Here is a 57671-nt window from a genome sequence, read left to right as displayed (position 1 = left end):
AGCAAAACCATGGACCCGATTACTCTTAAGCATTTCAAACCCTTGTATGATTTTGCCAACATCATACTTTTTTATACCAGTCGCCGCTTCCCATTGCGCGCCATAATTAAACCCGCGCATTTGTGCAATGGTTTTTCCATTCAAAGTATCCAATGAACTCCATACAAATGACTGTTCCTTTAAAACATAAACACGGTAATAGACGGTATTTACATACTCTTTAGAGTACTTATAAATTTTTAGGCGCTCTTCGCTAATGCTAACGGGAAAAATTAAATCAACTCGCCCACTCTCAAGGTACGTTAATGCCCTCGCCCAAGGTACAACCCAAAGTTCAACTGTATAGCCCATCTCGTGAAAGCTCTCGCGCACAACGTCCCACGCAAACCCTTGAAAATTGGGGCTATCTTCACCTGGTTCGACGCGCGCTACATGTGTGTCCCCCTGATCTAAAAAGCCAAATGGGGGATAATCTGGAAGGGTTATTACAGACACGGTTTTAGCAGCATGACAAGCATGTCCAAAAAACAAACCTATCAGGATACATGCTCGCAACAACAGGGCCATTTTGCCGCCTTTAAAAATCTCTCTCCTATTGAGCTTAGTTAAGTTCGAAACATCTGACAAAACAAATATGGCCGTATTACTGCAATTTCACCTTTTTTACCAGCATATTTGGGGCCATGTTCTCAATTAAAAACAAGATATTATGTGCAGCTGCATATAGACTCTGTATTATGCTGACAAACACACTTCCTTATTTATTATTTGGAAGGCCCGAATAAAAATAAACCTCAACGGGAATCATATGAGTTTTACGCCAACTGGTTTAGCAATCGTCTTGTGCCTGAGTTTATGGTTAGGTAAAGCGTGCGCCGCAGAGCACCGCTTGCCATCGTATTTATCACTGCAACAACAAACCGTTCATTTAGAATTGGACCCTAATAAGGTTACACTTATAGGTTCTACAACGCTTGAGTTTAAGTTAGAAAAGCCCAGCCAAGTACTGGCTTATCACAGTAAAAATTTAAACATCAAAGAAGTACAGCTTATTTATCAAGGTAAACACTGGCCACTCCCTGTCACTTCCCCCAATCGATATGAAATTATTGAGCATGCATTACCTCTAATTGTGGAAAACTCAGCACAATTACATATTGTCTATAGCGCGCAGTATTCCCAACATGTTGAAGGGCTTTTTCAGGTTAAAGGTAACCAAGGCAACAATTATTTGATATCCCAATTCCAATCCATGGAAGCCCGCAGGGTATTCCCAACGCTTGATGAGCCAGACAAAAAGACACAATTTACTTTTCACATCACTGCACCCAAGACCTATTCAGTACTGCACAATACAAACGTAAAGTCGGTCAAATTCAGAGACAACCTAAAAGTTTCGGAGTTTTCAACCACACCTCGTATGAACACAGACATTCTTACATTGGCCGTTGGAAAGTTTGAAACCCACACCTTTTCTGACACCCGTTTCAATACCAAGGTATATAGCCCAGCTGACAATCAAATATCCTTACCTGATTACTTCAGCAGTACAATCGAAGGCTCTCTCTCCTTTATTGAACTCTATTTAGCAAAGCCCTTTCCATTTAAACGATTGGATTTTGTTATCGGTAACTTCGGTAGTGTCGCAGCAATGGAAAACTTAGGTTTAATATCTTTGAATGAAAATCAAATTCCACAGCCAAACGCATCAATCCATGAACATTGCCAATTTAAAAAATTGCTTGCCCACGAAGTAGCACATAGCTGGTTTGGCAATGACATAACTATGGCTTGGTACGATGATTACTGGCTCAATGAATCGTTCACCGAGTTTATCGCAGCGAAAGTGACCGAATCACTTTACCCTGATGACGCCGCTTGTACCTATATACCTCAAGCTAGAGCGTTTTATGATGACAACAGCCACGCTTTACCGCTGATATTTGATGTGAAAAACCGCGAAGACACATTGGCATATGGGCAATTGCATTACACTAAGGGCAGAGCAATCCTAGAAATGCTCGAACAGGCCACTGGTGAGTCTGCTTTTCAAAAACATATTCAGCAATATGTACATTCCTTTGCTGGCGGTAATGTCAGTACAACACAGTTTTCTGAATTGTTTAAAGTACGTCATTTACAACGCTTTATTGCCAGTTTTACCCAAAGTACAGGCTTCCCTCTTATTTCTGTGTCTAAAAACAAACAACATTTGGTGTTTGAGCAGCAAGATTTGTTAAACAGACAAAGTCAATTTTGGACAGTCCCACTGACCATCAAACTTTGGGATGGAAGTAGCATGACTGAGCGCAAACTCACACTAGAAGGTAGTCAGGGAACTCTGCCTATCTCACCCCAAACGAAAGCAATATTCATCGACGCTGGTGGCGTCGGATATTTTCGCTATGTGGATAACACCGGTCTCGATGCATTCCCATTTTCAAAATTGAGCGCCTCTGAACTGGCGTCCTTTAGGGACAATCAACAAGCTCTTGCCATAACCGGATACATCAATTATATGGATTATATCCAAGGAATTGTGAAAGAGTTAAACCAACTCGATATTAGCTCCTCTGACGCGAATGAACTTATTGGTAAACTGCTTGATGCATTTTTGGAACACGCACAACTAGATAGCCAGGAAAATCTCGCCAACTACTTAAAAAAGCACATAAAACATAAACTCGATTGGTCAGATATTCTCGCCCAACCACATGGAGGGGATACTCTTAGACTATTCGGTCTATATTTAAAAAGCCCCAAAGCCATTGCAGCTGCATTGCACCATTATAGAAAACCACACAGTCAATCACATGCATACTTTTCAGATATGGTATCCGTTTTGGCAAATAGTGCGACCAAGTCAGAGTATCAGCAGTTGATAAAACAGTTTAAGCAGGTAGCCAGCCCAGTCAAAGACGATATGCTCTCGGCACTTGGCTATGTGAGTAGAGAAGAGAACGTTGCACTCTATTATAACCTGTTACTCAGTGATGCCACGCAAGGTATGGTGATAGATTATCGTTTTCAGTACCCAATCTTTAACCCTGCGCTTAGGCTAGCCAGTGCAAAACAAATAAAAAAGCGTGAATCAGAAATTTTTAAACGGGTTGCTCAATCTGCTCTGCAATGGTTTCCGTATAACTTTTTATTGGCCTGCTCAAGCACTCAAAAGCACGCTGTTGAACAGTTATTTCTCGACTGGCAACACATCGAGGGGATCAAAGGGAAACTAGACATCGTGAAAGATAATATTGATCAATGTACGCAAAGATCGCAAAAGATCAGCAAAAGTATCTCTGCTGCAAGCTAAACCCTAAAAAGAGCTGGGACCAGCTCTTTTATTTACTTTATATCTCGCCAAAATACCTAGCCAAACTCACGTGCTTTTTTATAGGCAGTTCGGTCCTGAATGCGAGCAAGATATGATTGGATATTGGGCCTATTTTCCAACAGTCCTAAACTGCCCGCTATCTCTAAAGATATCGTCATCATGATATCTGCCGCGCTAAACATAGCGCCAGCGAAATAAGTGCGCTGCGCTAGAATTGAATCGATATAGCTCAAATCTAAATTAAGCTCTTTGGTAATATATCCATCTAAGGGCGCATCTCCAGAGCGAGTTTCCATTTGCATAAGTAAATGGGTGATCACAGGCAGCGCCAACGACCCTTCGGCAAAATGCATCCACTCCAAATAGGCATAATAATCACTGCTTTGTTTATCTGGGCGTAGATCGTTTTTACCTTGGTCAAGGATATACTCCAATATAGCGCCAGACTCGCAAATTATATGGCCGTTGTGCTCTATTATCGGTGCCTTATTCAGAGGGTGGATCTTGCCAAGACTAGTAGGTGCCAGTTTAGTGGTTTCATCACGCAGATGTTGTACCACATGATATGGCATAGCCAGCTCCTCTAATAACCAAATAACGCGCGTTGAACGGGATGCATTCAAATGGTGAACGGTTATCATTAATTAATTCCCTATCAATTTCGACATACACTAACCTAGCGTGCGATTTTACTCACTAGTAACTCACCAACAGCATGCGCACTGGCTGGGTTTTGCCCAGTGATCAGCCTGTCATCTTCGATTACGAAACTCTGCCAAGGTTGCACTTTGTTAAACTGGGCAGCCTTTCGCGTTAAAGATTCTTCAAGTAAAAAAGGAATGTCTTCAATAGTGCCAAAGTCCACTTCTTCTTCTCGGGTAAAAGACGTGACTTTTTTATCTGCTAGCAATAACTCACCAGAACTCAAAGTGATCGGTAAGAGCGCGGCAGGCCCATGACATACCGCAGCTATGATGCCGCCATTTTCATAATGCGTGGCAGCTAAAGAAGCCATCACCTTATCTTCGGCGAGATCGTTTAGTAAACCAAAACCACCGGGATAAAAAATAGCGTCATAGGATTCAATATCGAGTTTAGAGATGACCAACGTATTATTAACTTTATCCATGAAATCAGGATTTGAGAGTACGTCAGTGTTAACTTGGTCATCTTCGATATCAGTACCATACAGTGGCGCTTTGCCACCTGAGAGGGAAGCGATATCAAAGCCGATATTGTGAGCATTTAGAATAGCGACAACATGTGTCAACTCAGGTGCATAGGTGCCATTTGGCTGATCTGTGCTACCTAATGTTGGGTGATTTGTTACAGGGATCAAAACTTTTTTCATCTCAATTGACCTTTAGCTTTTGTTATCTCGATAAGTACTTTATATTTTTTCTGAATAAATGATAATCAGTTAAATTGGTTAAACACTTTTGCTAATTAGCAATAATAGTAGACACTCATGAATACGTGGTAAAAAGTGGAGTCCAAATGGATAGTTTTGAGGGTATCTTTGAATTTGTCGCAGTTGCAGAAAGCGGCGGGTTTTCCTCTGCGGCTAAAGTGCTCAATTGCAGTACAAGTCATATCAGTCGGCAAGTTGCTCGATTAGAGCAACGAGTTGGGTGTAGTTTATTTGCACGTACAACAAGGCAGATAAACCTCACAGAAAACGGGACATTTTACTATCAACAAAGCAAACAGTTGATCACAGGCTTACAGCAAGCAAACGAGCAATTAGCACAGCAACAATTTAACCTCAGTGGCACACTCAGAGTAAGCGCAGCAGGTGGATTTGCCGAAAACTATATTGCGCCAGCCCTTATGGAGTTTGCGAAACTGCACCCCGAGCTATCTATCGACATTGATTTTAATAGTCGCATGGTTAACTTTGTTGAAGATGGTATAGATTTCGCTATTCGCTATGGTGAACTCAATGACTCAAATCTGATCGCACGTAAACTGGTGAGCCGTTCAATGATGGCAGTGGCCAGCCCTGCCTATTTAAAAGAATATGGCACCCCTACTCACCCCTTGCAGTTAAAACAACACAACTGCGTAATCGCCAACAACGATAACTGGGTATTTCAGATTGACGGCACTAAACACACAATAAAAGTGAAGGGCAATTGGCGCAGCAATAATGCCAACGTGGTAGTGTCTGCCTGTGTAGCAGGGTTAGGCATTGCTTACATGCCTCAGCGCACATTTGATAGTGCGCTATCAGAGCACACCCTCACACCTGTACTGGCGCCTTTTTGGAGTTCTGGTGCCACCAGCTGGATAGTCTATCAGAACCGTCAATTTCAGCCCCTCAGAACGCGGCTTGCAATAGAATTCTTGCTCAAGTACTTTGAGCATTATTAAGTTAAAGAGTCTGATAATGCTTTAAAGTTATATACTTGCGTTTTCGGATTATTGCCTAATTCAACACAAAATACGGTACACCTATGAGCAATTTAGTTAATTATGAATTCCCACCTCCTCGCTCTTGGGAGCAGTTTGAAGAACTCTGTGCAGATCTTTTTGAGTATATGTGGAATGCACCGAATTTAGTTCGACATGGCCGTGCGGGACAAGCTCAACAAGGGGTTGATATAGTCTCAGCACGCGGTGGGATCTACCCTGTTGGATTGCAATGCAAGAAAAAGTCTAAATGGCCTGTTAGCCGTTTAACTGAAAAAGAAGTAAAAAAAGAAATTGCGGCGGCAGAAACATTTGAACCCGCTTTAAAAGAATACTATATCCTCACGACTGCACCAGCGGACGCTAAAATCGAAAAATTTATACGCCAATACAATAAGCAAACCAAATCATTTAGTGTCATTGTCTTATTTTGGTCCGAAATCGTCCGAAAAGTGTCTATGTGCCCTGAAGTCGCGGCGAAACACTTTCCGCTCGCGTCTAATGGTACAGAGCACACACCTCTATTGGCCAGTTGGGGCACCAAAAATGGGCTGCTTAGATCAACCGGAAAAGAATGGATACTATCAGCAAATGAAGCCGTCGAAGATTTGAAAGATCACCCAAATGGCCGTATCGCTATAGCGCAAGATGAGTCAAAAAAATTAAAACAAAAGCTATCTAGGCTCCAGTATCAAACTGAAACTAACGCGGAAATACGCCAAAAAAAGCTCAAAATACGACGTAAATTACGTGTCATGGGCAATCGTGAAGCGGATATTCAATCTACTATCAAGTTTATATTTTCACATGATACGCTACGATTCTATTTATTTGAGCGCGATGAATCTGACTTGCAAGCGGCCGTGGTATTTAAAGCGCTTATTGAGTCGAGGTTGTTATCAAGTGAGATAAAGCAGACAGATCAAAAAATTAGGCTTAGGCCACCATCACCAGAGAAATTAGCAGGCCCATTTATTGAACACAGCGTCGCACAAAGTGATATTGCCATTAATATTCCTTACCCTGACTATGAAAAATTGATGGAAAAGGAAGTATCTTTTTACAAACACTACGGTAATCATATGTGCAAAGTGGTCAGCGAGCTTCCCAAAGAGATACGCTGGAAATATGCGCTCCCCGCTCTTATTAAAAGAATCGAACGCATTATGTCTGAAGATAAAAAATCAATCGACGAGCTAGAAATGGCAGGATACTTAGATCTACACGCTTGGACCTATCAGGAATAAATAGGCTTATTTATCGCCGTACCCAACCAATGCTGAGTAAAAGGCGCTCACCCTGCTCTACTTTGGAAACGGCGTGTACACACAGATCAGGACGAAAAAGTTTGATTCGTTCAGACTCAAAAATGGGCGAATGACATATAAACTCGCCTCCTTTTTGGGCTTTTTTCAGCACTATATTAAGCCGGTAGTGACGTCCTTTATTGACCTTATCTGTATGCTCTGGTACTTCACACCCTTGTGGGAACCTCAAAAGATAAACATCAAACTTAATAGGCCAATATGCCCCCATCAGGAGCATTTTATGATACCCGGACTTTTGTCGCCCTACTTGCCATTTAAATAACTGATTAAGCAATTTTTTCTCCTATAACACTGAGTCCAAAGTACAGGAAATAACAGAGAAATTTAAGTAAAAAAGAGAAAGGGAGTTAAATAAGAATGTCAGCTTCTAACCTTTTACGCATAGAAGCATATCATCATCGAATAAGTTACTTCTAGACGCTTTTACAATACATACATCATATAAAATAAGAATAGAGTTCCGATTGATTCCTATTCATTTCATCAACAATTAAGAGATTTAGATTAAAATTTAGTGGATAAGGAAATTTAAGTACATGTATCATTAAAGGTGCCACACTAAATATACCGTTTTAAAAAGCAATACGGAGTGGCATATCACACCACTCCACATCCATTAAAACACTCTATTAGTTTGCCTTTCTAATTTCTTTTATAAGATTGTTTTTATGATAGCTAAAGTTAGTGTGGCTTAAGTTAGCACCATTTACAGCATAAACTTTGTTAAAAGGTGTTGACGCTGAGTTTGGATTAAATGGCGAGAATAAATCATTGCTATTCAAATCAAGTGCACTGGCTGTCGTAATGAACGTTGGCGCTTTGTTGCTTGCTAACAAATTATTGGTTACACGGCGAATATTTCCGTTCCCATCAAAAAACTGCTTTAACAAACCACCTGTCACAGAATATGAACCTGGTGCATCATCAAACAGGTGTGAGATATAATAGTGTCCAGCTTTATATTTACTGCGAATATCCATAGATTTCAATGTATAATAGGTATCACCATATACAGAGTAATTCACTTCAAACCTAGCCATCTGCGCATTGAGTGGTAAACTTGCTCGAGTACCTGTATAACTCCCATTTGAAAATGCAACATTATAAGTAGACGGGTACCCTTCGCTTCTTAAGTTTCTAAAATATTGATTGCTGTCTTTCCCTGTTATCAGCAGCTTAGCGGCTATTCCCTCTGTCAAACTACTATACATTCTGCGCGCATTGTCTCTTGCTCGTTTACATGAACTTGACCAAGAACAACCTCTGGCATCTTCAAGGCGCCCTTTAATTCGGCCAATTGTTTCGGTAATAGTATAAGGAATGTTTGCACCTTTATGGGGGGCATCTATTGAAATGTAATTAAAAAACTGATGATTAAAGCCTGTTGATTCAAACAGATTCAATGCTTGCTTAGCGAGCACTCCTCCATAGCTGTATCCCACCATTGTGCTTTGATAATTCCCTTGTTTTAGCTTAGTTTCAATAAAGTGGATTAATTGAGCATTCTCGACCATTAGGTCATCACTAATATTTGCATAGTCAAGAAAAACTATATCTCGCCCTTCATTGAGAAGAGGTTTAAACACATCTCTTAGCCTATAATCACTCCAGTATTTACTAAATTCATTTTCACTGGCGGTAATTCCATCTACCGTCGTATTTAGCCCTTTGACAAAATATACTGGCTTATCAAAAACGCCATCTTTCGATTTTACGATATGTGCCTTTATCTTACTAACATCATAACACCATGTACCACGCATTTCAGGACATACGTCGTTGGTACTATACGATAAATCAAGTCGGTCTGAGTTTTGTACTCTATATTTCTCATTTTCTGACACAGATATATTTGGAGCATACCACCTAGGGAACGGTTCACGGTCCCACCAAACCATACCCTGATTATAATCAATGGTGCTAAGTGGATAACCCTCTATTGTACTGGAGTATGCCGATTGAGATAGAAAAGATAATGCGATTAATGATAAAGCTTTTGTTTTATTCATACGTTGTCCTTACGAATTAAATTTATAAACTGAGCATAAAACACTCACCACAACGACGCGTAAAAAACCGGTAAATTTAAATTTATTTAAAATAAACATTAAAGAAATGTTTATTGATGCAAAAATCAAAACTTACAAAAAAAGGAAAATAAAAATCCTAACTAAGTATATAGAAACATATTGATTTCACCTTAACCCCCTTAAGATTCATAAAAAAGCACTTTACAACCATCCACGAACAACCCTGCCATATAGATAAAAACTAAAGACAATTATAAAAATCACAATAGAAAAAATCCGACATCAACACTGAGTATATGATTAAAAAAACAGAAGCAACACTCACAAAAACAACTTAAGAAATAAAAAATTCCACACTATTTATGTATAAAATTAAAATAATAAAATCATTCCATAAATAAAAAGATCAATCTTAATATTCTCTTCAGTTATGACCATTGACACCGTCATATCAAATGCTGAAGCATATCTTTGCCGGCGCCCATTGAATATATGAAAGGTGAACTAGATATATTAGCGATAAAAATTGGGCAATGAGGTTTGGTTTGTAATGTAGAGGCCATAGCAATTTAGGATACAAAGCCGATGTTGAGTTTGTCAGAGACTATATTATTGATGTACAAAATTTTATTCGCCAAGGGTTGCAAAACGCAGACTTTGCAAAACACTTTAAAGGGGAGTCACCTTTTAGCTGGTATGCCGGATACACTAATGAAATCATTGACTTTGCACATCAGCAGATGGCCAAAAAATACCGTGAAGGCAGAGAGGAAGAGTTTGATATAGTCGCACACTCTCATGTTAGAGTCATGTTCTGGGCGATGTTCGCAAGAGCATTGTGATCACCTAAAGCATGGCGTTAGCTTCAGTGAATACAAGCCGCTCTCCCCTTTCGGTTATATGGTCAGTTAAATCACACTAAGCCAATAATGTTCTTGTCACTAGGTCACTTCATAGAGCTCTAGTGGCAATCCATCCGGATCTTGGAAAAAAGTAAACTTATTACCGGTATATTCATCCACCCTAACAGGCTCAGTAGACACCCCCTGTTCATTCAGAGCTAAAATTGTGGCTTCAATATCGACTACTTTAAATGCGAGATGGCGAAGCCCAGCAGCTTCAGGCCTACTTGGTCGCTCAGGCGGTTCAGGGAAAGAAAACAGCTCAATTTGACTGCCATCTTCCAGTACTAAGTCAAGTTTATACGAATCCCTTTCCTGTCGATAGTTTTCAGAAACTATAGTAAAACCAAGTACTTCGGTGTAAAACGCTTTGGATTTTTTATAATCTGAGCATATAACCGCCACGTGATGAAAGCCCTTCAACATATTATCTACCACATCATGAAAGTTTATAATTAGTGTTACGCTATCATGGATATGATAGCAAAAAATAGACCTCGCTGAAGAAACAGCTGGTTCCTTCTTTATTATAAATCTTTTAATACACATAAATACAAAAAATGACACAAACAAAAGAAGAAAAACACCTTAACAACATAAACTTAAAAACCTTAAAACCGAAAAAAACAAAGGAAGACTGAGCTATATACTTAACAATAAAAATATGAAAGGATGGATAAAGAGAGTAAAAAAGCAATTATAAAAGGACATTAAATGAATAAAAAAATAATAAAGGCAGGTGTTTTATCAGCACTCAGCATAGTTACTACAAGTGCTTACACTCACAACCAAAAAACACCAGAACAAGCGTTAAATCTGCAAACAAACCAATCAAACTATTTACTTTACTTTGATAGCCCAGAGCAAAAAGCCCATTATTCAGGGCTATACCATGAACAAATAATTGATGCATCCCACAATGCATTTAAACTATCATTAAGCAAGGCGGAATATAGAACTATACTTCAGACTGGAGTCATTATTGTCGAGCAAAATGTGGCAGAGTCTTTCGCCGCACCAGCTCCTCCAAAAACAAAAAAAAGTATGTCCATAACGCCTTCATCAGGCGCTGAAGAATTGACTTCAATTCCTAATTACCCCTGTTACCCAACCGTAGAAGAAACACATAAACGAGCCCGAGAGCTCGCCGAAAAATATCCAGATTTTGTTGAGCTAAAAACCATAGGCCCATCTTGGGAAAAAAGCCACGGCATAGGCGGCTACGACTTAAACGTCTTGGTGTTGAAAAACAAAAAGCGCAATAAAAACAAACAACTTCCGGCTCTGTTTATGCAAAGTGTACTGCATGCCAGAGAATATACCCCCGGAGCAACTACTCTGCGCCTCGCAGAGCACCTGTTAAAAAACAGAAAAACAGACGCTGATATTCACTGGATTTTAAATCAAAGAGAGATCCATATTCTTCTTATTGCCAACCCTGATGGACGTAAATATGCCGAGCAAGGGCTGTTTTGGCGCAAGAACACCAACACGAGTTATTGTGCACAAAGCGAGCAAAACCGAGGTGTTGATCTAAATCGAAATTTTGACTTTGCTTGGGCAACCACTTCAGGTTCAACTGATGAACAATGTGCTAGCACATTCCATGGCCCCTCTCCAGCTTCTGAACCAGAAACACAAGCTATTCAAGCTTATGTCAAAGCATTGTTTGGTGACAACCGAGGTGATGCGCTCACCGATGCTGCGCCATTAGATACACCGGGCGTATTTATTGATATTCACAGCTACAGTCGTTTTGTTATGTGGCCTTGGTCACACGAAACAACGCCACCACCAAACGCAGCCGGTTTATCTATGCTAGGTCATAGAATGGCTGCCTATAACGATTATCTTGCGCTGCAAGTAAGTGAGCAATTTAATGGCGGTGGCTCCGCTGAAGGCTACGCATATGGAGAGCTAGGTGTAGCAGCTTATACGTTTGAACTCGGGTCGACCTTCTTCGAGAACTGCTCAAATTTCGAAGGCGAAATTTTACCTAATAATCTTCAAGCGCTCATTTATGCTGCGAAAGTAGCGAAAAAGCCCTATAAGCTCTCCGGTGGCCCACAAATTGTGGACTTTAGGTTAGAAGGCGCTGGAGAGACAGCTGTACCTGCGGGGATTCCGATAAACCTTATTGCCGACGTACATGATGATGCATTTGGTCCATCTTTATCTGGTGTTGCACCACCGAGTCAGGCTATCAAAAAAGTTAGAATGACAGTCAGAAAACAAGGAGAGGGCCGGATCCAACGCCTCATACTCCCACCTGTTGATGGCATATATGATTCCCCACGAGAAAAAATTAACTATGCCCTAGACACAAGCGATTGGGATGATGGCCGCTACACAGTCACTATTAAAGCGCAAGATACTACGGGACAATGGGGCGTGAAATATGCCAAGTACTTAACCATTGATGATGATGCAAGTGAGCAAAACCAAGCGCCCATCGCAAACTTCACACCTAATTGCACATTTGGTGCATGTAAATTTGACGCCTCCAACAGCATAGATGACAAAGCAGGCTTAAAGTACCGCTGGTACATAAGCAATGATGCAACTCAGTTTGAGTACTTTGGTAAGCAAATAGAGTTCGTTAATCAACGAGCGGGAACCTACACAATCGCATTGGAGATTGAAGATGCCAACGGAGTGCGCGCAAATAAGGAGGTGGTAATGGAGTTACCAGGCACAGTCCCACCTATTGCCAAGTTAACCTATCAGTGTAATGGCCTGACCTGCGAATTTGACTCTTCAGGTTCAACTGATGCTGATGGCCAAATAGTTAGGCGTTTGTGGCGTATTGGCTCGGATGATGGATTTGCAGATGGTGACGTAAAGATCACACGAACCTTCCCTGCCCCTGGTGAATATATCGTTAGTGTTGTTGTACTAGATAACCATGATGAGTATAGCCAGGTTATTGAAACCATTACGGTTAAATAAAGTAAACCTAGGCAGCATATTAGCCTGTGCTGCCTAACTTTATTATTAGCACTTAACCCGAATTATTAAAATTAAAAAACACATTATCCACTCACAACAAAAGCCAACTTAAATTATTAAAATAAAATACAATTTAAAAATCACTCAAACAACAAGACCCCCACCAAACCAAGAACTCAATTAAATTCAAAAAAACTAAATAAATAATAATCACCTTACCCTATCGTAAAAAAAAGAATATATTAATAAAATTATAATTCATTATCTTTAGATGCTTTTACTTACCTTTACCGATGCGTATATCCAATTTACTGCTATGCTTATTTTTTTAGCAGTTTAAAGAGAGACGGCGTTGATGTTGTTACGTTGTACAATTTTGGTATTCCTGTTTTTTAGCACAGCCGCCTTGGCAGTACCTTTCGACGAAGATGAATTTGAGCAGCTCAGGGCTGAAATACGCAATGCATCTTCGCAATCGCCTTTTCAAGCGATCATTACTACTGAAGAACTTCTGATCAGGCACCGTGGAAAACTCACCACTCGACAACAAATACGTTTGCTGTACGGTAAGGCTTGGTTTCAGATTCAAACTGACGATATTCACGGCGCTATCTCAACTCTGTCGCAGTGTAAAAAAATGAGCATTGAAGTTTCCGACCCTACGATCCTATTTAGCTACCACAGCCTAACTGCCGGTGCGTTAACTCGTATGGGGTTATATGAGAGAGCACTGGAAAGTTATCTTGAAAGCTATAAATTAGCCGCCCTGATGGATACTGAGTTGTTCTTGCGTCAAACCGAGAACAATATCGGCAATGTTTATCTTAAACTCGGTCGATTTGAAGATGCCAAAACCTACTTTCAGCGTTTTTATCAAGATGCAAAAGCAAGAGAGCTCCCCCAACAAATGGGCGTCGGATTAAATAATCTAGGCGAAGCTTATTTTGGTTTGGAGCAATACCAAAAAGCCTTAGAGCTGCATTTGGAAAGTTTAAATCTCAGAGAACAACATAACCTGACTTACCATAGTTCTTGGTCTCACCATAATTTAGGTAGAACCTACCTTGCGCTTGAAGAGCTCGAATTGGCAAAGCAACATTTAGCAGCAGCAACTAGCATTCGCCAACAAAGTAACGCGATTGCCGACAGTATCGGACCGCAAATTGACGCAATTAAAATCAACATAATGCAAAAGTCATATAGTGGGGTTGAGTCTCAGCTTAGGAAAATAATTGAGTTGAGCAACGAGCACTCTCGACTTCAAGAGGAAACTCAAGCATATCAATTGTTAGTAGAGTATTTTAAACAGATCCAAGATTGGAAAAATGCTCTTGAAACTTCAAAACACTTGATGCAAAGCAAGTTTGACTATTTACAGGGACAAGCCGAAATAGGCGTTGCCTTTTATTCAGCGCAAATGAATCTAGCAATTAAAGAGCGAGATATTGCCAAGCTAACACAAGAAAACGTTTTGCATCGAGTAAATACACAAGCAGCGAGAGAGCAACTCACCGTTGTTTTGATAGCCGCAGCCATCATTACGCTACTCACCGTATTTTTTGTTCGCAGGATCAAGTCAAAGAATCAAACTCTCACCGAAACGCTAGAAAACCTCCAAGCTACACAAAAACAATTGTTAGAGTCCGAAAAGATGTCAGCCATGACAACGTTAGTTTCAGGCATGGCTCATCAACTAAATACTCCGTTGGGCTTAGTCGTCACCTCTGCATCATGCCTTGAAGACAAACTCAAAGAAATACGCGAGTTACTCACGGTTAAAAAGCTCAGTGCTAGTCAGCTAACCGTGTTTTTAGAAGAAGCGTCAGAGATGCTTGCAATGACGGCAAACAACTCCACCCGCGCAGCCGATTTGATTGCGCGATTTAAAATGATAGCTGCCAATCTAGACTCCAGTGAAGCCGTTGATTTTGAAGTTTTTGCATACCTTACAGAACGATGTGAATTACTTGCCCAAAGCTTTGAACAGGACATCAATCTATCCGTAATTGGCAATCCGGTACATGCCCATTCTCACCCTGAAATTGTACTAAAAGTTGTAGCTCAATTGGTTAACAACTCCTGCGCACATGGTTTTACAGGTCAATCACCTGGGGAAATTAGCATAGATGTTGAGGAAGTGGATGAACACGTGGTAATAATCTACCAAGACAATGGCATAGGGATCAGCGAAGAAGATCAGCTGCATATATTTGACCCTTTTTACACCAGTCAATTGGGCCAAGGGAAACTAGGGCTAGGCTTAAATATTGCGTACAACTCAGTCGTTCAAATATTAAAAGGTGAGATAAGCTATGAGCATCAATCAAGTGGTGCGAAGTTTATAGTGCGCTTCCCTAAAAAATTGCTATGACTGTAGTGTTGGAGGCAGGTCTCTTAAACCAACCTCCATTACCTCATATCAAATTGGTACGCTAGCACTGCCAGAATCGACTGAGCCTCACTCTGCATGGATGTAGAGGCTGCGCACTAATGCAGGCTGAGGCGCTAGCATACTACAACTGCAACAGTGACTTTAAACGCGCTTGCCGATTTTTATAAACATCAAACCCACTGTCTCCTTCGTTTGCAAGCTGCAAAGCAATGTTGACTTGCTCTAGCGCATTGGAAAATTGCTTTGCTTGTTCATAGCCATATGCCAAACCATTATATGCTTCAGCATTTTTCGGGTATAAAGCGATGTTGTACTTAAATATTTCAATCGCAGTTTTAAACGCCTGCTTATCAACTAAACCATAGGCCAGTTCACGTAGTACCCACTCTTGAGGCTGTATCTGCTCACCGCGTTGAAAAGCGACATTTTGATAATACTCTTTGATGCTGCTTACGCCATTTTCTAACGCATCGTTTGGCATGACTAACGGTAAAAAGAGTGTATGGTACGCGTTGAATACACCTGCGGCAGAGGTCATGGCATGTGGTACGTCATTAAAGGTATTCAATACGAGTTGCAAATCTGAAGGTTTGTTTTTTTGTACATGGGTAGATAAATCGTCATAAACTCTGCGCATGGATAGATGCTCTGAGCCAATATTCATGTATAGATAATTTTTGTACGATGATACTGATGACACAAACTGCTTCACTTTTTTCTTGGTTGTCTCATCTGCCCACCATACTGCCGGACTATAAGCTATATGCCCTTGAAAAAGGTGAGGTCTAGATTGAAAGCTATGCAAAACGAGTAAGCCACCAATTGAAGCCCCTGAAAACACCTTGAAGTCGTGGACACGATAAGACTGGCTGACGTATGGGATGAGCTCTTTTTCAATAAAGTCTAGAAACTTGTCTCCACCGCCACCCGCGCCAACCGGCCCCCTCGGATCGTAATTAACTGTAGGCGTTAAATCCCGTGTTCTATCGGTATTTTCAATTGCGACTATGATCACCTCTGGTGCAGATCCAGATTGGTGTAACTTGTTCAACATTGCAGATTCAATTGCTATGCTCTCTTTGCCATCAAGGCGATAAATCACCGGATATTTTTGAGCAGTGTTATTAAAGTATGAGTTAGGTAGTTGAATCGTCACAGTCCGTTGCTCATTGAGCAGCTTGGAGTTAATCGTTTTGCTTTGTTGATGTTGCTCATGAGCGAACGCAGAACCAAAACCAAATAACAAAGTTAATAATATCCCTAGCATGTACCTATGAAGCATGTGTATTCCTTAATTGTTTTTATCATTGTTATAATACTTAGAGCATGTCCTATTCTCATATTAACTGAGTTGAACAGTGCTGAGAATAGAGTTTTATTCACTTCAAAACTTCAGGGATTTTACTACTTAATTAAATTAGCGAAAAGACCACAAAAACCGATTTAATTCCTTTTTAATAAGCACTCTTCCCACTCTCCCAACATTTTACAATTAAGTGCGACCTAAAGTTGGCGCTGCGCAATGCTAAATTAATAGAAAACCCTAGTGGCGGCCAACTCATTCTTTGCTAAAGGGCTTTCACTTGTCTTATTTACGTCGCCCAACAGTAAAAACAACTTCCTGAGTCATATTTCATTGCCACCTGATTTATACAAACATGCCACCAGTATTACATGACAACAATTCCAATTCTTATAAAGACATCAGCAAGATACTATAAACATCATGGGGTTCTGACATCACTCGGAAATGCCTATAACACAGTTCTAAAAATGCTCAAATGGAATATCTTACAGCTTTCAAGTTGTTACCAGTTCAACAACAATATAACCACTCTTGTCAATTTAGAAACTTTTGACTTTTATAATAACAAATGCAGCAAATGAGTACGGCCATCAAATATGCGTTTTTCGTGTCGTTAACTCATTGCACTAAGCAAACATAAAGAAAGAGTTATCAATATGAAAGAAAGAGCACTATATTTTATCGGTGGCGCGGTCGTTGGATGTATCTGCTTATCCATGCTGCAACCCTCGCCCATACAAAACGAATCGCCTAGCGCTATAGCTTATGATCCAAGCCTAGATTTAAAAATTGTTGAGCTAAAAAAAGAAAACCAGATCTTGAATGTAAAAATTCAAGCGCTTGAAAGTGCTCCGCCAACTGCTATTGGCACTCAAAATGATAATCAGGTCGCTTCCCAGTCGTTAGATTATACTGATGAAACTCCTCAAATATCTGAACCAACAGTACCGTCGCAAAAAATACAAGATGAAGCCGTCATCAGTGCGATAGCCAATCAAACTGTTTTACCAACATCAAGGCATATCGCAACACAGCTCAACTTAGACGATGCTTCGCGAGACGCACTTCAGCAACTACTACAACAAAAAGCAACGCAAGATTACCTTGCTTGGAACGCGAGTGCTGCTGAGCCTCTCCAAGCCCAAGAGCAGATAGCGGCTAAGCTTGATAACAATACCCAAGAGTACATTCACGCCCTACATAGTATCTTAACGTCAGAGCAGATTGAAAATTATACCCGCATAGAACAGCAACAAGCTGAGATTCAGCTCGAACAAAAGCAACTTTCACTACGCCAAGCTTTGGTGGGCATCGACCTAGATGATTTTCAACAGCAAGAGGTAGCGCGGCTGTCTAAAGCGCTTTATTCAAAGAACAAAGTAGAACTTGGGAGTATGGGTAGTCCCTATGGTATGGACAATATACAGGTTAACAATGACGTACTCTCAGAAATTAAGTCTTTGTTTACTGAAGCACAGCTAAAAAAGCTCAACATGTAACACCTATATTGCAGCTTGTGCTCAATTTTAATTAACACACTGAATCACAACAGGTTCAGGCTCCGTGCTGTGTTGCTTTGTTTAGTACACAAAACGGGTCTAACAATAAATCAGAAACTATTTCTGATAACAATAAAAAAACTTAAGGAAAAAACATGAAATCAATCTTAGCATTAGCTGTTGCAGCTATCGCGTTTACAAGTGCGTCAGCCAACGCGCGTCCAAACTGTCCTGGTGGTCAAGGTTATTGGGAAGAAGTTGTACGCAATGTTCGCGTTTGTGACACATCACAAGAAACCTACACTGTGACATTTAAAGATTGCCGATACCACGGGATTTTGAATCTGGGCCACTTGTGGCATCAGCCTACTTCTTACTTACCACGCACCAAAGTAATATGGGACACAAAGCATGCGCAATCAAGCTGTCCATCTACTGAGTTCAGAAGTGAATCAACAACTTACTGGTATAAAAATAGCTCAGGCTATCAATCAATCGCCACAGCTCAGTACACTGGTTGGGTAAATAAAATCTCAGAAAACACGCGTACAGAAGAACGTACTCGCACAGTTGAAACTAACTGCCGTACAGAGCAACGTGTAACACGCGTATTCCGTTGTGGTTATGAGCCATAACCTATTTGGTTAGGCTATAACCTAATACAGGGGCTTGTATTTCGGCCCCTATTACAAATCAGCTACACAAGAGATTTTAATTCAGCTTGAAGGTGTGCTAAAAACACTTTGACCTTTTCCAAAGGATACTTACGACCAGAATAAAACGCGTTCAAAACGAGATCTTCAGGTTCACGGTCTAACGCTATCTCTACCAGCTCGCCTCGTGCTATCTCACTTTGACAGGCATGGTAAGGCAAAATTGAGAAACCAAGTCCTTTTAGCGCAGCCGCTTTTGCCATATTTCCACTATTTACCTTGTAGCTCGATTTCACTTTTAATAGATAATCCTGTTTGAAGCGCCAAGGCGCCCCCTGTAAAACCGATAACGTTGTGATACAAGGTAAAGCAGCCAGTTCATCCAACGTGTTTGGTTTGCAGTGCCTGTTGAGCAAGCTTGGAGCGGCCACAATGCAGCTGCGCCAACGCACCAACTCCCTAGCCACCCACCCTGAGTCCTCTAAAGCACCGCGGCTAAAGCTCAAGACAAGATCAAAGCCATCTAACAGGCCTTCTTTAGGTGCCAACTGGGTGTCGCAACTTAGCTGAATCAAGGGATATTGAACGCTAAAATTGGCAAGAACTTCAGCCATAAATGGCAAATCTGGCGTCATTATTTTTAAGTGACCAGATAAATTACTTCCCTGCTGAGACACGGCTTCCAATGACGCCTGCAAAGACTCTAGTAGCGGGCTTACTGACCGATATAGCTTATGACCTGCATCGGTAGCGGTCATTTTTCGTGTCGTTCGCTCAAACAAACGTACATTGAGTTGCAGCTCCAACAGCGCCACATGCCTGCTCACATTGGATGTCGGTAGCGCTAACTGCTCTGACGCCAGCTTGAAACTCGACTGTAAAAATACCGCTTCAAAGCTTAGTAACCATTTTAGTTCGACTCTATCCAGCACAATTAACTCATTTTATGGGATTATAAAAACAATATACCCTAATTTATCCCACCGATTTGTTTTGTCAAAATCCAAAGAGATTCTTTTGGAGATAAAGTAAATGCACGGAAAAAAAATTGCGATTGTTGGTGCGGGCGTTGCGGGCTTGGCCATGTCGATTTTGGCGACGCAACACGGGTATAGTGTCGAGATTTTCGAAAAGAGAGGTCAAATCTCTGAACTTGGTGCTGGTGTCACGTTATGGCCCAATGCCATGTTTGTATTAAATAAAATGGGCTTAACTCAGCAAATTCGGCAACGAGGTAACCTGCCTAGATTTGTCCAACAGCTAAATCAGCAAGGCCATACCCTAGCACAACTAGATATTGCTCAACTCAATCAAAGTTGTGGGTATGACAGTGTTTCTATTTTACGCAAAGACCTGATGAAAATCTTGTATCAGTGTGTACAAAAACTAGATATCCCTTGTCACTTTAATACCCAAATAGATGACGCAGATATATCGCTACTCGCTAATAAGTTTGATCTCATTATTGGTGCCGATGGGAGGATGAATTCAAGTATCCGTGCGGCCTTGTTTGGCGATAAGTTCTCCCCTTCTTTTCGAGGCTTTATTAATGTGATTGGCATAAGCCCACGCCCGCAATGTCTGCATGCTAGCACCATTAAAGAATATCGAACATCAGGCTTGCGTTTTGGTATTGTTCCAGTGAACGATGACTTGTGCTATTGGGCTGCAGCTTGGGGGTGTACACTTGATAACACTCGCTCCACTGAAGCTTACCTTGCTGATGCCCAGCGTCACTTCAAACTTTGGCCATCGGCCATAACAACCGTTTTGCGCACGTATAATAAGGGCTCAGTAAAAAGAATATTTGTTCATGACCTCGATCCGCTCCCATACTGGCATCGGGATAAATTAGTACTCATCGGTGACGCCGCGCACGCATCGCTTCCTACTTCTGGGCAAGGGGCCTGTCAAGCGCTAGAAGACGCCTGGCACCTTACTCAGCAACTCAAATCTCACACCGAGATTCAACACGCACTGAGTACTTTTTATGACGCTAGAATCGAAAAGACCACAACGGCACAGCATATTGGTAGGCAGCTGGCCGAGCAATTTTTTTCAAATCAACCACAGCAGCCAGTTAAGATGAACGCAACACAATTAAGTGCACTTTGGATGCAAGGGTTAGAAAATAGCTAAGGAATGCCATGCCTAAATTAAGCGCTATATAGGGTATGGCGCTTGTATCAAAGCAGTCTGGTAATAAATTAGCACTGAGTAAGAACTGTCAAGGCAGTACGACTAAAGCTTCATAAAAACCAGAGATTCAACAATGTGATTAAATTCTCAATTAAATTTGTGTCTGTGCCGTGTTTGTTCAACTAACTTAGTAAATTACCAAGAGTTTACTCAAAGCAGCCTTGATAAATTGGCATTTTAATCGCAACGAAAAGATGAAATGTCATGCCATCACTATCTCACAAACTTAAAGAGTTATTAAAAAGTAACGAAATTACCGCGTATATCATTGTTGCCAATGGAGGTGGTACGGGAAATGAAGCCTCTGCTGCAAGGCTTGGGCGTTATTTAAACCAAGAATTAAGCATGCAGGTCAAATTTCTTACATTTGACCCTTCACAGGATAAATTTGGACGCAGGACAGATTTATCCAAAGAATGTAATGAAGACAGTATTGCCAAGCTTAAAAAACTGAATGTACCTATTGAACAAATAGTCGATACTGAAGAAAAATTAGCGACTAAACAACGCTTTTTTGTATTTTGTGCCGCCGATATAAAGCGTGACAATTGCAGGGAAATGGGGTTGGCAATAAAATCCATTAATGCTCACAACAACAAGCAGTTAAATGACGAACTATTTCTTGGTTCAGTAAACCTGAACCCGTTCGCATGGCATAGTGATCAGCGAGGTATCTTCGACAGCTTGGGTAAAGAAATTGAACGTTTAAAACCATTGCCCCTGTTAGCAGACTACTTAGCACCTAGTTCAACACTAAACCCTCTACAAAGTCAGAGAGAAGGCCTAAGCTCCGGTAACAAGCATAAGCTAGTTGACTTATTACAACCATCTCTGCTTAATTGCCAACTCATGACAACTTATGGTCTACATGCGTTATTTGAAAGCGACCCTTGTGATTATAGGTGGGTCGCAAGAGCATTTACCGGGCTGGTAAAAGGTCTTCACCAATATGTATCAAATCAAAAGAAATCAGTGGTGCTATTGGCCTTACACCCCAAAAATACCAGCGATTTTACTATTCTACGCCAACACTGTGAGGAAGATATCATTTGGTACAATGGTACTGAGAACAGTGCAAGAAGCGTTGAAGGGTGCAGTAAGATTCACTTATTAAGCTCTACTGCCACTCACCTCAATGAAGTTGTCAATGACATAGCAAAATTGAGGGTTAAGCAAGTTATCGTTATCCAGAAACACGAAAGTGACATTGTTCCACCTGACAGTTTTAAAGAGCTGTTACGAGCAGCTACCGTGCCAACATTGACTGAAGGAGCTAATACAGTTGGGCAGCTTATTCAAATGCAAAAACCCTTTTGGACATTAGCTGAGGCAGAGAAACAGCTACCCCTTGTTAGTGAAGAGCTGCAATCGTTAGAGCATTGGCAATCTTTGCTAACGGCTGTTTTCAACCTGCCAGCACTTAGTCGAGATAAACTTTATTTAGTCGAAAAGTTGAAAAAGGCGACAAAAGAAATTGAGCAGGCAGCAATAAATGCACGTAAAATCTCAAAGGAATTTCGTCATGAAATGATGGTAGCGGATATACAAGAAGAAAACCTAAACAAGATTGCTAACCATACTGAAAATTCCATTGATAATAAAGCTGTAGACGAATATCTCAGCTATATTGGTGACTTACACTTCATTTTTGATAAAGAATGTAAAAACCAAGTTTTGCTGGCTTTGACAGCTTGGTATGCGAAGAAGCATGGCATAACCCCCTCAATACACCGTGATACTGGGAAAACTGGTGACCCGGCGCTTGATGCAATCGTCGATATATTAAGTGATGCACATATTACTGATTTAGGCACAATTAAAGCCGTTCAGAATGCTTATCAGGAAAACAAACCGTATACATCTAAAAAAGTGATGTATAACCAACTAAGTAGCCTTACTTTTGGTCATATCTCGACGCGATTACTGAACGAGCTAGTCGACTATCTATATGAGAATTTCCACTAATTTTTGTTGCCATACTTGTTGTTGCACTACTAAAAACAAGATTACTTTTCTGAATGTTTGGTAATGAAATCAGTCGATTTAGAGCTTATAACTCAATTAGAAAAAACTATAAAACAACATCCTATGAATTTTAGCTAGGCAATTGTGAACAATAATTTGTAGTGTTTATCTAGTAAATAAAAAAGCCCCAGCAAGTGCTGGGGCTTATAGATGATTGTAGGATTATCCAATCTAAAAACAGTTTAGGAGCAGGAGCGTGCCTGTCCTAAACTTATCCATGTTTTATTAAAAGCTCTTTTTTTTACAAGCCAAAAAGTAAGTAACAGACGTTACCAAAAACCAAGATATTGTTTGCCCCACGCCTGAAGAGTAGGTTAGTAAGGAAAGCAAAACTACTACAGAGAATACTGCTGGTTTAATTGAAATGTAACCTTTCCTTCCAAAAAAGAAAATTAAAGCATTAAATAAAATGAGACACAGAATTAGAATTGAAAAATAACTATCACTGGCTTCATTTAAGAAACTTTCATTTTCAAGCAGCTCTTCTTCCATCTTTTTCAACAACTTATTTTCTTGCTCCGTAGAATATCCCTTTTCCATGATACTTTCATAAGTATCATGATATGAGTTTCCAGAATTAATGTGCTCAACAGTGAATTCATTTACATAATTAACGTATAAGCCCATTACGAAAAACAAAATCGCACATTTTAAAATAGACCATAAATCAAAAATCTTACTAATCTGTACCACGACCTAGTACCCCTCTATCAAGTCCGGAACAAGAAATGAGACAACCTCGAACATCAACTATGGAAGCACCTGTCACTTTACCTGTAAACCTCCAATATGGTTGTCCAACAGGCTTTTGTTCATAAATTTCAATCGGCGTTGATTCGTAAGCTAAGTCTTCCCCTAATTCAACTCTATACAGACCTTCAGTTTCATAGTCTTGAACAAGCTCATACATACCAAAATGCTGTTTTAACAAATCGATATTAAAGAAAAGCGAGGCCATTGGGTTTTTTATTAGTTTATCTACTATATTACCTGCCGCACCGATCCCTTCCCAAGTAGGTTTTCCAAAAGGCCTTTCCTCCACTACATTTCTACCATCTTTCATCACTCTTCGGGTTGCTTTTCTGGAACCCTTTTCTAAAAAGGTCCTTCCTTCACCATTGACCAAATGCATCATAGCAGCAGTTTTTGCACCATTGGCAAACTTGCCTCCAGTCAATACACTCGCAGTACCACCTATTATCGCTGCCACAGTTGTCCTACCTGCAACTGCCTCCCAGTCCCGGTTATTCATGTCAAACCCAGCATTGCCCATAGCCATCTTGGTAAATCCTGCCGAGACAAAGCCATGACCAAATTTACCGCCAGAGGCAACGGATGAAATACCGCCAACTAACGCATGGGAACCCGCCCATTGTAGCTGTTGACCAATGTCTAAGTCAGCAAAAGTTAAGTTCGATTCAGGACTAATCCCAAACTCAGCTTTAAAGTGCTCGCCAACTTGCTGAAAAGCGGCTGCGGTTAATCCGGCTATTGCGCCAGCTTTGAATGCCTGTGAGGAGGACCCTCCCATTGCTCGGGTAAACTCATAGCTCCAAACAGCGGCCCCTATAGGTCCCCCAATGTAGGTCGCTACCGCAGAACCAACCATATTAACAAGCTCAGCTCCAAATATCTTAGTCGCACCTTTAATCAAAGCACGTGTTATATGCTTAAACGGGTTTAATGATATATAACCGCTAGGATCAATGCGACTTAACGGATTATTGAGCACATAGCTGTAAGCATTGAAACTTTGAATATTATTTGGCGCTTGTACCACAGGATCAGCCTGCATAAATCGCCCTGTACTTGAGTCGTATATCCGTCCATTCATATGAATGATACGGTTATCATCAGACAGAGATACTGATTCATGACCGGTATACCCGCGCAGGTTTCTTGGCAGGGATGTAAATAAACCACTGGGATCTTGATTTAAATAGGTTTTTTGCCAGTTGTCTATTTCCTCTTTTTTGACGACCGACTTTTTACCCCATACATCATATTCAAAGCGTTCGATCAGATTTAAATTATTGTCTGTGACAACAATAATGGAACCCTGATGATCCGTGAACAACCAGTTAGTATAGCTGGTATCTGTGCCATAGTATTTTTGTAGCGCATCATTGCCGATATAACGTTTGATATGAGCTTGCTCATTGTCAGTATCGGTCACTGTAAGCTCTAATGCTCCCACATAATAAATGGTTTGTGTGCCGTCTGTGCGTTTATATCTGTAGTTATTAACATCATACGCAAAGTGTACAGTTTCACCATTACCAGTAAGCGTAACCGCTTTGTTACGCCCTGAATATACGGCACTTCGATATGCTGACGATGCACCATTTTTATACATCGCAATTTCGTTGCCATTGGCATCGTACTCAAATCGCTCAGCTGATGGCGTCGGCAAAGTGGAAGTAACGCACTCATTTGCAACATTGTTGTAAGTACTCGCAGAGCGAGAGCTCAGGGCATGTCTTGGAGTCCCCTCTTCACCGTATTCGTTAGTCCACTGATGATTAACGACCAGTAAATCCTCGGTTAAGCCATCGCATTGGTGCTGCTTTACAAAGTAGTAGTCACTTTTCGTTTTTAACGCGCCATCTGCTTCATAATCAAATAACCTAACGTTGTTTACATGGGTTATTCGATTGAGGCTATCATATGCATAATTACGTGTTTGCATTAGATTTTGTGAGCGGCTCAATAGGTTGCCCAGCGCATCAAATGAATACACATCATTTTGAATATGTGCATTTCCTTCAGTCTTTATAGACGACACCATACCATTGTGATCATAACCGACCACCATTTGCTGAGTGCCTTTGTAGTACTTAGTCACTTGGCCCATTTCATTGACCGCATCGACTAAGAAATAAGACTGCTTGTTGGCAATATTACGCGCTTCTAATACTTGGTAAACGTGGCCAGCACGGTAGCGCTGCATTGTGCCTCGGGCTTCAATGTAGTCACCGTTCTCTTTACGTCTATAGTCGTCAAACTGGTATGCTACACGACCGTATTCGTCAAAGCTGGTTTGCCTGATAACACACTGACTTGTCAGCGGATCGTGCATTGACGCTGGGCTATCCGACGTTAATCTCAAATCACCCACTTTAGGGTCAAAAATGACATTATCTTCACACACAAGATCAGACTCGACCGAGGTCAATGTAGCCACATTACGGCCCAAGATATCGTAGTAATAAAACTCCTTCCAGCCAGCTCCTTGTTGTACAGAAATCAAGCGATGCAGATCATCTGATGACGTTCCGTAGTGCCAAACGCTCTTTCCTTCAATTTTAAGGTGATCGCCTGCCCCACCTTCAGTCCATGACTCGACTTTTCGACCAAAGCTGTCGTATCTCAGCTGAGTTGTAACACCTCGTGCATCGGTTTGCGAAATCAAGTCACCAAAGCCATTGTATTTATAGCTCCAATCTCCTCGATTTACGTCCTCGACAAGCTCCTTTCTACCCAGCGCATCATAATGCGTTTTAATCAAAGGCGTACCAGTATCAGATTCAGCTGAAGAATATACCTCAGTTTGCAAGCCAGTCGCGTTATATACATAGGTAAGTGTATTTCCTATATTGTCTTCAACGGATACTGTTTCACCCAACCCATTTGTGTAGGTAATGGTGGTTTGACTCGCATCTAACCCTGACTTGCCCTCTCCAGATACGGTTGCAGTGTGCTTCAAGCTCTCATATTCATGGGTCGTCGATAAACCAGAAGTTGTATCTTCGGTACTCAATACTCGATCAAACACATCATAGTTGGTCTTTATGCGGCCCAATTTACCGGGCTCATTAACTTCAACAACTCGACCATATTTATCGTAAAAAGTCAGTGCCTCTATCCAAGCATTTTCCTTATCAAGCTCACTCACTGTGCGAGTACGGGTTTTGTATAACCTACCCAATCTGTCAAAAAATTCGTATTTGATTTTTTCGCCATTGACAACTGACACTGACTGATAAGCACAATATGTCTGTGAAGAATCAGTACACGCCTGAGTATACGAATACTTATGCGCACCTGTTGCCGAATAGCTTCCTATTTCTTGGCCAAATGGGTCGTAAATTAAACCAGATAAGGCACCGTCAATACTGCGCAATGTTAAAGGTTGACCGAATCGGTTACGAGATTCCACTTTCGAACCTTCAATGACTTTATTGCCGCCATCTGCCAGTTGTTTTGTGTAGTCGACATATCGGCCATTATCATAGACGGTTTCTGTGCTGCGAATTAGCTCATTACCGCTTTCACAATCTGTGGTCTTAGCGTCCGTTTTTGTGATATTCCCCCATACGTCGTATTGATATGATTTAGTTAGCTTTAGATCGCAACCAAGGTCTGCACCAACAATCTCATCTTTTAACATGTAGGCAAAATCACTACCTGCGGGGTAATAGGTAAACTCACTTTTCGATGTCGAATACTCTGTATTGCTTAGCGTATGTGTAACACTTGCTGACGCAAGGCGCCCTAAACGTTTTGCAATCGGGTCGCTTGGGTATTCGTTCACCGTTTTTACCACTTTAAGGGGCGAAGCATTACTCGTACCGTCAATAAACGATGTAGCATCAGTAAGCGTATAGTTGGATACTGACAGGGTATCCACATTGCCATATTTATCCTGATCTATGATCGTTTGAGTACAGTTGTATTTACTTGCCTCTAGAGCAGAATTAAACAGCCCTTGGCATTCTCTTACTTCTTTTTGGTATACCAGCTCGACGCCAACGTCAATGGAATCAATGTCATTGGAATCAATGTCATACTCATTAATCGCAACACTTACTAGCGTATTGTCCATCCACTGATGAGTTGAGTGTGGCATGCCTGTAAGTGGGAATGCTTGATGGTAACGGGTCGTTGTTTTAAAGGTTTTGCCACCCTTCTCATGGGCTGTTGAAACCGCTTGAAAACCCAGCATGCCTCGTCCACCAAACTGCGCTTTAGCGCCTTGGTACTGGTACTCTATGCTGGTTGTTGCGTTGAGTTCACTTGCCAATGCCGGGCTATCAGATGTCACCTTACTTACAAGCGGCATTGCCCCCATCAACTCAGACACCTTTAAGTTTTGATTAGCAAATAAATTAGTATCTTGGTCTGTCGGCGCCTGCGCCTCAAGATAAATTTGCGAGAACAAACCGCTTGCACTGGTATCATTTAGTAAACGATATTCAATTTGAGTTTTATTTTGCCCTTTTTCATTGCCACCTTGATATATGGTCGAAAGCGCGCCTTCATGGGCTTTGTTAACGGAATTGAAGTACACCCTTACGGCACCTTTAGACCTGTAAACCAAATTCAATTTAGCGTCACCTTCAACATCAGCTAAAAAGGCGCTCTCTCCTCGGTCTATACTAAAAGTGCTGACAGTCAGTGCATTTGAGCCTTGATCACTAAAATGAAGTCCATCAGGTTGCCACTCATATTTACGCCATATACGCGACTTTTCATTCCAGAAATATAGCTCTGCCCGCCCATCGCGATCGACATCAGAGATCATAGGTGGAATTTTGTCCGATACTGAATCACTGTCGCTTTGCTCAGTTGAAAACTTAGCAACTTCATCAAAGTAGGATTTACGTCCACTGCGATTGAGCAACACATGCCAACTGATTTCATCTAGGCTTGCATGTTTACGCATGTAAATAATGTCAATTAACCCGTCACTGTTAATATCAGCAGGAGTTAAAAATTGAATGTACTGCGCGTTGAGTGTCTGACCTTGATTTGAAATACCACTGCTATCGAACCGTGCTAATGTTCTCTCGCCATTTGCAGCACTCGCAACGCCTTGGTTGTAATGTACCATGATCCTGTTTGCGTGGGCTTCTTCACAATCACCAAAGGTTGGGCACATTAACGCGACAATATCAGCCAAGCCATCAAAGTTCATGTCTAGCAACTGCCAGTCAGTACCTTTTTGCGTGAAACGTCCCCATTTACTCTCTGACTCAGTATCTAGTTCAAAGCCCTTTGTGAAGCTTTGTAAGTTGTGATCCCAGAAGCTGGCGTGAAGGTTTTTACCTTCTTCATGAGTTTTATATACTAAGTCGGCATAACCATCGCCATCTAAGTCCGCCATTTTAATTTCGAACATTGGCGCAGCAGGGTCATGCAGCGGTAGATCTGTCGCTTCACTAAAACGGCCATTTACAAATTCAAACTGCCTCCAGTAGTGCGCTTTTGGCGATAGAGACTTTTTAGAAATATAGTTAACCCAAATAGCCTGTTTACCATCGCCATCAACATCCACTGCTAATATTGAAACATGGTCATCTTCACCCAGACGGTAGTCTGTTTCATACGCGGTCATGTCTAAGTTGCCATCAGGACCAAGGTAGTCTTCTGGGTTTAGTTCGATGCCCCGTTTGATATCTATACAATCGACCTCTTGCGTATCACTCGTAGACGCACAAAGTCGATACTCCCTTGAGCTCTTATTATGTAACTTTTCAAGTGTGATTATTTCAGTAGAGCCATCCCCTTGAAGATCAGCAAGTGTCATTGCCGCCAAGCCGTGACCCGTGCTCGACACATCGCCATAATATTCTTGGAAAGGTAACTGAGTTTCAATCGGATTATAATCAAACCTGATTGGCTGTTTACAAACTTCATTGCCGCTTTGTGCCTCAATACAATGCGCAACTTCTCTAAGCTGTCTAATGCCATTTGCCGCTTCGTCAAATACAAAGTCGTAACGGCCCAGTGGGACATTATTGTGATTAGTTATTGAGATACCATTAATTTGTGCATCGTCAAATACTTCTGAGTATTCAGTCACTGATACCGAACGGGATTTCAGTGCTTTAGACAGCGCAAACTTTACAGTATTACCGCTATAGTTGATCTCCTCTAAAGCAGGCTGAGACTGCCTTGCGTCACTAAATACGTGCTTATAGGTATAGGTGATCGCATTGTCTTCGCGTCCAATATTGTCGGTCACCTTGCGCAATAACCAAGTCGTGATTTGAGCGGTGTCGCTCATATCCGTGATCTCAACACGGCTATTCACTGTGTCACCAAACACTTTTACCGAGCCATCTTTCCCTAGCACCTCAAAGTAGTCACCATCTTGGCCTTGCCTGCGCAGCACTCTGATATGGCTATCGATTTCAGTTTTATATACAGCAATATATTGGCCGTCGTAACCCTGATCTTGCTCGTCAATCTCAATCAAACGTTGGCCATTTAAGCAATAGCGGTCATTTTCATCGAAATTAATATGTCTAAATTGACCGTCTTGAGCAACCGTTTGTCGACATCGTTCAATGCTCCCTGCTGCGTTGACACTCCAACCAAGCGCCAAGGCACTTTCAGGGCTTTGTGAGTGATAAGATAAGCTTACACTTGGTGTAACACCTGCAATTCCGCTCGGAAGTGAAATTGGAATATTATAACTTGCGGCCCCCCCTTCTGTGACTCTAAAGCTGCCAAGCGTTGCCCCTTGTGCTGCATTATCTTCTAACAATGACGAGCTCAGCGAAGGCTTGCTGGCTGCAACTACACCTAAATTCACACCGATAGGCCCATCAGCTGACGTGTCTTCTAAATCTAAGTTAACCTCTTGCGAGAAATTAGCCGAACACGCTCTAACTTGCACGACTTTACCTTCAATTGCTGGAATTGTTAAGCAAGCTTTAGCTCTAAACCAGTGTATACCTTCGCCAAATTGGTTGCGATATGTGGTCAAGTAACGCTCAGCGTTTTGGTTCGCGTCAATGACAGCTAGCTCATGATATGGAGATGTACCTGTGCGGTATTCTAGATAATAGCTATCTACTCTGACATCAGAAGAGGCAGAAAGTATCGTATCGCCTTTATCACTCACTAATGTTAAATCAGGAGCCATCAGCATATCTGAGCTATCCGATGCCAAAGTGCCCGCGTTGATCTCTACCCAGTCGCTGATCCCATCGTTATCACTGTCCACGTCATAGCTACAATTATTTCCTACCAAACAGAAGTCGTAGTAGTAGTACAGTATGTTATACGCGGCATCTGTATATTGACTGCGACTGCTATTTAATAGCGCAATAGCAACATCGGCATGGGTTGTGCCAGCCTCAAGTTCACTTACCCACTGTGCTTGAGTTTTGCCAGCAAGGGATGATGAACCATCTAGGTATTTAAATAATTGTTCGACAAATTCAGCATATTTATCAGGTTCAGTTAATAGATTTTCATTAGCATTAATTAATGCATTGACCACTTCGTTAAAAGGATGGCCATGCGCTAGCAAATACGTCAAAAAGCTAATTTCTGCCTTTGAAGGATTTTTTTGCAATAGGACAAAGATTGCCTTGGCAACGTCGGCGACCCCTGCATTATCTTGACTTGGTTGCCATTTTGTCGGCTCCCAACTAGCAAGTTCATCTTGGTAGTTGCCAGCGAGAAGCGTATCAATTTCGTGCCATTTAAATGCATTTGCGCCCATCATACGGTCGCTAATGTCATGCACTTCACCATCGCCTGTTTCAATTCGGACCAAGGATGGGACTAAGTCGAGGTCTTGAGAAGTGCTTGAACCACATAATTCAGCACTCACTTGCTGCCCCTGACCATCAACACACTTTGGAGCAAAAACTTGAGGTTGTTTCGTGATACCGCCACTGTGTGGGAAGCTGTAGTGCCATTGCACATCGCCATTGTCTGGGTTGACTGAATAAAGCGCACCACCTAGCGTTCCAAGGTATAAGTTGTTTTGTTGATCTAACTGCGCTTGGGCTTCTGCCACACCAGCAGTTTTAAAAAACCACTTAAGTACCATGTTATTTTGGCTAAAGACATGCTCTACTTTATAAAAGTTTTCGTTTTGTGCACCAAAATAAACTGCATCTCGTCCGTCCTGACTCTCAACCAGAGGCTTAGACTTCACAGCAAAATCTCTTGCAAACGGTGTGGTCGCAATCAATCCATTATTGTGCTTGGACATATCGACAAAGAATGATTTAAGGCCTGTTTCACCACCGATATAAAGATAACCATTATTACTATAGGTATAAGGTCTATCTAGATTTACGGCAGTTGAGCTACCAGAGTCATCCACCGTGATACTGCTATAAACAGGTTGTCCATCACGTTTCACCCCATTATTGACTGTGACAATCACACCGCCTTGGTTCAGCGCATCATAGAACTTACTATCAACTTGCGCTGTGAGTTTTCCATTCGCTAATGTTAAGGCACTTGCGTTTAAAAATAGCGTTTCGCCTGTTTTTCTAACTCTGATTTCTGCGGCCGATTGAGAGCCATGTAATCCAAACCCACTGATTGTCATGGTGCTTTTCGCCGCCTGAGTCGGTTTCGAAAAAGACACATCCGTGATGCTAGGTGGTATATGCTCAATAGTTAATTGATGCCCACCTGTACAGCGAACATTTCCATTGTCACACGACACTATTTCATAAGTGCGAAGCCCTATATCGAGGTTCCTGATACCAAAAGAAAGTGAGCGAATGCCACTAATATGAGTAGTCACCATACTGCTTGACTTATCGCTCGCAAGACCAGGCCAAGATAGCACTTTATAAGAAGTTGTATTGCCATCATTTTGGTTGACCCAATTGAGTGTAAAGTCACCGCCGACCTGTGCTTCAGTGTTGGTAAAGGACGTTGGCATAGGTTGAATAGTGTGTTTTATGCCAGCTTTAGTTGCTACCCCCCATTGACCATAGTTTGAACTGCGTCGACCTCTGACTTTAACTTCCAAAGTTTGATTCTGATGATGCGCCTGAGTCCGTATATCAAAATAGTACTGAAGTTTATCCCGTACACTGACCCATCTAGGTACAGTCTGAATATACTCGTTGCCAATTTTAACTAAGACTTCTAATGCGTGGGCATGATTAAAGTCTGTAATTGTCGCAGAATAGAGTCCCTCTTCAGGGTTTGAAATCACAACATTCGGTGTGCTTGGTATGGCATGATAGAGAACTTCAAATCCCCAACTCGTTACAGAAGCTTCGTTCCCTGCTTTATCTTTGGCAACGACTGTAAGCGGGATTGTATCAGCAAAATCCGCTCGCTCTGGCGTCCAAGCAATATTGAAATTGATGGCTCTTTGTTTAGTCCCTTGTGCTGAGGAAATCACACTACCATTGTAAAAGTGTTGCGGCAACGTAGGAGATATCGTGTATGAAGCAGGATTTACTACCTTATTGCCAATTCTCAGCTCAAGACTATCTACTCTGTAAGATGCCTTACCTGAAGCAGGCGTTGTAACCTGCACAGGAATTCTGAACGTCCCCCCATCGGTGATCCTTAGAGTCCCTGAACTTTCGATCTTTACACCAAGGACACTTTGAAACAGAACGTTTCTTATCGAGGCATTCGATTGACCTTGTTTGTTTTTAACATATAAGGAATATAAAGCTCGCCCAGACTCCGATTGGGTGTCTTCAAAGCCACAATAAAAGTTCGTTTGGCGAGGTGAATTAACTTCACAAGTGTGAACTTTATTTAGCTCTCCACACCCGTTTCGCGGATCAATTTGACCTCCAACAGTATCGGCAAATTTACAGAAGTACAATTCTTCTACACCGACAAAGTCAATGACATGTGCTCTTATTGATACAGGGCTATTTGTCGTCGCTAAAGTTGGCGACGCAGTAAAACTCTTAATTAAAGGCTCTTTAACAACATAAATTGTTCTCGAAGCAACATCACTTGCTCCTGCACCATCAGTTGCTGTTAACTGCACAGAAGTGGTTTTTTGTATATCCAGTTTGATGCTACATTTCACTTCTTTTTTACCAGAACAACTCGAACTAAACTCCGTTAAGTTCTTACTGACATCACCCACTTTAAGCTTCAGTGAACTTAATTGGAGAGACGCAATATTATCTGCATCGGTCACATGCACTTTAAGGGTAACCGTGTCACCAGAAGGAATATGTGTCTTATCAGCACTGAGCTCTTTAATCACAGGTGGAGAGTTCAAGCTAGGATAGGTGACAACAATATCTGAACTGCGACCCGAATTAGAAAATTTATCCGAGGCGGTTGCATGCCAGGTAACCTTGCACTCTGTGGCACACTCCTCAATTGCGGCATTAGTATCAGTGTAACTACATGACAACGAACCTGAACTCGAAGTTGTACAGCTCTTTACCAACGTGTTATTGCGATAGATATTGAAGTGTTCAATATCCTTGCCACTGTCGTCCACCTTGAAAGTAACAGTGACAGGGTCTCGCGTAGCCAAATCTCCTGCACGCGGGCTCACATCGGCTTGAGTAAAGTCTGGCGTTGTTTTGGCTACGACCTTAACCGTTCTGTCAATATCAAGAGCGCCACCAATCACATGAGTTGTGCCATCAACTGGATCATGGTCTTCAGACATCGCACCATAAGTTGCGGTAATACTGTACGTGCCCTTGTCTAACCCACGGACGCGCACACACTGAACATCGTCTCCATGCTTTGTCCATTCATCATATTGAGTATAATTGTTAATCTGATTAACTTTTACTCCAATAAATCCATCATAGTATTCTGTGTCGCGACCACTATAGTCCCAAGGACCAATAACTTCTTCAATTAAATAAGAGTCGCCTTCTTGTATAACTGTTGCATTGGCATTAGACCCACACTCGGACGCCGAAGCTAAGTGGGTATAACTACTTGCGACCAATAAAGCAGTCGCTTTTAAGGCCTTTTTAAATAAACTCATCATAAATCTGCGCTCCATGCTTCATCTAGTTTTTGCACCTGCGCTGCCTTTGACTCACTGGCAGCTGATTGAGTACTAAAACGAAACATTTGCTGTGCACGCTCAACTATCGAATTGCCTTGCGATTCAACTGGCACGGGTAAACCCACCAACCTATCGCCATCAATAAGGGTGAATTGCAGCTTTCCTTCACTTGCTGTATTTGGCGCGCCAATTAACAATTGCGGCGTATTCAAAATTGGGTTTGCCGGATGAAAAGGTAAGGTAAATTGGCGAGAAGTTGTGCTTTTAGAAAGCTGAGATAACACTTCGATTTTGCCATCTCGATAAAAAACGTAAATACCGCGCATAACTTGGCTATCAATAGGTGTGATCCCATTTTTCTGTAACCAGCTTAAATTTGATTGGGGCAAAAAGTCGGGGTCGATTACGATTGGACTGGCATATACTTCCCCGTATTTGATAGAAGTACAGTTATGTGTTGGTAGCTGTTGTAGTTTTACGCTGCAAATTTGGCTGCGCCCGCCAAAAATATTGACCGAATAGTACAACTCTCGATTATGCAGTGTTGGCGGGTTATTAATTATACCATTTAACGTGCGCTCCCAAATTAACTGCCACTGTTCACTACCAGCAGCCTCTTTTTTATATCGGTAGTGTAATAACTTTCCGTCATGCGTACCAAAATATATATCTTCGTTATCAGTCAAAACCGTTTTATGGTTTATATCATAAGGAAGTTCATATAAAGGTTGGGTATACGCTGTTTTATGTCCGTCATGACGAATTAAACCGTGCTCTAAAGCCACGTTTACTTTAAGCGTTTTTTTCTCTCCTGAAAAACCCGATGCCGTGATATAAAAAGTACTAGACCGTTGAGGTCTGATCGTAATTCGTCCACTTACAGGGTTCAAAGGCGAGAATGTATAACCTTCACTACTTCTAATTTCAACCGTCGCAGCCCCCATAACTGACCATCTCAATAATGTACTTTCACCTTTTTTTAAAGTGGATTTATCAGTATAAAAAGCGTTGATTTTTAATTCATCACTCACTTTATTATTGTTCAATTGCCATTCAGAGCAACCGTACTTATGGCAAGAGCGTATACGATACTCTCTACTAGAATCGACCTTAAAGCTCGCACTGGTCCCAACAACCTTATTAGAAACTAGACGCCACTCTCCGTTTATATAGGCTTCAACTTGATAGTAATCGGCGGTACTTTCGGAACTCCAAGCAACAAAGTCGTGAGTGCTTGTATTTTTAACGCTGAAATAAACAGGTTTTGAGGGGTAAACATCAATTGGTAATATCAATGTAATACCATCTAAACCGATAGGTACATATGCTTGTTCAAACTCTTGAGAAAAGCTTTTGAATGGCATATGGAATAAGAAAAAAATCAAAGGAAAGTGTATCAACCTTTTCAAATTTAAAATCCCTATAAAATAAAACCTACTCGCTCATTAAATAAGCAGCAGGAAAGTTAAAATGGCGCAAATAATAACACCCCCCATTAGAAACAAAAGAAAAGCCAATAAAATAATGTAAAAATTTATTAAAAAACAAATCGGGTTACACAACATAAATAATGATTTAATAAAAAATTAAAATAAAAAACATTTTAAGAATAATAAAAGAAAAATCAACACTGATTATAAAACCGGCACGAAAAAGGTCTTTTTATGCTGAAAGTTGAATTTGAATACATTTAAATTAATTACTAAACTTTGCATAAAAATCACATAAAAAGCACATAAGAACAGCAACTTTAACAGCTATAAAAGTCATTTAGATGGCTACTCTTCGCCCTATACTGCTAGTTTATTAAATAGGAAAAAGGAATTAGAAAAATTCTTTCAGTAAAAATTAAAAAACCAGAAATTATAAATCTAGGTCTTACTTTTCAAATATAGAAGACTTTCAGACAGTACGATTCTAACCCCAGAAATTAGTGACCAAAGCTTTTTTATAAAATGCACGTACAAAGAAAAAAGGATGACACCACACAATACCACGGCCGACTATAGCTAGTAAAAAATATTAATAATGGTCATGCAAAGTTAGTAGTAATGGACTATATAACAACCCATAAACAAGCCTTAAAAATCAACAAAATAGAAAAAACAACGCTTTGCACATTGACGTTTTTTTGTACCGCTCTAGTTAGAGGTTACATCTTTAAATCAAACTTGAAAATGACTGGATTTATATTAAAGTACTGAGATTGAGATGGAATAATCAAGGAAAATACTATGGATATAAAATCTTCTCTTCAAAAGTCACAACATGACTTAATCAGCAATAACGCGGCTTTAACAAAAACAAAATCTACGACCATTGATACACAATCTCGCGCTGAAAAGCTCATTGCAGCCCCAACATCGATTGAGAATACGGCTGTCGTAAGCGAAGAAGAAGTAAAGAGGTTTCAACAAGAAGCGTATGACTATAATGTGAAGAACTTCGAAATACAGGACAAAACACAAGCCGCTTTTGCAACAACACTAAAAGAGTTTGGAAAGTTTAAAGATGCGCAGTCGACTTTACATCCAAATATCGATTTAAGCACACTCGACCTTGCTCAACAAGAAGATGGCTCTCTCCAACTGGTAGGTGGAAATATAACTGAAGCGCTCCGAGCCGATCTGGAGGCACAAATAAATGAAAACGAGGAGCTGAAAAGCGCTTACAAGCAAGTACATGAAGGTATGGCAGATATTGTTCGCTATTTTGACGTAAATAGTAATGTTGAAGCTAAAGACTTTTACGGAAAATTTAGACTAAATGAGTTAAGTAACAGTTTTGAGAAACAATTTCATGATGACGGTTTTGGCCAAGATTATCATACGTTAGAAGAAAAAGTATTGAGCAGCTCTTTACTATTCTCTTACAAGATGGCTGATGCAATAAACCCGAGAGTAAATATATCAGCATAAAGCTCTGGCATAACCGACATGAGTATGATTTATAAAAAACAGTTCAACGCAACGTTTAACACCGAATTAATTTAAGTACACTTCATTATCACATACAAATAAAACTAGGTAATAAATATCACTGAGTTTTATAACATACAGAGCTCTTATTATATGGAGCACAGTTTTAAGTCTGCAAGTACTTATAAAAAAACTGCTATGATAATTGAGCTCGGTTGAATAGCATGGGCAAACAGGGATCGGTCGTAGTCGCAACAATGTCTCTTTAGGATAGAAATATGACAGAAGTTTGGATCGCAGCCCTTAATAGCTGATTTCCTTGAGTGTACATAGGCCGTGCGGACTCATTAGCACTTCACTTTAACATCGCGTTTAACTCAATTGATGCGAGATAGGTAAACAGAGGCCACTGTTGATAGGGCCTCTGCTTTATTGTTTAAATTGGGCGGAGTTGCTTTAATCTGCGTGTCGCAACAATCACCAAAACCAAAATAAACAGTGTGCTTGTCAACAGCTGCCAAACATCAATACCTTTAGTTAGCGTTTTTGCTTCAAATAGTGGGAAGTTTTCCACATCCGTTTTTGTCACTGGCTTATCAAAAAACATAAAGTCATAAAAGAAATGACGGATCTGTTGATGATACTCGGCTACTTGTAAACGGTAGTCTGCCTGATCTGCGCTGCTAGTATTTGCCAACTGATTCAATTTGAGCTGGAAAAACAAGGACGGAGATAGCACACTCAAGCGCTGTAAACTTTGCTGTCGCATCAGATTGGTCTCACGGTACTGCTGCCACAGTTGTTCAACCTCAACATCACTCAAATGCTGTTGGGCGTAATACCATTTCCAGTCAAACGCTTCACCTAATGGGGTCGTGTCTTGCCAGTTGGATTCATGCTGCAAAAATGTATTAAGGGTTTGCTGCTTGTCTTTATCCCACCCATCATTAAGCGTTACACGCTGCTTAAGACTTATTTCAAGTGGTGCGTTGGTTTGATATTGATTTGACAGATATAGGTGCACTGCACTGGGCAGTAACATGGCAAACACAACCCAACTACTTAAATAGGTTAAGCTATTAAACACACTGCTTTTGCCAAAGCTCATAATTAGCGCGGCAATGCTAAACCAAAAAACCATATATAAGCTGGTCGCAGCTAGTACAGTCCAAAATATGCCATCAAAAGGCAAAGACAGCAGTATTGCAGCGCTCACTAGCAGCAGTATAACTAACAGCCAAATCACAGCAAAACGCAGTGCAAGCTGCTTTGCCACTTGACTAAACGCGCTGGTTGGCAGTGCATTTAGCATTCGCCAGCGGCCCGCATGCTGTTCATCAGAAATCAGTGTAACCGTCAATATACCGATGACTAAAGGCAGCAAATATACCAATACAAAACCCAGATCTAAGCCACCGGTACGCTGCTGTGCAGGGTTGACAATCTCGCGGTTAAAAATCTGGCTTTGCAATGCAGTGGCACGCACTTTAGTTGCAACCATGGAAGAATGACTTTCTCCAACAAACAAAGCTGCCCATGGACTCAACTTCCACTCAGTCGGCGCACTGGCATAATAGGCAAGCGAACCAGCGGCAGGGAGAGTCTCTCTTTTATTGACGTGTTCACGTTCTTTTTGAAAAACTATTTTAGATTTGTATTGATCGATACGTAACGTTTTATAGCCTTGAGCACCTTGATAAATCGCAAAAATACCTGCAACTAAAAAGAGTAACAGAACGAGTTTGTTTACAGCCCCTGAGAACAGTCGCTTACATTCAAGTTTAAACAGTAGCATAAACTCTCCTTTGCATACCTTTTGAGTTCAAAGACCCAAACATCGCCAAGACCACCAGCAAAGGCAGTAACCAAACCAAAGAAAACGGACCTAACGACCAGCTCAATACTGGAGACCGATAAGAAAACGCTTCAAACTCTTGCCAGTAAGATTTATCAATACGTTGATCACTGTCGTTGTGATGATGGATCTCATTGGTGTGTAATTGGTTCAACTTTTGAATACGTGCGTAGCGATGCGCTTCTGCTTGTTGCTCAAAGTCCAAAAAGTGCCTAGTATCTGTGCGCGTCAGTGCCATTGAAAAATCGCGAACAAATAAATAGGGATTTAACCAGTAAAACTGGCTTACAAAGCGTTGCTGCGCCGCAAATTGCGCTAGTTGGTTTTCATAGTGCTTTTTATAGATTTCGGCATTGAGTTTTTCACCTTCTTGCATCACCAAGCCTCTATAATTGACTGGTAGCTCTTCCACTGTACTAACACCATACTTTTTGAGAGTGTCCTCTTTGAACTTGTTAAAATAAGGATCATTTGGATTGTGGCTGTCACCTACTTTGCGGTTATCTAACTTGATAGCCAACTCGAAGTCATTACGCTTTTGATGTGGGTACTGGTTGTGTGCAAATTCGGCCAGCATTCTAGGCATTAAAATGGTTAAAATAAACCATAAAGATGTGAGTAATACCAATGCTTGTTTTGGTGCTTTCACTAGGCTTGATACGAATAGGGTTAAGCCAATCCAAAATAAACAATACAATATATACACGGTAAATAGCAGCAACAGTCTCAGCGGGGCTTCAGAAGAGAAAGAGGCACCTGTGCTAAAGGCGAGTAATAATGCCAAAATAAACACTGGTAAGATAAATATCACTGACAACAATAAGTAGCTCAGACTTTTCCCAGTGATCAAATCTCTGAATGAAACGCCCATGGACATAAGCTGACGCAAAGTGCCACTTTTTTGTTCACCACTGATACTGGCAAAGCCTAACGCAATGATCAGCAGGGGCCAGATGGTTAAAAGGATATTAGCAGTACTTAACTCAGAGAACCTCAGTAACGTACCGCCGTCTTGATCATTAGCGAAGTTTGCACTGTTTTGTTTATGGGCTTCTAAAAAGATACTGTTGCCAACCCATGAGTTTACTCCTAAATCAAAAAAGCTTAGAGCACTTGGCGTTCTAAACGCAAAATGGCCAAAATGTGCAACTCGGTGTGGGTGTCTATCTGGCTGAGCTTCCCACTGCTGTTCTACCAAGGCCTGTGCCGTGGCCTGCGTTTGTGCATTGTGTTGATATTGCTGCCACCCAGTAAACAAGGCGATAGCAAGCAATAGTTGGATCATGATGAAGATCAACCACAAGCTAGGGCTTTTACGCTTACTGGCTAATTCGTGGCGAAATATCTTCATTACTCTGGTATTAATCATGTAATTATATTTCCTGTATAAACGCGGTGTTATTACGCAACGAGTTGTATTTTGCTGCGTTAATTGCTGCGTTAGCTTGCCTCGCGTATCGCACTTTTTCCTGAAATCAACTCATGGTAGGTATTTTCCAGAGTACTGAGCGGAAGTTGTTTATTATCGAGCAAAGTTAACAGTGTCCCTTTGTCCATGATGCCAATTTTATCCGCAAGGGTATGCGCACAATAAAAGTCATGGGTTACCATTAAAATGGCCGCACCTTTTTTCGCAAGCTGCTCGATAATACGAATAAACTCAAGGGTTGCACTCGGATCTAAACCTGAGGTTGGCTCATCGAGTAAGAGTACTTTGGCTTCACGAATAATCGCAAAAGCAATGCCCACTTTTTGTCTCATCCCTTTTGAATAATTTTTTAATGATTGAGAGCGTGCTCCTGGCTCTAAACCGGTCTCATCTAACGCGGCATTGATCTGTGCTTCAGACACAACTAGACCAGACAAACTGGCGAGGTATTTGAGGTTATCTATGGCATTAAATTCTTGATAAAGGTTTACTTGCTCTGGAAGGTAAACGAGTTTTTCCTTTGAGCCCGAACTGCTGTGTACATTCACACCGTCAATCAGCGCTTGGCCACTATCAGGCTGTAAAAAATTGAGAAAAATATTGAGGGTGGTACTTTTACCTGCGCCATTTGCGCCCAACAGACACATAATTTCGCCCTGCTCGACCTTAAAACTCAGGTCATTAATCACTTGTTTTTCTGAGAATGATTTATTTAAATTTTTGGCTTCTAACACAAAACACTCCTTATACTAAAAAATTCCGCTTCAGCAAAATGCATTGTCCCGGATACGGTGCACAATGCATTTAACTTGAGCGGAACTTGAAATATGCGATGAACGCAATATTGCTTAGTTATAACATAACACTTGTTGATTAAATAGAAACATTTATCATTTAACCTATCGGCACAAGAAAACTGGCTGTGCCTGTAAATGCGCCTCCCTCAACATGGATCTGCCCATTTTTATAGTACACAAGGTCTTTTGACAGTTGCTTCTTACAGTGTTTTGGAAAAAATCCTTCGAATCGAACTTCTTCTGTGATGTTAATAGGGCGCTTGAATTTAATATCTAAATCTCGCAGGTACACTTCCCCTACTTTTTCGGTAAGCTGATTATCCCAACAGCCATAAATAATGCCCAGCTGAGATATCCAAATCATTGCACTTTGTGCGCTAAAATGAAATTGACCATCTCCTGGCATTTGAAAATGCTCGACATTGATCCTGCCATCAATATAACCAGGCTCTAGAGATACTGAACTAAAAGACATACGCTCTTCACGCCAACCATTTTCTAAATAGTCCGACATATAAGCGCGCTGCTGCTGTGGTGTGAGTTGAATCATTTGATGTTCCTTACTTAATGGGTAGATGGGCTGGTTGTTTGACTTTCGTCTTCTTGGGTAGCGGAAGACATCAGCAGCGTGTTTAGTATCGCCGTAATAAGGCCAATGAAGATTAGGCAATACCATGCTAAGTGCTCATTAATGTTTGAAAGATCAAACGCAACGCCGACAACGCTACTGCCTGCGATCAAACCAACGCCAGCAAATAGATAAAAAAAGCCATAATGAGTTGCCACTGACTTGTCTTTAGCAAGTTCAGAGATTTGACTCATGATAAATGGGAAACTGACCATGGTACCCACGGTAAAAATAACTGCGAGTAAGCTAAGTGGTAGGTAATACAATACGCCTTGGCTATAAGGCCAGCTTGGAATAAGCGTTAAGAAAGACACCCCCATCAATGCAATACCAATACTTATCCATTGTTTTGGTGACAGCCAACGTTCACATAACTTAGTTACTGGAAACTGTAAAAATATTGAGATCAGGGCACATAGCGTTAGTACCCATGCCACATCTTGCGGCGCACCTTGCTGATTGACAATATGCATAGGTATTGCAAAGGAGATTTGGTTAATAAGCATAAAATAGCCAGCCATCACCGCCGAGAACTTCAAAAACTCTCGGTTACTCAGTACACCCGCTACCATCGCTTTTACTCCACCCTGTTTGGATGATGAAGACGCATTGGTCTGGTCGCTTTGCTGCTGTTTTTGATGTTGTGGGATCAATAATGTGAAAACAACCGCAAACATGGCAAATGGCAGTGCAGAGACGATGCACAAGATATCAAAACTGATATTGAGCAAAAGCAAACCGCAAACAGGGCCCAACAGTTCCCCGCCATTTCTCGCCACGCCAACCAAAGAAAACATTTGTGCGCGACTGAGCACTTGTTGCTTGGAAAAATACGCTTGTGCAGCTGGAGTAAATAGTGCCCCTGCAAACCCGGTTAAAAACGCAGCAAGAAATAAGATTGCCGTCACATCAGAGAACAGGAATAAACAAAAACCAAGCGCTCTTAGCAAACACCCAATTACAATGAGTTTTTTCTCGCCAAATAGGTCAGCTAAAAGACCACCAACAAGAAACAGTCCTTGCTGACAAAATGAGCGTACGCCAAGTACCACCCCAACCAAGGTTGCGCTCAGCAACAAATCTTGTTTCAAATACCCCGCTAAGAACGGGATCAGCATATAAAACCCAAGGTTAAATACAAAAGCAGCGATCAACATCCATCGATATTCTGCTGTCAGCTTAAAATATGAGGTAAAAATAGACATAATCTTAAACTGGCTTCTGCGCTATTAAAATTGAATGAAAATTATCAGCATAAGTTTGGATCTTAAGTTTCAGCTGAAACGGTGCTAGTCCCTGTTCGTCAATACTTGGATAAAGCAAGGTCCGCAGGTTGTATGCCGTTCGCACAACCAATTGTGAACCCGGCTTCATCTGTTCAAACAGGTGAGCGATAATTTTATTTTTTAGTGATTCATCACCAACAAGGGCCGCGAGCCAAATAACATCGTACTGCGCCAAGTTGCCTTGCTGACATATATCATTGTGAATAAACGTCATTTCATTGCCCGGTGAGAGTGACTGACACACTTGCTGGCCAAGCAACAGGTCTGGGCCATTGATATCTAGGTTATCAACCTTTAAACCCGAGTTGTGTAGCGCTAACGTCGTCAATGGCAATGCACCAGAGCCGACCATAAGCACGTTTTTCACAGGCGTATCCGCCAAAGAGTGAATGGCGTTTATTTCCAATCCAGTAGCACGTTGATAGTGTTTGTAATATGGATACTCGTTGCCCAACACCTCGTTTGGGTCATCACTTGCCACAATCCGCTCAGCCCAGTGTCGTTCGTATAAGCTTGAAGCGTGGCTAAACAGTTGCTGTATCCCAGGTTTAATTTTTTGGATCTGCGGCTGCGCAAGTACATTGTCGGCAAACTCACTACCATGCTCATTGGATAGCAAATCTAAAAATTGATGGAAGGTAGCCATGTTATCTGGCGTGATCTCAAGCGTGGACATTGACTTGATATGCTGGAACCCATCCACTATTTGAGTCGCGTGAATGGCAGCCTGATTTGAAATATTCATAAGTTAGTATTTACTGTATTGTCCCTATTTTTATGTTATAACATATCCCACAAGTAACCCCAATGTAAACTGCTCAACTGAAATAATTTCAATTAGTTTAGTTGGTTAGTTAAATTTGAAACATAATGTTTACAATCAAACCAGGTGCGAACAGAGACATTTTCATGAGAATAAATAAAAATAAGTCTTATTTTCATAAACATACAAAGCGAATTGCGATTTTGCTTGTGGTGTTAGTAACAGGTGGTTCGGCATGTGCAGCGCTACTAAAATTTGGTAAAAAAAGTGCGGCAATAACACCGCCTGTGGATACACGTCCCCATGTTGTAGCCCAACCACTCAATATTGTCGATTATCAAACAACGCTTTCTTTATCCGGTGTATTACAACCTGCCGAAAAAACGGATGTCGCTTTTGAACTTGGTGGCAAAATAGCGTGGCTAAACATGAAGTTTATTGAAGGTGGCATTGTCAAAAAAGGTGAAGTATTAGCAACACTTGACACTTTTGACTATGAAACAGAAGTAAAAGACAAACAAGCGGGCGTCGCATTAGCCCAAGCGCAGCTCTCAGAAGAGCTAGCCAAAGCAGAGGTAGCAAAGAAAGAGTGGGCTCATATTCCCAATACCACAGCGCTGGCCCTTAGGAAACCTCAAGTTGCCAGTGCAAAGGCACACCTTAAAGCCGCTCAAGCCAGCCTAGACAAAGCAGAGCAAAACCTTTTCAGAACAAAATACTACGCGCCCTATGATGCACTGATACTCAGCCGTAACACAGGCCTAGGTCAGGTGGTTTCTAAAGGTCAGGGTTTAGGGCAGCTGGCCAACTTAAGTTATGGTGAAGTTCAGGTCCCTGTCGCCGGTTTTGACCGTCCATTTTTACCTAAACTTCCCGCTAAAAACGTAAAAATAAGCGCCGAGAATATTACACGATTGGGCACTTTAACACGGCATATAGGGCGCTTTAGTGAGCGTACTCGCATGGCCTACTATGTTATTCAAATTGACGACCCTTATGCACTTAACAATGATAAATCGCCTCTTTATTTTGGCCAGTTTTTAGAAGCCAATGTAACTGGGATCACACTGAAAAATGTACTAAAAACCCCCCAAGCACAGCTAAAAGATAACGCGGTGTGGTTATTATCTTCAAATAACAAACTGGTCAAATATACAACAGAAACCATTCGAAAAGAACAAGACTTTGTTTTGTTAGAAGCACCAAAATTAGATAACTATCAAATGGTTACTCAACTCCCTGAATATCCGCAAAGTGGTATGCAAGTCAAATTACAAACTGGGCACCTGCAACTTGCAGAGAAAGGAGATAGGCAATGAATCAGCGACAAGGTCTGATAAGTTATTTTGTAAATCACCCTGTTGCAGCTAACTTAATGTTGTTGTTGATTGTGTGTATGGGACTGCTCAGTTACAACAGTATTCAGCGCCAAACCTTTCCTTTGTCTGAGAGTAATAAAGTGACTGTCAGAGCAATACAGCTTGGGGCATCTGCAAAAGAGATCGAAGAGAATATCCTACTTAAAATTGAACAGGCACTTAAACCCCAAGTTGGTGTAAAACGCATCATTAGCACCGCTTCCCCTTCACGTGGTCGAGTTGAAATTCAATTGCACAATGGTGAAGACATGGCATCGCGACTAGACGAGATAAAACTCAAGCTAGACAGCATTGCCACATTTCCTTCAAATATGGACCCCTTGCTTGTATATGAAAATGTTCAGCGCCAAAGAGCATTTAGCATCGTCGTCTCAGGACTTGAAAACCCAGTTGCACTCAAACAACTCGGCGATGAAATGAAAGATGAACTACTGCAACTTAAAGGGATCTCTTATGTTGATTTGTCAGCAATGCCCGACTACGAAGTTGCCATTGAAATCTTACCTAACAAGCTTAGAGAGTATAATTTAACGCTTGCGCAAGTTGTTTCGGCACTGCATGCACAATCAGACAACCTCTCAGCAGGTCAAATAAAAACAGCCAGCGGTAATATCTATTTAAGGTTAGAGCAGCGCCAGTATTTCGGTGCAGGTTTGGCCGAAGTGCCGATACTGACAGGTATATTAGGCGAAAAAGTGCACCTTAAAGACATTGCCAATATTAAAGATGGTTTTAAAGAGTCACTCAATCAGGGCCGATTTAATGGCAAACGCGCACTGTACATAATGGTGTTAGCTTCCAAAGAGCAATCATTAACTCATGTCGTTGATACTGTTAAACCATATATTGAGCGCAAGCGCCAAACACTGCCTGATGAAATAGACATTTATGAATTTGTTGATGTGACATATTACCTCGATGGTCGCTTAAATATGATGCTCACTAATTTAGCTCAAGGTGCCATTCTGGTGTTTATTGTGTTGGCGGTTTTTTTGCGCACACGTTTAGCTTTGTGGGTCATGGTGGGTTTACCTGTCGCCATGCTCGGTGCATTTTGGCTGATGCCATTTTTGGGGATCACCATTAACTTAGTATCACTCTTCGCGTTTATTATGGTGCTTGGGATTGTTGTGGACGATGCTATTGTCATAGGTGAAAGCGTCTGTGATCAAATAGAACACCACGGACATTCAAATACACAAGTAATACTCGGAGCCCAAAAAGTCGCGATGCCTGCCACGTTCGGTGTACTGACTACCATCGCAGTTTTTATGCCTTTTATGCTCAGTACAGGTCCTAACTCAGGCCAATTTATTGCCATTGCCGGTGTATGCATTTTGTGTTTGTTCTTCAGTTTGATTGAATCCAAACTGATTTTGCCAGCGCATTTGGCCGCAACCCCGATACCTACACTGCCTGACAACCACTGGCGAGTGCGCTTTAACAACAAATTCCAGCAAGCTTTGCACAATCGCTACGTACCGCTGCTAACAAGTAGTATCAATCACCGCTATGCGGTGATTATTGGGTTTGTTTGCTTGTTTGTCTTTGCTATAAGTTTATTAATTAGCGGTCAGGTGCGTTTCACAGCAGTCCCAAAAGTTCCTCACGACTACCCATCGATTAATATCCAAATGAATCACAATGTTTCAGAAGCACAAACGCTCGCCGCAGTCGCGCAAATAGAAGATGTAATTCAACGTGTTGAGAGCAATATCAAAGCTGAAACAGGAAAAGGCATGGTCGAGGCCATGTATACACGTGTCGATCACCTCACCGAAGCTGAAGTAGTCACTCCGCTTATTCCTGAAGCCGACCGCCCTTTTGATACTTTTGAATTGGCTAGACGCTGGCGTGAACAACTACCTAATATTCCAGGGGTGAAAAAACTCACGATCGAATCAGACGTCATTGATATCGCAGAAAAAGGCGACCTTCAGTATCAGCTATTTGCCCATGACATTGCTACTTTACAACTCGCAAGTAAGGATTTCATCGACAGAGTGAATGAAATCCAGGGAGTTCATAGCGTCTTCTCTTCTTTAGATAGCGCACAAACCGAATATCAGGTAAAGCTAAAGCCACTTGCTCATCAGCTGCAACTCACAGCGAGGGACGTCACACAACAAGTATCCGCTCGATTTTACGGTATTGAGATGCAACGTGTGATGCGTGATGGACAAGAAGTTGTATTCATGGTCAAAGGGTTGGAACAAAATCGCGAACGTATAAGTGCTTTGGAACGCACCGTAATAAGCCTTAAAAACGGTGAACAGGTCTTCTTTGGAGATGTTGCTGAAACAGTGGAAGTGCCAGGGATTTCCGTTATCACCCGAGAACAAGGTCATCAAGTGGTCACCATCAGTGCTAATGTTGACCAACAGCAAACTGCGATAAAACAAGTTTCTGATGTAATCGAAGAGCAAATACTGCCCGAGTTAAATGTCAAATACCCTGAGTTAATGACACAGTTGGGAGGCGACTTATTAGCACAGCGCAAGGAGCAAAGCCAAGTGGTCAGCTTTGCTATCGTAGGGCTACTAGTTGTCTACCTTTTATTAGCGTTACCACTACAAAGTTATGTACAACCTGTCATCGTCATGTCTGTGATCCCATTTTCTTTGGTCGGTGCTCTATGGGGCCACTATTTCTTGGGATACAGTGTAAGCATGATGTCTATTTTTGGGATAGTTGCAGCAGCCGGTGTTGTGATCAATGACTCGCTTGTTATGACAGATGTGATAAACAAAAACAGAGAGAACGGCTTGGACATGAAAGAAGCCGTCATCCGTGCTGGCGTATCACGTTTTAGGGCTATCTTATTGACCTCGTTGACCACCTTTCTAGGGTTAGTGCCTATTATGTTTGAATCTAGCCTACAGGCACAATTTGTTATCCCTACCGCGATTTCGCTAAGCTTCTCAGTCGTGTTTGCGACCATAGTTACACTGGTCTTGGTGCCCTGTTTATATGTTGTGATAGAAGATATCAAACGACTATTTACCATACTAAAACGCAGTTTGGCTACGCAACAGGCATAAAAAAATGCCTTGGCAGGGAGACTGACCAAGGCATTGCTTTTTGAGACTTATCAGTTCACATCAATTAGAACTGATAAGACGTCGAAACTAAGATTTTACGAGGCTCGCCCGGCTGTACCCACATCTGAGTATACGAATTCGTATAGTGTGTACGATCAAATGCATTGTGCACTTGTGCTTTTACTGCCCAGTTGTCGCTCAAATCATATTGTGCAAAGAAGTTTGCAGTCACATAAGATGGTAAGTAGAAGTCTGAACCACGTTGACCAAGTCTTTCATCTACATATTGTAAACCCCCGCCCACTGTCAGTGCATTACCACCAACCTCATAGTACTGGCTCAGCTGTAGACTTGCAGAGTGCTCTGGAATATTGAGCAGATCGTCACCCTTTTTAATTGCTGCAAAAATACCTGTATCTACATAGTCTTCTTCAACTTGTGCATCTAACAACATGTAAGAGAATCGAATTTCAATATCGGCAGGTAATTGACCAGCAATGTCTAGCTCATAACCCGCGCTACTTGCTTCACCAATGGCAAGATGGCTGCCTAGATTCTTGATGTCCGCGACAATGATGTTCTTCTGTTCACTGTCAAAATAAGCAAACGTAATGTCTAAGTTATTGTCAAGTAAAGACCATTTACTACCAAACTCTATCGATTCCGTTTCGTTTGGATCAAAAGCACTACCTTGGGCGTTGGCACCAAAGTTTAGTCGGTAACCTTCGCCATAGGTCGAGTATAAAGACCAATTGTCCGCCACTTGGAATACCACGCCGAGCTGCGGGCTAAAGCGGTTTTCAGACTGCTCAGTGTTACGGCCTTTTACCTTGTCTTCTAAAGTTTGCTTTAATGAGTCAAAGCGACCACCTATACGGACCGAAAGCGCATCAGTTAATGCCATTTGGTTCTGAATATACAAACCAGTTGCCCATTGATTTTGCTGACGAACAATCGCAGGAACGCGTGTTCCAGGTGTAAACTGACCATATACAGGCTTGTGCACATTTATCGCATACATTTCTGCGTCTGTTGGATTTAACTGCAACGGCTTACCACGCGCGACAAGATAAGAACGATCATATTCAAACCTGTCGTAATCCACACCCACAATAATATTGTGCGTGATAGCACCTGTTTCTATTTCACCAGCGAGTTCAAAACGTACAACGTATTGATCAGTGTCATAATGACGCTCACGGTGCTGACGCGCCAGAGTTTGGCCATCTAGATAAAACTTTTGAAATTGAGGCGCTATTTCAGCATCGCTTGAAAAGCTATCAAGCTCAGTTTGTCGATACGCAGCGGCGGTGCTAAGCGTCCATGTTTCATTAAGGTCGTAATCCCACTTTAGCTGATGACCAAGTACACTTGTGGTCGTTGGCCCATCTCCAGGCTCCCCTAAGAAACGTTCAATTGGCATAAAATCAAAGTTACCGCCAAGTGCGATAATGCCACGATCAAACGGGATCTCATGCTCAGCGTATTCTAATTCATAAGAAATACTAGAACGTTCGCTTTGTTCAAATAATAGCGAAGCCATAAACCCTTGTTTTTGCGTTTCTATGGTGTCTCGGAAACTATCTTCTTCTTGATAGAATCCAATAAAGCGACCCGCAACATCATCGGCAAATACTGCATTTACATCGGCTTCTAAGCGACGGTGAGCGCGACTACCCGCGGTCAATGCAATCGAACTTGCAGAGTCAAATGTCGGTTTTTTTGTCACCAAGTTAATTGAACCACCCGGCTCGCCACGACCATATAAAGCAGCCTTTGGTCCTTTTAATACTTCGACACGCTCGATACCTGATACATCGCGCGGCCCTGAAAACCCTCGTCCAGCATTAAAACCATTGACTAGGTAGCCACTGGGTACATTCTCATCGCCAAAAAAGCCACGTATTGCATAGCTATCCCAAAGCCCGCCCAAACTGTTTTGACGGCTAACTGATGCTGACATGTCTAGAACATCTGTCAGGTCAGTTAATCCGGTATTTTCAATGAGCTGTGAGTCGAACTCGAAAGTAGATTCAGGTGATTGCAAGTGTGTGAACTCACCACGATAAGCTTGGCGTTCACCCGTGACTTCTATTTTTTCAATACCGTTGTCGGCGTGAGCAGAGAAAATGGCAGCAAGTGACAGAGAAAGTACGCTTAAACGACAAGCATAGTTTAGGGGTTTCATTACAAATCCTTTATTTGATATGTTATAACGTTTTTGGGTACTTTAGCATGTGTCAATGCGAGTGTTAAGGATTATCGTTTAAGTATTTGTTGCAAAGTATTTTTCTGTATTTACCGAACTGACTGACAGTTACCTAACCTGCTTCCAGCTTCTAGAACGCTGTAATAAAGCGTAATGTTTTTTTCTACCTTTCTTGCTCTAACTTGTAAATACAGCTTTCTTTTGAGTAGAGATAGCTGTCTCTAAGCAACAAACCGTCAAACTGAAGGAGCAAGAAAATGTCACATGTCATACCCAAAAAAACCAGTGATCGAGGCCTAAGCTTGTCGTCCACTGCACAACCCCCATCTTCGCTAGGCAGGGAAACCTTAGACCAATACAGAGAGAGCCAAATGCGTGAGCCTCGGTGGGATCACGTCAATATTGGCGTTAGCAAAGCAGATTTAGATAACAACTTTGAGTTTTTAAACGGTGCGGTATTAAACCGCAGTGCTGATGAGCAACTGCTGCTAACCACCACAGGGCTATTTGGCCCAATTAGAACAGGTACTTTGGTTCACCTAGATCCAGATGCAGATAACCTCGTTGTACAAAGCGATTGTGCACCACTTAATCCAGAAGCAGATTTGGTTACACGCTTAAACCGACTGCATGACGAAGCAACACACAACCCTCCTGGTAATAAACATGCGCTCAGCGTATCTGGGTTTTGGACATCAGCGACAGATGGTGGTGGGATCCCAGGTTTAGATGGCGCATCCAATGTATTTGGTAGTACGGGTCAGCTAATCTGCGACACCGAACACCTTGAGTTTCCAGTACTCACATACGGCGGTGATGCAAAATCTCAACAAGAGTATTTACAAACGCTTGCCTACTACGGTGGCACTTTGTTAAGACCTAAAGAAGAATTTGCCTTAGGGTTTATTCAAGATTTGTGGGGGATCCAATATGACCAAAAGCTCCCGCAATACGTCACCGACTATCAATTTGGCGTGCATAAAGGCGGAGGCCTATTCGTAGAACACCACCCATTTCCACATATTTGGCTGCCAGCGACTGGCTCTGATCCCGTTTTTCATAGATCCACAAAGTCGCGAATATTGCTGGGTAGACGAAGAGATATAGACCACGAAGATGGTTACTATCGTACGGTTAAAACACAGCATTTCCATTTTACGCTATTTGAAGTGCCAAATGATGGTAGTGCACTCGCCATCAGACCTCAGTGTATTCATAACGACAGCTTTACCGATGGAGCCCAAACGGTATTCTTAGCAAATACTCCAGCCAACACTGTCGCAATAAGGCAAAGTGCGCCTTTAACAGACATGACGTTTGATAGATATACGACCATGGATATGTACAAATAAAGATATAGTAAGGCGCAAAGGAAAGCCTTTGCGCTATTTCAGTATTGCCAAAGTACGTAAGCTTAATTTAGATAAAATCCGAAATACGCATTAAAGCCTACTTATTTTAGAGTTTTATGTTGTGAAGATTGGTGGGTTTTTTCCAATAGCAAAATAACTTGCTTTTTCAAGACACTCCTCACTCGAGGCAAGCTCAATAGTAAGTAATACAGTAACAATAACTAAATAGATTGGTTTGATTAAACGCATTTTCATCTCCTTATTAAAAGTCAAAAAGGCATAACTCAGCACCTTTGAATACAGTAAAAACAAGACTGCACAAGCCCGCCATTCATCACTTGATGGCAGCCTGATTTATTTATGAATTCAGCAAAAAAATACAAAATAAAATTAATAAACAAAGATTTAACTTTTATTGAGCCGCTTTGAATACACTTTATCTGTACTCGACAGGCTAGTTAAAATACGTTGACCATTTTCTGACGTACAAGCCTATTGGAGTAGAAGTTTTTTGCCACAAAAATGGAGTCTTACTATGGCATGAGCAGCTTTACTCTTGGGATTATGATTATGCTTGGCGTACTGCGGCTGATTGCGAAAGAATGTATGGCGGTAAAGCGACAATGAGAAATATCAGGCACAACTGAGTTTTTGTGAAGTAAAAACATAACCTTACCATCGCATTACTCATTCAAATGAGACACTAGCAGTGGCGCAAAATAAGTGGGGATACTACGTTCTTTTGCCCATGTTATTTCACCAAAGAGCTCAAACTCTTTGGTGAAAAGTTACTAGTTTATTTACTGGTTATGGAAATATTGGCACTCTAGAGCCACAGTTTGTTAGGCGAGTATTTCTCGGGTAAGAATCACCGGAAATTTTATTTAAACGATTAAATACCCTCTAAGCATATGATCCGTAACTACTAATATAAAAATCAGTAATATTCCCATTATATTTATACTTGAATGCGCAATAGATGTGATCGCTTCTAGGCCCGGTGAGCGGCTATCGCGACATTACTTACAATGAGCTACATCAGATATACACCCAATACCACAGTTATGACTTGCATCAGCAAATTTCCAAACAAGCCTTGTTATTTTTAATCTGGAACTCTCTAATCACTTGAGCGTCATTAAAATTATTATCTGCGGTTTGAGTGATCTGATGAATACGACTTGTACCATTAATGTTCTTGCTATGGTAACTGATATACGATCTTGCCATTGTGCCACTTGAACCATTATTGTCGTAGTACTTCCAAGTTACATACCCTTTGTGTACTTTAAACGCTGTGATACGACTTTGCAGGGCCATAAAATCTTTAAGTATAGTTTTGATTAATAAATGGTCGTTTTTCCGGAGCACTGTCCAAGCCTCTTAGCATGGCTCTTATATACCTGATTTGGATAAGGAAGGTATTGTTCGACAATAGTATCTACATGCAGATTTTGCTTCAAATAATCAATAGAGCGTTGAAGTTTTTTCACAATAACATCATCGATATTTTTATTCATTGCTAAATAATTTCCTTTTAAAGATCTGTGCTCTAGAACAAAGACAGGTTCTACATCTGAAAAAGTTAACCCTGCTTTTTTTAGTTGGGCTCCCAACGTAACAGAAGAACCTATGATTAAGTCCAGCTTTCCTTTTTTAAACAGCTCCATTTCTTGATGCTTTTCAGCAAATGTTAAGTAGTGTATTCCCTCTTTTAGCTGTAAGTCATCAAACACTAATTGATAGATGTCAAGGCGCATTAAACCAATCGTAAAATGCTTAAGATCGTCAGTTGAATGGATAATCAAATCTTTGTTTTCTTTAAGCTTATAGAAGCAGGTAACACTGTAAACAAGAGGGCCAACCCACTTAAACTTATCTTCTCTGGCCGGGGTGCGCGAGGTAGAGAACAAGCCTGAGTTTTTATTTAATTTTGTATTTTTCATGGCTCTTGCCCAAGGCAACAGTACTAATTCACAGTCAATACCAGAAACCCTACATGCTTCCATCACAACTTCGGTATTTATTCCTTTTATTTCATTTTGTTGCGAAAAGTTGTAAGGGGGGAATTCTTCTGTATAGAGTGTTATTTTTTCACCGCTGCTAGGTGCGCAAGGCAGCGAAAAATAAAACAAGATCATCATCAAATAATATTTCATGCTTTCTCAATTATTCTAAATCCAAAAGTAGCTCAGTATTCGTTACTACTTTATACAAAGTATCTTTTTAAGTAAGTCTAGTACATGTTATTGGCTAGCGGTTAGTTGCTAGGGGCTAACCCCATCAACGTGATTGCTAGTTCGTTGAAAATACCTCATTTCAGATAATAAGCACGACGCGCGTGGGATCGCCTTTAAGAGAAAGCCAGCGACTGAAAGTAGTACGCTCTTATAGCCACAGAAACGAGCACTACTGCTATGCGATATCGGCAGTTGGCGAGGGCTGAAAAATCCAAATTTCTGCATTATGAAGTAGGTTGCTCTGTCTCTTACATCGCTAAAAAGTAAATTGTCATTGCGCCACCGCCTTATTGAGAGTAATTGTCCTGATTCAGCACACGTGGGAACCGGAAGCAAACCCAGTCGGACTAAAGATATATCGCCACAAAAATGGTGTCTTACTATGGCATGAGCAGTTTTACTCTTGGGATTATGATTATGCTTGGCGAACTGCCGCAGATTGCGAAAGAATGTATGGCGGCAAAGCGACGATGAGAAATATCAGGCGCAACTGAGTTTTGGTGAAGTAAAAGCGTTGCTTTGACATCGCATTACTCTTTCAAATAAGAAGCTAGCAGTACTGCAATTAAGTGGAAATACTGCGGTTTTTTTACGAATTTCACTGAGAGTAACCTTTTACTTAAGCCGTTACTCTCTTACATCACTTTTCTATTCGTTATTTCCTTGCAATGATAACGTGCTTTGCAATGTATTTTGTGGTCCAACTTTTGCCGCGCCGCCAATCAAATACAGAGTATTATTCAGTGTCACAGAGCCATGGCCATGCCGTGCTTGTGGCATATCGGGTAACGTCTCCCACTTGTCTGTATCTGGGTCATAGCGCCAAGCATGTTTAAACGCTTTTCCCAATTTCCACTGGTGGTTAGGGCCAAACACTTCTCCACCTGTCACAATCACTTTGCCATCAAGTACACTGGCTGAAAGCCCCGCCGAAGCCACAGGTAGCGGGCTTATTGTGGTCCATGTATCCATTTTTGTATCATAGACTTCCGCATGGTTTAAGTTTTTGCTGCCTTCACTCGCGGAACGCCCGCCAAACACATAAATTTTGTCACCAACCACAGCACTTGCTGCGGAATTTCGTTTAATCGAAGCAGGCTTTGCTTTGCGCCAATAAGCATTGTTGACCAGAACATAGTGGGCGTTTGAGTCGACATTTTTGCCTGTTTCGGAAGAGATTGTTTTGCCGCCAATAACGTGAATATACTTTCCGACGTTGGCATACACAGATTCTGCCAGAGGGATTGGTAAAGTGGGCCCAGAACGCCAAGCTTGAAATTTACCATCCAACCTGAACACAGACTTTTTGATTTGCCACGCGTTGCTTTTAGGCCCGGCGTAGCCACCAATACCATAGACATAGTGTCGATTACTAACCATGCCCAAATGATGACGCGGCTCGGGCAACGATGGGGCTTTTTGCCATTGACCCGTTGGTGGATTCAAAATATATACATCTTTGGTTGGCCCAAGTCCAAAAAATGACGGTGACTGAGACGGAGTAAATCCTCCTCCTGTGATTATCCGCTCTTTAAATACAGCCGGATAAACTTCTTGAAATGCAACGGGTAAGCTGGGGGCTTGCTGCCAATAATTAACGCTGTTTTCAACTGCTTTAGTACTTGACCAAACACTGCCCGAAGCTAAACCACTTAGCACTATACAGCTTTGTACCACTAAATTGACTTTCGCAGATAAACAACGCATTGGCACTCCTTAATTTTGGACTAAAAATTTATACCGACGATATGGATTGCGGGATCAATATACACGCTCGCTTATCATCAATTTTCGACTATTGATAAATAACACATCCATTACAATAGTAGATAGAAATGCGCCAAACCGCTGTAAATTCAGTTAAACACCAAATCATTATGGCCATGAATATTCAAAAGATGTTGCTCTGATGGCAGCCTAATTACAGCGAATGAAGCTCATAGTAACTTAGCAACTAGCTCCCTACTCCCTTAAAAAATAAATGTACCACTTAGTCTTTTTAGATTATCCCTAACAATTGGCAAGGCCGCTAAAATCAGTCAATAAAATTGATTAATCTAGTCATTACTTTCTGCTCATAAATTTATTAATTAAAATTCAATAGCCTGACTCCTTCATCTTTACATGGGTGTTACACATACATACTATACTGCGAGTTTAAATCTACTATATCTAGTATGAGGGAAATTATGGATGTTTTAGACACCGTCATCTATTCCGGTATGTGGGGCGCAATTTTACTTGCGCTTGTGCAAGCTGTGAACAAGCCCAAACAGCCACAAACAACTTACCTCATCGCGCTATTATTCTTGCTGCTTATACATGTTAGCGGAGAACTCGTTATTTATACTGGAGCATATCAGTACTTCCCTGCTTTAGTAGGCATGCAAATGCCAGTCCGTATCCTGCTCGGTCCCGCGTTGTTTTTTTATGCCTGTGCAACTATGTCACCAAACCTGTCTATTTCCAAGAAAAGCTATGCTCTGGCCATGATTGGGCCCGTGGTTGCGATACTTGTGATGCTGCCATTTGCAATCGGATTCACATCAGCAGAAAAGCTCGCTTTGGCAGATCCCGCGACTCGTAATCCAGAGCATTTTAAAGTCGCCTTGTACACTTGTGTCGCAAATATGCTGGTATTTATGGTGTTCAATGCCTTTTATTTCATCAAAGCACTGCAAGTTCACGCCAGACATCGTCAGCAATTAATGGAGCGCTTTGCAGAAATACAATCCAGATCACTGGACTGGTTTAGGATCATGTTGATGCTGTGGGGAATTGTTTGGCTTTGCTACTCACTCTCTTACGTTCCAACCTTAACCGGTTGGAAGCTACCATGGTTGAAGCTTCTGCCGTTTTTTGAGGCCGTCGTTTTACTCGCTTTTGCGCAGTTGGCACTCAATCAACCTATTTTAACTAAAGAAGATAAAGGAGAACCCGTGTCTGCACAAACCAGAAGTGCAACTTTAAGCCTAGATAAAATGGATGCAATATCAGACGAACTGAAAAATATTATGAGGGAAAAA

Annotated in this window: 37 protein-coding genes (1 of these 37 running past the window's edge); 15 read left to right on the top strand and 22 right to left on the bottom strand. The window is 41.4% G+C overall.

The window, feature by feature from the left end; translation table 11 throughout:
• Nucleotides 1-567, bottom strand: the 5' portion of a protein-coding gene (locus MHN81_RS08965; protein WP_023402021.1) for a transporter substrate-binding domain-containing protein. The gene continues 252 nt to the left of window position 1, outside the view; 567 of the gene's 819 nt are visible here — the first part of the coding sequence; it begins with the start codon at nucleotides 565-567; its stop codon lies off the left edge, out of view.
• A 241-nt stretch (nucleotides 568-808) separates the two neighbouring features.
• On the opposite strand from MHN81_RS08965, the gene MHN81_RS08960 reads away from it, so the two are divergent.
• Complete coding sequence (locus tag MHN81_RS08960; protein WP_239425568.1) at nucleotides 809-3313, top strand: M1 family aminopeptidase; 2505 nt, start codon at nucleotides 809-811, stop codon at nucleotides 3311-3313.
• A 56-nt stretch (nucleotides 3314-3369) separates the two neighbouring features.
• On the opposite strand, the gene MHN81_RS08955 is transcribed toward MHN81_RS08960, so the two are convergent.
• Nucleotides 3370-3975, bottom strand: a complete 606-nt coding sequence (locus tag MHN81_RS08955) for a glutathione S-transferase (RefSeq protein ID WP_036977335.1) — start codon at nucleotides 3973-3975, stop codon at nucleotides 3370-3372.
• 35 nt (nucleotides 3976-4010) lie between these two features.
• Complete coding sequence (locus tag MHN81_RS08950; protein WP_023402018.1) at nucleotides 4011-4685, bottom strand: type 1 glutamine amidotransferase domain-containing protein; 675 nt, start codon at nucleotides 4683-4685, stop codon at nucleotides 4011-4013.
• Nucleotides 4686-4831: 146 nt separating this feature from the next.
• Between MHN81_RS08950 and MHN81_RS08945 the strand changes: the two genes are divergently transcribed.
• Both MHN81_RS08945 and MHN81_RS08940 read left to right on the top strand, forming a co-directional pair.
• The gene (locus MHN81_RS08945; protein WP_023402017.1) at nucleotides 4832-5707 is read left to right on the top strand and encodes a LysR family transcriptional regulator; all 876 of its coding nucleotides are present in this window, start codon (nucleotides 4832-4834) and stop codon (nucleotides 5705-5707) included.
• Between the two features lie 83 nt (nucleotides 5708-5790).
• Nucleotides 5791-6993, top strand: coding sequence for a restriction endonuclease (locus MHN81_RS08940; protein WP_023402016.1), 1203 nt, complete (start codon nucleotides 5791-5793; stop codon nucleotides 6991-6993).
• Between the two features lie 10 nt (nucleotides 6994-7003).
• On the opposite strand, the gene MHN81_RS08935 is transcribed toward MHN81_RS08940, so the two are convergent.
• Together MHN81_RS08935 and MHN81_RS08930 are read right to left on the bottom strand one after the other, a co-directional pair.
• Entirely contained in the window at nucleotides 7004-7291 is a 288-nt protein-coding gene (locus MHN81_RS08935; protein ID WP_231105427.1) for a 2OG-Fe(II) oxygenase, read from the bottom strand.
• Between the two features lie 412 nt (nucleotides 7292-7703).
• The gene (locus MHN81_RS08930; protein WP_023402014.1) at nucleotides 7704-9083 is read right to left on the bottom strand and encodes a hypothetical protein; all 1380 of its coding nucleotides are present in this window, start codon (nucleotides 9081-9083) and stop codon (nucleotides 7704-7706) included.
• A 662-nt stretch (nucleotides 9084-9745) separates the two neighbouring features.
• On the opposite strand from MHN81_RS08930, the gene MHN81_RS08925 reads away from it, so the two are divergent.
• Nucleotides 9746-9946 (top strand): hypothetical protein, encoded by a 201-nt coding sequence (locus MHN81_RS08925; RefSeq protein ID WP_239425567.1) that lies wholly within the window; start codon nucleotides 9746-9748, stop codon nucleotides 9944-9946.
• A 99-nt stretch (nucleotides 9947-10045) separates the two neighbouring features.
• Here the strand turns inward: MHN81_RS08925 and MHN81_RS08920 are convergent, their stop codons facing one another.
• Nucleotides 10046-10432: a VOC family protein gene (locus MHN81_RS08920; RefSeq protein ID WP_239425566.1), complete on the bottom strand. Its 387-nt coding sequence runs from the start codon at nucleotides 10430-10432 to the stop codon at nucleotides 10046-10048.
• A 288-nt stretch (nucleotides 10433-10720) separates the two neighbouring features.
• On the opposite strand from MHN81_RS08920, the gene MHN81_RS08915 reads away from it, so the two are divergent.
• Nucleotides 10721-12955 carry a M14 family zinc carboxypeptidase gene (locus MHN81_RS08915; protein ID WP_239425565.1) on the top strand — a complete coding sequence of 745 codons (2235 nt, stop codon included), beginning with the start codon at nucleotides 10721-10723 and terminating at the stop codon, nucleotides 12953-12955.
• 355 nt (nucleotides 12956-13310) lie between these two features.
• On the top strand, nucleotides 13311-15326 hold the full coding sequence (locus tag MHN81_RS08910; RefSeq protein WP_239425564.1) for a tetratricopeptide repeat-containing sensor histidine kinase: 2016 nt from the start codon (nucleotides 13311-13313) through the stop codon (nucleotides 15324-15326).
• 142 nt (nucleotides 15327-15468) lie between these two features.
• Here the strand turns inward: MHN81_RS08910 and MHN81_RS08905 are convergent, their stop codons facing one another.
• Nucleotides 15469-16629, bottom strand: coding sequence for an alpha/beta hydrolase-fold protein (locus MHN81_RS08905; RefSeq protein WP_239425563.1), 1161 nt, complete (start codon nucleotides 16627-16629; stop codon nucleotides 15469-15471).
• A 680-nt stretch (nucleotides 16630-17309) separates the two neighbouring features.
• On the opposite strand from MHN81_RS08905, the gene MHN81_RS08900 reads away from it, so the two are divergent.
• A complete protein-coding gene (locus MHN81_RS08900; protein ID WP_239425562.1) occupies nucleotides 17310-18152 on the top strand; it encodes a hypothetical protein in 843 nt (280 codons plus the stop codon).
• A 155-nt stretch (nucleotides 18153-18307) separates the two neighbouring features.
• The gene (locus MHN81_RS08895) at nucleotides 18308-18787 is read left to right on the top strand and encodes a hypothetical protein (protein ID WP_023402007.1); all 480 of its coding nucleotides are present in this window, start codon (nucleotides 18308-18310) and stop codon (nucleotides 18785-18787) included.
• Between the two features lie 62 nt (nucleotides 18788-18849).
• Here MHN81_RS08895 and MHN81_RS08890 read toward each other — a convergent pair whose 3' ends face one another.
• Nucleotides 18850-19737 (bottom strand): LysR family transcriptional regulator, encoded by an 888-nt coding sequence (locus MHN81_RS08890; RefSeq protein WP_239425561.1) that lies wholly within the window; start codon nucleotides 19735-19737, stop codon nucleotides 18850-18852.
• Nucleotides 19738-19837: 100 nt separating this feature from the next.
• Between MHN81_RS08890 and MHN81_RS08885 the strand changes: the two genes are divergently transcribed.
• Both MHN81_RS08885 and MHN81_RS08880 read left to right on the top strand, forming a co-directional pair.
• The gene (locus tag MHN81_RS08885; protein ID WP_239425560.1) at nucleotides 19838-20944 is read left to right on the top strand and encodes an FAD-dependent monooxygenase; all 1107 of its coding nucleotides are present in this window, start codon (nucleotides 19838-19840) and stop codon (nucleotides 20942-20944) included.
• Nucleotides 20945-21208: 264 nt separating this feature from the next.
• Nucleotides 21209-22969 carry a hypothetical protein gene (locus tag MHN81_RS08880; RefSeq protein WP_239425559.1) on the top strand — a complete coding sequence of 587 codons (1761 nt, stop codon included), beginning with the start codon at nucleotides 21209-21211 and terminating at the stop codon, nucleotides 22967-22969.
• Between the two features lie 285 nt (nucleotides 22970-23254).
• Here MHN81_RS08880 and MHN81_RS08875 read toward each other — a convergent pair whose 3' ends face one another.
• From MHN81_RS08875 to MHN81_RS08865, 3 genes are all read right to left on the bottom strand, one after another.
• Nucleotides 23255-23569, bottom strand: a complete 315-nt coding sequence (locus MHN81_RS08875) for a hypothetical protein (RefSeq protein WP_239425558.1) — start codon at nucleotides 23567-23569, stop codon at nucleotides 23255-23257.
• 139 nt (nucleotides 23570-23708) lie between these two features.
• Nucleotides 23709-34727: a SpvB/TcaC N-terminal domain-containing protein gene (locus MHN81_RS08870; protein ID WP_239425557.1), complete on the bottom strand. Its 11019-nt coding sequence runs from the start codon at nucleotides 34725-34727 to the stop codon at nucleotides 23709-23711.
• The gene (locus MHN81_RS08865) at nucleotides 34724-36157 is read right to left on the bottom strand and encodes a hypothetical protein (protein ID WP_239425556.1); all 1434 of its coding nucleotides are present in this window, start codon (nucleotides 36155-36157) and stop codon (nucleotides 34724-34726) included. The genes MHN81_RS08870 and MHN81_RS08865 overlap by 4 nt, the downstream gene beginning before the upstream one ends.
• 825 nt (nucleotides 36158-36982) lie before the next feature.
• On the opposite strand from MHN81_RS08865, the gene MHN81_RS08860 reads away from it, so the two are divergent.
• On the top strand, nucleotides 36983-37666 hold the full coding sequence (locus tag MHN81_RS08860; protein WP_239425555.1) for a hypothetical protein: 684 nt from the start codon (nucleotides 36983-36985) through the stop codon (nucleotides 37664-37666).
• A 436-nt stretch (nucleotides 37667-38102) separates the two neighbouring features.
• On the opposite strand, the gene MHN81_RS08855 is transcribed toward MHN81_RS08860, so the two are convergent.
• The 6 genes from MHN81_RS08855 to MHN81_RS08830 all read right to left on the bottom strand — a co-directional run bounded on the left by MHN81_RS08855 (nucleotide 38103) and on the right by MHN81_RS08830 (nucleotide 44406).
• Nucleotides 38103-39461 carry a DUF3526 domain-containing protein gene (locus MHN81_RS08855; RefSeq protein WP_239425554.1) on the bottom strand — a complete coding sequence of 453 codons (1359 nt, stop codon included), beginning with the start codon at nucleotides 39459-39461 and terminating at the stop codon, nucleotides 38103-38105.
• Nucleotides 39448-40890, bottom strand: coding sequence for a DUF3526 domain-containing protein (locus MHN81_RS08850; RefSeq protein ID WP_023401998.1), 1443 nt, complete (start codon nucleotides 40888-40890; stop codon nucleotides 39448-39450). The genes MHN81_RS08855 and MHN81_RS08850 overlap by 14 nt, the downstream gene beginning before the upstream one ends.
• 71 nt (nucleotides 40891-40961) lie before the next feature.
• A complete protein-coding gene (locus tag MHN81_RS08845) occupies nucleotides 40962-41684 on the bottom strand; it encodes an ABC transporter ATP-binding protein (protein WP_023401997.1) in 723 nt (240 codons plus the stop codon).
• 160 nt (nucleotides 41685-41844) lie between these two features.
• Nucleotides 41845-42297, bottom strand: a complete 453-nt coding sequence (locus MHN81_RS08840; protein WP_023401996.1) for a hypothetical protein — start codon at nucleotides 42295-42297, stop codon at nucleotides 41845-41847.
• Between the two features lie 14 nt (nucleotides 42298-42311).
• Nucleotides 42312-43580 (bottom strand): MFS transporter, encoded by a 1269-nt coding sequence (locus tag MHN81_RS08835; protein ID WP_023401995.1) that lies wholly within the window; start codon nucleotides 43578-43580, stop codon nucleotides 42312-42314.
• Nucleotides 43581-43584: 4 nt separating this feature from the next.
• Complete coding sequence (locus tag MHN81_RS08830; RefSeq protein WP_239425553.1) at nucleotides 43585-44406, bottom strand: nicotianamine synthase family protein; 822 nt, start codon at nucleotides 44404-44406, stop codon at nucleotides 43585-43587.
• A gap of 164 nt (nucleotides 44407-44570) precedes the next feature.
• Between MHN81_RS08830 and MHN81_RS08825 the strand changes: the two genes are divergently transcribed.
• Nucleotides 44571-45743, top strand: coding sequence for an efflux RND transporter periplasmic adaptor subunit (locus tag MHN81_RS08825; RefSeq protein ID WP_023401993.1), 1173 nt, complete (start codon nucleotides 44571-44573; stop codon nucleotides 45741-45743).
• Nucleotides 45740-48844, top strand: a complete 3105-nt coding sequence (locus tag MHN81_RS08820) for an efflux RND transporter permease subunit (RefSeq protein ID WP_023401992.1) — start codon at nucleotides 45740-45742, stop codon at nucleotides 48842-48844. Before MHN81_RS08825 ends, MHN81_RS08820 begins: the two co-directional genes overlap by 4 nt.
• A gap of 64 nt (nucleotides 48845-48908) precedes the next feature.
• Here the strand turns inward: MHN81_RS08820 and MHN81_RS08815 are convergent, their stop codons facing one another.
• Entirely contained in the window at nucleotides 48909-51032 is a 2124-nt protein-coding gene (locus MHN81_RS08815; protein WP_239425552.1) for a TonB-dependent siderophore receptor, read from the bottom strand.
• Nucleotides 51033-51310: 278 nt separating this feature from the next.
• Here MHN81_RS08815 and MHN81_RS08810 point away from each other — a divergent pair, with 278 nt between their 5' ends.
• Nucleotides 51311-52405, top strand: a complete 1095-nt coding sequence (locus MHN81_RS08810) for a hypothetical protein (protein WP_023401990.1) — start codon at nucleotides 51311-51313, stop codon at nucleotides 52403-52405.
• A 114-nt stretch (nucleotides 52406-52519) separates the two neighbouring features.
• On the opposite strand, the gene MHN81_RS28070 is transcribed toward MHN81_RS08810, so the two are convergent.
• From MHN81_RS28070 to MHN81_RS08795, 4 genes are all read right to left on the bottom strand, one after another.
• A complete protein-coding gene (locus tag MHN81_RS28070) occupies nucleotides 52520-52654 on the bottom strand; it encodes a hypothetical protein (RefSeq protein WP_275446969.1) in 135 nt (44 codons plus the stop codon).
• Nucleotides 52655-53479: 825 nt separating this feature from the next.
• Entirely contained in the window at nucleotides 53480-53725 is a 246-nt protein-coding gene (locus tag MHN81_RS08805) for a hypothetical protein (RefSeq protein ID WP_155250827.1), read from the bottom strand.
• A gap of 23 nt (nucleotides 53726-53748) precedes the next feature.
• Entirely contained in the window at nucleotides 53749-54564 is an 816-nt protein-coding gene (locus MHN81_RS08800; RefSeq protein WP_239425551.1) for an ABC transporter substrate-binding protein, read from the bottom strand.
• Between the two features lie 729 nt (nucleotides 54565-55293).
• A complete protein-coding gene (locus tag MHN81_RS08795) occupies nucleotides 55294-56352 on the bottom strand; it encodes a kelch repeat-containing protein (protein ID WP_023401986.1) in 1059 nt (352 codons plus the stop codon).
• A 482-nt stretch (nucleotides 56353-56834) separates the two neighbouring features.
• Between MHN81_RS08795 and MHN81_RS08790 the strand changes: the two genes are divergently transcribed.
• On the top strand, nucleotides 56835-57671 hold an 837-nt coding region (locus tag MHN81_RS08790), incomplete at its 3' end, for an AraC family transcriptional regulator (RefSeq protein WP_239425550.1).

The sequence above is a fragment of the Pseudoalteromonas sp. Of7M-16 genome (genome assembly GCF_022347805.1).
Taxonomy (GTDB): Bacteria; Pseudomonadota; Gammaproteobacteria; order Enterobacterales; family Alteromonadaceae; genus Pseudoalteromonas; species Pseudoalteromonas luteoviolacea_F.
Note: the sequence above shows the minus strand (reverse complement) of the source record. Positions and strands in the feature narration are given on the sequence as shown.

Bases quoted from the DNA above. Each gene is read 5' to 3' on its own strand.
- MHN81_RS08960 (WP_239425568.1), top strand. From the start codon at position 809: ATGAGTTTTACGCCAACTGGTTTAGCAATCGTCTTGTGCCTGAGTTTA.
- MHN81_RS08955 (WP_036977335.1), bottom strand. From the start codon at position 3,975: ATGATAACCGTTCACCATTTGAATGCATCCCGTTCAACGCGCGTTATT.
- MHN81_RS08950 (WP_023402018.1), bottom strand. From the start codon at position 4,685: ATGAAAAAAGTTTTGATCCCTGTAACAAATCACCCAACATTAGGTAGC.
- MHN81_RS08945 (WP_023402017.1), top strand. From the start codon at position 4,832: ATGGATAGTTTTGAGGGTATCTTTGAATTTGTCGCAGTTGCAGAAAGC.
- MHN81_RS08940 (WP_023402016.1), top strand. From the start codon at position 5,791: ATGAGCAATTTAGTTAATTATGAATTCCCACCTCCTCGCTCTTGGGAG.
- MHN81_RS08935 (WP_231105427.1), bottom strand. From the start codon at position 7,291: ATGCTCCTGATGGGGGCATATTGGCCTATTAAGTTTGATGTTTATCTT.
- MHN81_RS08930 (WP_023402014.1), bottom strand. From the start codon at position 9,083: ATGAATAAAACAAAAGCTTTATCATTAATCGCATTATCTTTTCTATCT.
- MHN81_RS08920 (WP_239425566.1), bottom strand. From the start codon at position 10,432: ATGTTGAAGGGCTTTCATCACGTGGCGGTTATATGCTCAGATTATAAA.
- MHN81_RS08915 (WP_239425565.1), top strand. From the start codon at position 10,721: ATGAATAAAAAAATAATAAAGGCAGGTGTTTTATCAGCACTCAGCATA.
- MHN81_RS08910 (WP_239425564.1), top strand. From the start codon at position 13,311: ATGTTGTTACGTTGTACAATTTTGGTATTCCTGTTTTTTAGCACAGCC.
- MHN81_RS08905 (WP_239425563.1), bottom strand. From the start codon at position 16,629: ATGCTTCATAGGTACATGCTAGGGATATTATTAACTTTGTTATTTGGT.
- MHN81_RS08900 (WP_239425562.1), top strand. From the start codon at position 17,310: ATGAAAGAAAGAGCACTATATTTTATCGGTGGCGCGGTCGTTGGATGT.
- MHN81_RS08895 (WP_023402007.1), top strand. From the start codon at position 18,308: ATGAAATCAATCTTAGCATTAGCTGTTGCAGCTATCGCGTTTACAAGT.
- MHN81_RS08885 (WP_239425560.1), top strand. From the start codon at position 19,838: ATGCACGGAAAAAAAATTGCGATTGTTGGTGCGGGCGTTGCGGGCTTG.
- MHN81_RS08880 (WP_239425559.1), top strand. From the start codon at position 21,209: ATGCCATCACTATCTCACAAACTTAAAGAGTTATTAAAAAGTAACGAA.
- MHN81_RS08875 (WP_239425558.1), bottom strand. From the start codon at position 23,569: ATGGAAAAGGGATATTCTACGGAGCAAGAAAATAAGTTGTTGAAAAAG.
- MHN81_RS08870 (WP_239425557.1), bottom strand. From the start codon at position 34,727: ATGATGAGTTTATTTAAAAAGGCCTTAAAAGCGACTGCTTTATTGGTC.
- MHN81_RS08860 (WP_239425555.1), top strand. From the start codon at position 36,983: ATGGATATAAAATCTTCTCTTCAAAAGTCACAACATGACTTAATCAGC.
- MHN81_RS08855 (WP_239425554.1), bottom strand. From the start codon at position 39,461: ATGCTACTGTTTAAACTTGAATGTAAGCGACTGTTCTCAGGGGCTGTA.
- MHN81_RS08850 (WP_023401998.1), bottom strand. From the start codon at position 40,890: ATGATTAATACCAGAGTAATGAAGATATTTCGCCACGAATTAGCCAGT.
- MHN81_RS08840 (WP_023401996.1), bottom strand. From the start codon at position 42,297: ATGATTCAACTCACACCACAGCAGCAGCGCGCTTATATGTCGGACTAT.
- MHN81_RS08835 (WP_023401995.1), bottom strand. From the start codon at position 43,580: ATGTCTATTTTTACCTCATATTTTAAGCTGACAGCAGAATATCGATGG.
- MHN81_RS08830 (WP_239425553.1), bottom strand. From the start codon at position 44,406: ATGAATATTTCAAATCAGGCTGCCATTCACGCGACTCAAATAGTGGAT.
- MHN81_RS08825 (WP_023401993.1), top strand. From the start codon at position 44,571: ATGAGAATAAATAAAAATAAGTCTTATTTTCATAAACATACAAAGCGA.
- MHN81_RS08820 (WP_023401992.1), top strand. From the start codon at position 45,740: ATGAATCAGCGACAAGGTCTGATAAGTTATTTTGTAAATCACCCTGTT.
- MHN81_RS08815 (WP_239425552.1), bottom strand. From the start codon at position 51,032: ATGAAACCCCTAAACTATGCTTGTCGTTTAAGCGTACTTTCTCTGTCA.
- MHN81_RS08810 (WP_023401990.1), top strand. From the start codon at position 51,311: ATGTCACATGTCATACCCAAAAAAACCAGTGATCGAGGCCTAAGCTTG.
- MHN81_RS28070 (WP_275446969.1), bottom strand. From the start codon at position 52,654: ATGCGTTTAATCAAACCAATCTATTTAGTTATTGTTACTGTATTACTT.
- MHN81_RS08805 (WP_155250827.1), bottom strand. From the start codon at position 53,725: ATGGCCCTGCAAAGTCGTATCACAGCGTTTAAAGTACACAAAGGGTAT.
- MHN81_RS08800 (WP_239425551.1), bottom strand. From the start codon at position 54,564: ATGAAATATTATTTGATGATGATCTTGTTTTATTTTTCGCTGCCTTGC.
- MHN81_RS08795 (WP_023401986.1), bottom strand. From the start codon at position 56,352: ATGCGTTGTTTATCTGCGAAAGTCAATTTAGTGGTACAAAGCTGTATA.